Here is a 55,758-nt window from a genome sequence, read left to right on the forward strand (position 1 = left end):
CATGGCGAACACGACGAAGCGGAGCTGGGCCATCCTGGCCGCGATCTTCCTGACGGCGGCGCCTGCCGTGGCTGCGGACGTCTTTGTCCCGGTCGCCCCCGAAGCCACCACGGCCCGCAACCCCTGGCAGGTCCGCGTCCGGGCGCTCGGTGTGATCACCCAGGACGAGGGCAGCGTCGACGGCATTCCGGATTCGGATCTTTCATACTCCGACACCATCACGCCCGAACTCGACATCAGCTACTACTTCACACCGAACATCGCCGCCGAACTCGTGCTCGGGACGACCTATGCCAATGTCCACACCGACGGCTCGATCGCCGGTCTCGGCAAGGTCGGCAAGACCTGGCTGCTGCCTCCGACGCTGACACTGCAGTATCACTTCACCGATTTCGGCGCCTTCCAGCCCTATGTCGGCGCCGGCGTGAACTACACCATGTTCTACAGCCAGTCGGATGCCGGTGCCTTCACCGACATGGACATCGAGGACACCTTCGGCGGGGCGCTGCAGGTCGGTTTCGACTACATGCTCGACGCGCACTGGGGCTTCAACGTCGACGCCAAGAAGCTGTTTCTCGAGCCGGATTGGACCGCCAATCTCGGCACAACGAAGCTTTCCGGAACGGCCAAGCTCAATCCCTGGCTGATCGGCACCGGCGTCACCTATCGCTTCTAACCCTCAGCCCTGATCTTCGGCCGGACCGAGGCCGCACGCGAAGCGTGGCCTCCGTCCGGTGCGACGGCATACCGGAATGGGCGGGGACGTCGGCGCCCGGCATGGCCAGAGCGCCTGGTGCGGTTCAGTCCGCGCTGGGCAGCCGGCGCATGGTGAATTCCACCTCGTCGCCGGGCAACAGGCGCCAGCTCTCGACCGAGGTCCAATAGGCGGCCTTGGGATAGCGGTCGAACCATTCCCGCGCCTTCGACCGTGCCGCATCGCGCGGCAAGGTGTAGGTCTCGCGCACGAAGCTGTCCTCGCCCGCGGCCCGGCGACGACGGCTGTCGTCGAGCTGCCGGGCAAGGCCGGCAAGCGGCGGTCGGGAAAAGCTTTCCATGGCGGGATCTCGTCGAGGCGTCCTCAGCCTGAAACATAGCGCCAGAGGCACGCCTTGGCGAATCGAAAGCGGCTTGATGAAAGCGGCCTCTCGGCCAGTCGCAACTCGGCCTCGATGGCCCGAAGTCTTCCGCCGCTGCGCGCTTCCTGTTAGGCGCATTGACAGGAACCGGCCGCCATCGGCGACAGTTGATCGCGCGTGACGCGTGCACCGCCGGAGCGACGCAAGGAAAGCACCCATGGAACGACCCGAACTGCCGGAAGGCCTGCCTGCCGACATCGATGCCAAGAAGGCGGCCGCCAGCGCCTGGTTCGAGGCGCTGCGCGACAAGATCTGCGCTTCCTTCGAGGCGATCGAGAACGATTTTTCTGGCGACCGGGCGCCCGCTCGCTTCGAACGGACCCCGTGGACGCGCGGCGAGACCCCGGAGGAAGGTGGCGGCGGCGTGATGTCGATGATGCATGGTGAGGTCTTCGAGAAAGTCGGCGTGCACACCTCGACCGTCCATGGCGAATTCTCGCCCGAATTCCGCCAGCAGATTCCTGGCGCGGACGAAAATCCCAGTTTCTGGGCGTCGGGCATCTCGCTGATCGCCCATCCGCGCAATCCGAACGTGCCGGCCGTGCACATGAACACCCGCATGGTCGTCACATCCAGACAGTGGTTCGGCGGCGGCGCTGACCTGACACCGGTACTCGACCGGCGGCGCACGCAGGAGGACCCGGACACCCAGGCGTTCCACCGCGCGCTGAAATTCGTCTGCGACCGGCATGTCGCCGTGGCCGACCACCAGCGCTTCAAGGAATGGTGCGACGAGTACTTCTTCCTACCGCACCGCAACGAGGCGCGCGGGGTCGGCGGCATCTTCTACGACTGGCTGCATTCGCCCGAGGAGGCCGGCGGCTGGGATGCCGACTTCGCCTTCACCCGCGACGTCGGCAAGGCCTTCCTCGTGGTCTACCCGCATATCGTCCGGTTGAACCAGCCGCGGACCTACACCGAGGTGGATCGCGAGGAACAGCTCGTCCGACGCGGTCGCTATGTCGAGTACAACCTCCTCTACGATCGCGGAACCTTGTTCGGCCTCAAAACCGGCGGCAACATTGCGTCGATCCTGTCGTCCATGCCCCCCGTCGTTAAGTGGCCCTGACCCGAGGCCTTAAATAATCTTCTTGGATATATAGCAGAAGCGCCGGAGAACGGTGGCTTGCAAACAGTCAATTCGATGGATCTATTCGAATTGACTGGAGTTTTTTGATTTCTCCCGGTTTATTGCGATGTGTAACGTCGCGATTCGGGAGGAATCAGCATGTATGAGATGAACTGTGCAGGCGTCATTCCGGGATGTGAACGCGTCATCCGGGCCGACAGCCCGGCGGAAGTCATCAGACGCGCGGTGATGCAGGCTCGCCAGCTGGGCGTCGACAGGATCACGCCGACGATGATGGACCAGTTCCGCCAGGCGACCACGGAATTGCCGAACTGAACAGGCCGTCTTGTCACGGACCTCGAACGAGGGGCGGGCCGCCGGTCCTGCCCCTTTTTGCTGTGATGCGCTGACGATGTGAACCTCAGCGCGCCAAGCGGGAGGGTGTCGTCGTTGACAGCGGCTTCCTCAAAGTCAGCCCGCGGCTGGCACCATGGCAAGAAGACTGTCCTCAGACAGCCTGAAGCCGCTGTCCACCCATCGGCGCTCCAGGGTTTTCAAGACGGCTCCAAGATCACGGCCGGAAGCCATGCCGGCTTTCTGCAGATGGGTGCCGGTAATGGGAAACGACGGCCTTTCGAACGCGATGGCCGCCGCCAGAAGCCGCGACAGTGCCGCCGTTTCCGCAACGCGTCCGACGCCCTTCGCCTTTTCGACCGCCAGCGCCAGCCGCAGACGGTCGACGACGCCGCCTCGTTCATCGAAATAGAGCCGCGTACGGAGGGTCGCATCTTCCAGCGCTGAAGAAACGGGCTCGGCGGTCGCGAAAGCCAGCAGCCGGTCGCGCTCCGCATTGGACAGGCGCAGGCGCTTGGCGAGATCGGCAAGGCGCGCGGCATCCGGCGGAACGAGGCTTTCCAGCCGCAACAACGCATCGGGGCTCCAGCCGAAATGCGTCTCGGCGTCGATCAGTCCGTGGATCGCATCGATCCCCCATTTCTCGCTCTCAGGCAGCACCAGCGACAACACGCCCGTCTGCCGCATCCACAAGAGCGCGCGCGAGGGATCGGGCGCGGCGAGGAGCTTGCGCATCTCACCCCAGATACGCTCGGCCGAGAGTTTCTCGACGCCGGCCTTCAGCCGCGTCACCGCGCGCAGACCGGCTGCATCCGGCCGTCCTTCGCCGTACCAGGCAAAAAAGCGGAAGAAGCGCAGGACGCGGAGATAGTCTTCCTCGATCCGGCTTTCGGCCTCGCCGATGAAGCGCAGCGTCCGGCTTTCGATGTCGGCAATGCCGCCGACGAGGTCGAGGATGTTTCCCTCCGCATCGCAGTAGAGCGCGTTGATGGTGAAGTCGCGCCGTTCGGCGTCCGCCGTCCAGTCGCGCCCGAATTTCACCCGGGCATGGCGGCCGTTCGTCTCGACGTCCTGGCGCAGCGTCGTCACCTCGAAGGGCCGGCCCTTCGCCACCACCGTCACCGTGCCGTGCTCGATGCCCGTCGGTACGGTCTTGAAGCCCGCGGCCCCCGCTCGCTCGATCGTCGTCTGCGGCAGGGCGGTCGTCGCGATGTCGATGTCGGCGACCGCCTGTGCGAGCAAAGTGTTGCGGATCGCGCCGCCCACCACCCGCGCCTCTTCGTCGCCCTTGCCGACAAGCGCCGAGAGCAGCGCCTGCAGCGCGGCGTCCTTCAACCAGTCGGCGTCGATCCTCGGCACTGTCATGCGTAGAGCCTTTCGTAGAGCGCGCGGATGATGCCCGCCGTGACGCCCCAGATATGTCGGTTCTCGAAGGGCATGATGTAATAGGAGCGTTCGCGTCCCTGCCAGATCCGGCTTTCGCGGGCATGGTTGGCGGAATCCATGAGAAAGCCGAGCGGCACTTCAAAGACGTCCGCGACCTCGTCGGGGTTCGGCCGCAGCGTGAAACCGGGGCGCACGAGGCCGATCACCGGCGTGATGCGAAAGCCGGTGGTGGTGAGATAGCGCGGCAGCCGGCCGATCGTCTCGACGAAGTCGGGCGAGAGCGCGATCTCTTCCGAACTTTCGCGCAAGGCAGCCGCCTCAACCGAGGCATCGCCCGGATCGACCGAGCCGCCGGGAAAGGCGATCTGGCCGGAATGCTGCCTGAGATGGCCCGCCCGCGTCGTCAGGATCATTCCCGCGCCCTCAGGTCGATCCACGATCGGCACCAGGACCGCCGCCTCGCGCGCGCCCTGCCGCTCGACGAGTTGCTCGAGGTCGGGATTGAGCACGTGGTCGCCGACGTCGTTGCCCGGCACGTCGAGGCCGGCGCCGAGGACACGCGTGCGCAGATCCACCGCGCTGAAGGTGTCGAACCGCGGCGTCGGCATCATTCCGGCGCCTCGTCCGCAACCTCGCCCCAGGCCCCGTCCGGCAGAAAAAAGCGCGCGCCGCGGGAGGCGACGAAGCCGCGTCGGTCATCGCCGGTCTCGATCAGGTCGGCAAGGTCGAAGGCCAGAGGACGGGTCAGCCGCGCGTCGAGCCGGCCGCGGACGCGGACATAGGGCGTGAAGGCGCCGGAGGCCGGGTCGATGACGAAGCGCAAGGGATGCTCTGCGTCGGCGTTAACGACATCGCCGACATTGGTGCGAAAGGTAAGGGCCGGCGCCGCACCACGTGTATCCCGGTCCATCTCCACGGCGAGGAAGGGGACGTCTTCGACGGCGATGCTGAGCTTTTCCACCGGCGTGACGAGATAGGTTGAACCATCGTCGTCCCTGCGCAGGACCGAGCTGAAAAGCCGCACCAGCGCCGGGCGGGAAATGGGCGTTCCCTGATAGGTCCAGGACCCGTCGAAGAGAATGCGCATCTCGCTGTCGCCGCAGAAGGGCGGGTTCCAGCGGTCTACCGGCGGGGCTCCCTTGCCGGCGCGCTCGGCCCGCATGACCAGAGCGGCAAGTCCGGGCGAAAGCGCGTGGCGATCCTCGGTGATGGCGGCTCTCCTGTTGCAGCGCACGCTCACGTGAGCGGCTGGCGACGGCGAAGTGTCTGACACGTCTTATTTTAGCCCGCCTTCGCAGTCACGAAATAGTTGTGCCATGGCTGCTTGCCAGGATGCCCCCTGCCCGATTTCATGGCACAGACGCCAAGGCCCGCGCGCCCGCCTCGTTTCGATACACGGGCAGCACCGAGGCCGGCAAGGAACGGAGAACTCCCGATGACGATGCACGCGCCCCAGGACGCCGCCCTCGACGGCGAGGCGATCGTTGCTTTGGCCGAGAGCGCCCTTGCCGACATCGCCCGCGTGAAGGAATCCGTCGGTCGCGTCATCTTCGGCCAGGAGAGCGTCGTCGAGCAGACCGTCATCGCGATCCTTGCCGGTGGCCATGCGCTTCTCGTCGGCGTTCCCGGCCTTGCCAAGACCAAGCTCGTCGACACGCTCGGCATCGCGCTCGGCCTCGACGCCAAGCGCATCCAGTTCACGCCGGACCTCATGCCATCCGACATCGTCGGCTCCGAGGTGATGGACCAGGACGAGACCGGAAGGCGTTCCTTCCGATTCATTCGTGGCCCGGTCTTCGCGCAGCTGCTGATGGCCGACGAGATCAACCGCGCTTCGCCGCGCACGCAGTCGGCGCTCCTGCAGTCGATGCAGGAATACCACGTCACGGTCGCCGGCGAGCGCCACGACCTGCCGGCGCCTTTCCATGTGCTGGCCACGCAGAACCCGCTGGAGCAGGAGGGCACCTATCCCCTGCCCGAGGCGCAGCTCGACCGCTTCCTGATGCAGGTCGACGTCGCCTATCCCGACATCGACGCCGAGCGCCGGATCCTGATCGAGACGACGGGCGGAAGCGAGCAGAAGGCGCTGCCGGTGCTGACCGCGGCGCGGCTGCGCGAGATCCAGTCGCTCGTCCGCCGCATGCCGGTGCCCGAAAGCGTCGTCGAGGCGATCCTGGCGCTCGTCCGCTCGGCCCGCCCCGGCCATGGCAACAAGGAGGCCGACGCGCACATCGCCTGGGGTCCCGGACCGCGCGCCAGCCAGTCGCTGATGACCTGCGTGCGCGCCCGCGCGCTCTACGAGGGCCGTCTCGCGCCGTCGATCGACGATGTGATCGCGCTCGCCGAGCCGATCCTGCAGCATCGCATGGCCCTGAACTTTGCCGCACGTGCCGAGGGCATGAGCGTGCGCGACGTTATCGCCGCGCTGAAGCGAGATGCGGCGAAGGGCTGAATCCGGGATGGCAACCATCGGCCAGTCGGTCGACCTTACTTTCAGCGCCGATGCCCTCGTCCGGGCGCGCCAGCGCGCCGCGCTGCTGCCCGACCTCCTCGTCGAGGCCAAGCGTGTGGTGACGACGGTGATCGCCGGCTGGCACGGCCGCAGGCGCCGCGGCGTCGGCGAGAACTTCTGGCAGTTCCGTCCCTTCGTCGACGGTGGCGAGGTCGCGCGCATCGACTGGCGCCGATCGGCCCGCGACGACAATGTCTATCTGCGCGACCAGGAGTGGGAGGCGGCGCAGACCGTCTGGATCTGGGCCGATCCCTCGCCGTCGATGCTCTACAAGTCCGAGCTGGCGACGGTGTCGAAGGATTCGCGCGCCATCGTGCTCGTCCTGGCGCTCGCCGACCTCCTGTCGCGCTCCGGCGAGCGGATCGGCTATCCCGGCGTCCTCGACCCGATCTCCGCCCGCAATGCCGCCGAGCGCATCGCGACGGCGCTTGTCCCGACCCGGCCCGCCGGTTTTCCGCCGGACGACCGTATGAAGCGCTTCAGCGAAGTGGTTCTCGTCAGTGATTTCCTCGATCCGATCGAGGACATCGTCGGACGCATCGACCGCATCGCGCGGCGCGGAATCCGTGGCCATCTCATCGCCGTCGCCGATCCGGCCGAAGAAACCTTTCCCTACGCCGGTCGCACCGAGTTCCGCGACCCGGAGACCGGCGCCAAACTGACCGCGGGACGCGCCGAGGGACTGCGCGCAGAATACCTCCAGCTGTTCGAGGCCCGCCGCGTCTATCTCGGCGAGCACTGCCGGCGCCTCGGCTGGAGCTTTGTCGCGCACCGGACCGACCGCCTGGCGTCGGAGGCGCTGGTCGGCGTGCATGGCCGGCTGAGCGGCATCCCGCAATCGGCGGCGCGTCAGTTCGGCGGTGCGTCCGCCCGGCCGGCGAGCGGCAAGGGGCAGACCTCGTGATCGGCGGCCTCACCTTCGGCGCGCCGCTCATGCTGCTGGGCCTCCTGTCCCTGCCGGTGATCTGGTATCTGCTCAAGCTGACGCCGCCGCGGCCGCAGATGGAAGTGTTTCCGCCGCTTCGCATCCTGGCCCGCGTGGCGCGCGTCGAGGAAACGCCGGCCAAGAGCCCGTGGTGGCTGACGCTGCTGCGGCTGCTCCTCGCCGCCCTCGTCATCCTCGCGCTGGCCGCGCCCGTCCTCAACCCGCGCGAGGGACTCCTGTCCGGCGCAGGCCCGGTCGCGCTCCTCGTCGACAACGGCTGGGCAAGCGGCGCCGACTGGCCGGCCCGGCGCGATGCAGCCGAACAGGTGATCCGCGATGCCGGCGATGCCGGGCGGCCCGTGGCGCTTGCCTTCAGCGCCGAGGGAGCGACCGACGACGCGACGCCCGTCGAAGCTGCGCAGGCACTGGAACGCCTCGACGCCACCGTCGCGCGACCGATCCCGACCGACCGGCTCGCAGCGGCCACGCGGCTTGCGACGGCCCTCGACGGCGCCGGGGCGGGCTCGCTCGCCTTTCTCAGCGACGGCCTCGACGCCAGCGGCACGCTGGAAGCCGCCGCCGCTCTCGGCCGCATCGGTGCCGGCCAGGCCATCCTCTACCGCCCGTCCGTCGCTCCGCTGGTCGGCCTCACCGAGGCCGACAACTCGACCGAGGCCCTGGTGGTCAAGGCCGTCCGCCCGGAGGGCGTCACCGGCGACGCCAGCTTCACCGTGCGCGCCGTCGACAGCCAGAGCCGCGAGATCGGCACCGCGCCGCTCGCCTTCTCCGGCGATGCCACCTCGGCCGAGGCGCGCTTCACCGTGCCGGTCGAACTGCGCAACGACATCGCCCGCCTCGAGATCGGCGGCGCGGCGACGGCCGCGGCCGTGCGGCTTGTCGACGACAGCTTTCGCCGCCGCCGGGTCGGCCTTATCTCCGGCGAGGGCGCGGACGTCGCCCAGCCGCTGCTGTCGCCGCTCTACTACATCACCCGCGCGCTCGAGCCCTTCGCCGACCTCGCCCGCGCCGACAGCGCAGACCTCAACACCGCTATCCCGGCCCTCGTCGCCCGAAGGCCCTCGGTGATCGTGATGGCCGATATCGGTGTCCTGCCGGGCCCGGCGGAAACCTCGCTCCGCGACTTCGTCGACAAGGGTGGCTTTCTCGTTCGTTTTGCCGGGCCGCGCCTTGCTGCCTCGACCGGCGACGACCCGCTGGTGCCGGTGCGCCTGCGCAGCGGCGAGCGCGAACTCGGCGGCGCGATGTCCTGGTCGGAGCCGCAGAAGATCTCGCCCGTTCCGGCGACGAGTCCTCTCGCAGGCATCGGCATCGGCGAAGAGGTCAGCGTCACCCGTCAGCTTCTCGCCGAACCCTCGGTCGACCTCGCAGGGCGCACCTGGGTCAGCCTTGCCGACGGCACGCCGCTGATCACCGCCCAGACCGTCGGCGCCGGGACGATCGTCCTCTTTCACGTGACGGCCGAAGCGACATGGTCGAATCTGCCGATCTCGGGCGCCTTCGTCGACATGCTCCGGCGCATCGTGACGCTGTCGCGCTCGAGCGGTCCGGCGCCCGCGGGCGAGGCCGGTTCGGCTCTTGCCCAAAGCCTGCCGCCCTACCGGGTAATGGACGCCGAGGGCCGGCTTGCAGCACCCGGCGCCGAGGTCGAACCGTTGACGCTGGCGGCCGGCGCCGCTCCGTTGGTCAGCCGGCGCAACCCGCCCGGCCTCTACGGGACCGAGGCCGGCTACACCGCACTCAATCTCCTGGCCGCGGATGCCGCTCTGACGCCCCTTCCCCCCGTCGATCTCGGTGCGCCCGTGGCGGCGCGCGCCTATGGCAGCGAAAGTGCGCTCGACATGATGCCCTATCTCTTTGCCGCGGCGCTCGTCCTCTTTGCCCTCGACGCGCTGGCAATGCTGTGGCTGAACGGCGTTTTCGCCCGTTTCGCCCGCCGCGGTCGCGCGCGCGGGGCAACCGCCCTCCCGGTTCTTGCGATGCTGGGCCTTGGCCTTGCCGCCTCCTTCGCGGGGACTGGCCGGACCGAGGCGCAAGAGACGCGCCCGCCGGTCGCCGAGGCGAGAACCGGCGACGATGCGGCCCGCGCGCAAGCCGCCATCGCGGCGACGGAAACGACGCATCTGGCTTACGTCGAGACCGGCGAGACGGAGACCGACGAAATTTCCCGCCAGGGACTGGACGGCCTCTCGCAGTTCATCGCGGCCAAGACCGCGCTCGAGCCGGGAACGGCCGTCGGCGTCGACATCGCCGTGGACGAACTCGCCTTCTATCCGATCCTCTACTGGCCGATCGATCCCGCCGCCCCGATGCCCGCCGCCGCCGCGATCAGCCGCGTCGACGCCTACATGAAACAGGGCGGTACGGTGCTTTTCGACGTGCAGGACGACCTGATGTCGTCACTGGCCTCGACCAGCGTCTCCCCCGGCCAGGGCCGACTGCGCGACATCCTCGCCGATCTCGACATTCCGCCGCTGGAGCCGGTGCCGAGCGACCACGTCCTGACCAAGTCCTTCTACATCATGCGCGATTTTCCCGGCCGCCACACCGAGTCGCCGCTCTGGGTCGAGGCGCTGGTGCGCGATCCCAATGCCGAGAGCCGTCCCGCCAGCGCCGGCGACGGCGTCTCCTCGATCATGATCACCTCGAACGATTTCGCCCGCGCCTGGGCGGTCGACGAGAGCGGCCTGTTCCGTTTTCCGACCGATTCCAGCGATCCGTCGCAGCGTGAGTATGCCTACCGCGCCGGGGTCAACATCGTGATGTACGTGCTGACCGGCAACTACAAGTCGGATCAGGTGCATGTGCCCGCGCTTCTGGAAAGGCTGGGCCAATGACCTGGTCGATGCAGTTCGCCCCCTTCTTCTCCTGGCCGGTTCTGGCAGCCCTTGCCGTGCCTGCCGCGGTGCTGGTCGCGATTCTCGTCGCGGTGCGGATGCGCGGGTCGGTGCTGCGGATCCTGGCGCTCGCCGCGCTGATGCTGGCACTGCTCAATCCCGTGGTCCTGCGCGAAGAACGCGATCCCCTGAAGAGCGTCGTCGCCCTCGTCGTCGACGACAGTCAGAGCCAGACCATCGGCCAGCGCAGCGCGGAGACCGCGACGGCGGTAAAGGCGCTGCAGGAGAGCCTTGCGCGCTTTCCCGATTTCGAGGTCCGCACCGTCCAGGCGAAAAATGGCAATCCGGGCAGCAGCGATGCGACCACGGCGCTGTTCGGCGCGCTCGGCTCGGCCCTCGGCGACGTTCCGCCGGCCCGGGTCGCGGGCGCCATCATGGTCACCGACGGACAGGTCCACGACATTCCCGCCGATGCCGCGACGCTCGGCTTCGATGCACCGGTTCACGGCCTCGTCACCGGCCGGGCCGACGAGTTCGACCGGCGCATCGAGATCACCACCAGCCCGCGCTTCGGCCTCGTCGACCAGGACCAGCAGCTCACCTTCCGCGTCATCGAGGACGGACCACGCGCATCGCAGAGCCCTGTCGACGTTCGCGTCTTTCTGAACGGCGACCAGATCGGCCGCCAGCAGGTGACGCCCGGCGTCGACGCGAGCTACGATTTCAGCCTGCCCCGCGCGGGCCGGAATATCATCGAACTGTCCGCGGCCCGCGATCCGGACGAGATCACGCCGGTCAACAACCGCGCCATCGCCGAAGTCGACGGCATCCGCGAAAACCTGCGCGTTCTCCTCGTCTCCGGCGAGCCGCATGCCGGCGAGCGGACCTGGCGCAATCTGCTGAAGTCCGACGCCTCGGTCGACCTCGTCCATTTCACCATTCTGCGCCCGCCGGAAAAGCAGGACGGAACGCCGATCGACGAACTGTCGCTGATCGCCTTTCCGACGCGCGAACTCTTCGTCGAAAAGATCGACGATTTCGACCTGATCATCTTCGACCGCTACCAGCAGCGCGGCGTCCTCCCGGCGCTCTATTTCGACTACATCGCGCAATATGTCGAAAAGGGCGGCGCGATGCTGGTCGCCTCCGGACCGGAATATGCCGGCAACGATTCCGTCGCCACGACCTCGCTCGCCTCGATCCTGCCAGCCCTTCCAACCGGCACGATCGAACAGGAGGCCTTCCGGCCGGCTTTGTCGGATCTCGGCAGGAAGCATCCGGTGACGCGCGACCTGCCGGGCTCCGACCAGACACCGCCCGCCTGGAGCGAATGGTTCCGCTCGATCGACGTCGAGACGCCGCGCGGCGAGACGGTCATGAACGGGCCCGGCGGCAAGCCGCTTCTCGTCCTCGATCGCGCCGGCGAAGGCCGCGTCGCGCTGCTCCTGTCCGACCAGGGCTGGCTGTGGTCGCGCGGCTTCGAGGGTGGCGGCCCGCATGTCGCCCTCTTCCGGCGGCTCGCCCACTGGCTGATGAAGGAGCCGGAACTCGACGAGGAGGCGCTCGGCGCCGAGGCGCGCGGCGACGACCTGGTCGTCACCCGCCAGACCATCGGCGAGGATCCCGGTCCCGCCACCGTCGTGACGCCCTCCGGCGAGGCGCGGCAGGTGCCGTTGACGCAGGTTGGCGAAGGCCGCTGGGAGGGCACGCTGAAGACCGAGGAGCTGGGGCTCTACCAGGCGGCAAACGGTGATCTCAGGACCCTGGCCAATGTCGGCCCCGTCAATCCGCAGGAATATCGCGAGGCGGTGTCGACCACCGACAAGCTGCAGCCGATCGCCGACGCGACGCGCGGCAGCGTCCGGCGCATCGCCGCCGACGGCACGGTCGACGTTCCGCGGATCGTGCCGGTGCGCGGCCGCGCCGATGCGAACGGGCGCGACTGGATCGGCCTGAAGACGACCGAGGAGACCGTGCTGCGCGGCGTCGACCGCACGCCGCTCTTTGCCGGCTTCCTCGGCCTCGCCGTGCTCCTGCTGACGATCTCCGCCACCTGGTTCCGCGAGGGCCGCTAGAGCATGATCCCGAAAGGTGGCTTCCGGCTTTCGGGATCATGCGGAAACAAAGAACTGAAGCGGCTCGGCGATTCGAAGAAAAGCCATCCCGCTTTAGTTTCGGCCGTCCGGCGTCAGCCGCGCGACCGCACCCTGCCGGCCAGCCCTTCCAGTCCGCCGTCCACGAGCGGCAGGCCGAGGATGCGCGCGGGGTCGACCGGTCCCGGCATGGTGACCGACCCCGCCGGCAGCGGCCGGTAGCCAAGCGGCATGTAGTAGGCGCGGTCGCCGACCAGCATGATCGCCGTCTCGCCCCTGTCTCGCGCAGCCGCTTCTGCCAGCGCCATCAGCCGACGTCCGACCCCTTGCCCCTTGTAGACCGGGCGCACGGCCAGCGGCCCCAGCATCACGCAGGCGCGCGAGCCGATGGCGATGGGTGTCTGGCGCACGGAGCCGACGACCACGCCGTCGAAGATCGCGACGAAGGAAAGGTTTTCGTCATGCGGCGACATCTCTCTGACGCGTTCGGCGGCCCGGGCGAAGCGACCGGGCCCGAAAGCCTCGGCGGCAATCGCCTCGATAGCGGCAGCATGATCGGCTGTCTCCGGCAGGTACCGGACGGCAGGAAGAGAAAACATGGCGGGAAGATCCGGGCATGGGATGGGGTGCGGCATCCCTTGCGCAATGGCTCAGGCAGGCCGCGGGTTCGGCAACTCCGGCGCGTCGAGGCGCGAGGGGGATCGTCGTCGCTGAAAAACCACGCTCGTCTTCCTGCTGGCGATGAACGGCCGAAACCTTCCGGGCCCGGCGCCGCAATCGGGCTCGCGCGACGACGCAGTCCCGTTACCGGCAGGACCGATTAGCACTCCCCCGCCCCTGCGTCCATCGACCGCGCCACGCGCTCGCCGGCCGGGTTGACGCAGTGTTCGCCTTGACGTTCCGGTCCGGCGCTTCCCATGTGGAGCGTGGGCGTTACAGGATCGGAGACGGAAAATGGGACTTCTGGTCGAAGGCCGCTGGCAGGACAAATGGTACGAGTCGAAGAACGGTAGCTTCGAGCGGACCGTGACGGAGTTCCGCGACTGGATCACCCCCGACGGCGCGCCGGGCCCCGCAGGGCAGAAAGCCTTCCCGGCGGAGACCGGCCGTTATCACCTCTACATCTCCCTCGCCTGTCCCTGGGCGCATCGAACGCTGATCGTGCGACGACTGAAGAAGCTCGAAGACGTCGTCTCGCTGTCGGTGGTCGATTTCCTGATGGCCGAGAACGGCTGGGTTTTCTCCGACCGCCCCGGCGCCATTGGCGACAGCGTGCTCGGCAAGGATCGCCTCTACGAGGTCTACACCGAGGCAAAACCGGATTTCACTGGCCGCGTCACCGTGCCGGTCCTCTGGGACAAGCAGACCGGCACCATCGTCAACAACGAGTCCGCGGAGATCATCCGGATCCTCAATTCGGGCTTCGGTGACCTCGCCGACACCTCGGTGGACCTCGCGCCCGAGGCGCTGCTGCACGAGATCGACGCGATCAACGCCCGCGTCTACGACCGGATCAACAACGGCGTGTACAAATGCGGCTTCGCCACCACCCAAGGTGCCTACGAAGCGCCCTTCCACCAGTTGTTCGCCGAGCTCGACGCGCTGGAGGCACTCCTGTCGACGCAGCGCTATCTCGTCGCCGGCGGGATCACCGAGGCGGACTGGCGTCTCTTCACGACCCTGATCCGCTTCGACGCCGTCTATCACGGTCATTTCAAGTGCAACGCCCGGCAGATCGCCGATTATCCGAACCTCTTCAACTACATGCTGGATCTCTACCAGCAGGACGGCATCGCCGAGACCGTGAACTTCGAGCATATCAAGGGGCACTACTACCAGAGCCACACGATGATCAATCCGACGGCCATCGTTCCCCGCGGGCCCGACCAGAATCTCCTGCAGGCGCATAACCGGCAGAGTGTCCCGTTGAAAGGCTGACGGTCGAAAGGAGATTCCCAAGGTCGGCGCTGCTCACCAGTAAGGGTCGAACGGCCCGTCTGAGGCAAGTTCCGCAAGGCGTCGGCGGGTGGCCGGCGAGGTTTCTTCCGGCAAGGCGGCGGGATCGAAGAAACCGGATTCGGCGATCTCGCCGCCGGCAGGTTTTGCCTCGGTCTGCCGGACATTGCGGCAGACGTAGAAGGCGACGTGGTCGCGGCGCGAGGCGAAGTCGTTGAAGTAGAGGGCGACGAGGCGGGGCGGATCGGCGAGGACGAGATTGCCCTCCTCGCGCAGCTCCCGCCGCATCCCCTCCTCGATCGTCTCGCCGGGATCGACGCCGCCGCCCGGCATGTGCCAGCCGGCGATGTAGCTGTGACGGACAAGGAAGATGCGTCCGGTCTCGTCGTAGGCGGCACAGCGCGTGCCGAGCGTCATCGGCCGCATCAGGACATGGGCGAGGTGGAACAGCCGAAGCTTCAGGCCGGCCTTCACGAAGACCTGCCCTCCAGCCTCTTTCCCTTTCGCATCAGGTGGCTAGATGCTTGGCCATGTTCACACTCGCGCATCTCTCCGATATCCATCTCGGTCCCCTCCCGGAGCTCTCGTTCCGGGAACTCGCGTCCAAGCGCGTCACCGGCTACGTCAACTGGCACCGCAACCGGCGGCGCGTGATGTTCGGCGACACCTTGACCTCGCTTGTCGCCGATATGAAGGCGCACAAGCCCGACCATGTGGCGGTGACCGGCGATCTGGTCAACCTCGCGACCAAGACCGAAATCGTCGGTGCCGGGCTATGGCTGCAGGATCTCGGCGGGCCCCTTGATGTCTCGGTCGTGCCCGGCAATCACGACGCCTATGTGCCGGGCGCGCTGAAACGCGCCTGCGCCGAATGGCATGACTACATGGTCGGCGACAATCCGCTCGCCTCCATCGGCCATCTCTTTCCCTATGTGCGACTGCGCGGCAATGTGGCGATCTTCGGCGTCAACAGCGCCGAGGCGACGGCGCCGTTCTTTGCCACCGGCAGCTTCAAGCGCAAGCAGGCGCTGGCCTTGGCGAAGATGCTCGAAGCCTGCCGGACGACGGGGCATTTCTGCGTGGTGATGATTCATCATCCGCCCGTCTCGAACGCCACCTCCTGGCACAAGCGGCTGATGGGCAAGCAGTTCTTCTGGAAGGTGATCCGCGAGGTCGGGGCCGACCTCGTCCTCCATGGCCATACCCATCTCGACACGCTGCATTGGATCGCCGGCACCGACGGGCTCGTGCCCGTGGTCGGGGTTCCCTCGGCCAGCCAGAATGCCGGCAGCGAGAAACCGGCGGCGCGCTACAACCTCTTTCAGATTGACGGCGAGCCCGGCGCGTGGACGCTGGTGCAGCGCGAGCGCGGATTGAAGCGGGACGGCAGCGGCATCGACTGGATTCGCGAGCGGCAGTTGATGACGAATGGCGAGACCGCCAATGTCGGGGACCAGGAGGATGCGCCGCCGGCCGGCTCGGCGCGGTAGCAGACCTTCCAAGGAGGCTGCCATCGCCGTTGCAGGCAGGGCCGGGCTCGGGCAGAGCTAGGGTCCCAGCCTTGCGAGCGCCGCCGATGCACAGATTGCCGCCCCTTCCCGCCGTCTCCGCCGGCCTTCTGGCCGCCTTCGTCGGTTTCACGAGTTCCTTTTCCGTCATCCTCCAGGGGCTCGGCGCCATGGGCGCGACACGCCTCGAGGCGGCCTCCGGCCTGATGGCGCTGTCGCTGGCGATGGGCCTTTGCGGCATCGTCCTCAGCCTGAAGACCCGGATGCCGGTCTCGATCGCCTGGTCGACGCCCGGCGCCGCGCTGCTGGCGACCTCCGCCATGCCGGTGGGCGGTTTCACAGCGGCCGTCGGCGCCTTCGTCGTAGCGGGAATGCTGGTCGTTCTGGCCGGCCTGGTCAGGCCGCTCGGCCGGCTGGTCGGCCGACTCCCGGCCAGCCTCGCCAATGCCATGCTTGCCGGCATCCTGTTCTCGCTGTGCCTTGCGCCGGTGCGCGCCATCGCCGCCGAACCCATGGCGGGACTTTCCGTCGCCGGAACCTGGCTCGTCGTGTCCCGGCTGAACCGGCTCCTGGCGGTCCCAGCGGCAGCGCTCGTCGCCATCGGGATCATCGCCGCGACCCATGCAGGCGACCTGTCCGCCCTTGGCACCACGCATCCCGCGCCGGTCTTCGTCGTCCCCGACTTCACGCTGCAAAGCGTCATCGGCATCGCCCTGCCGCTCTTCCTCGTGACCATGGCCTCGCAGAACATTCCGGGCCTCGCCATCCTCAAGGTCAATGGATACGCGCCCGCCCCCGGTCCGCTCTTCGTCGCAACCGGCGTCTTCAGCCTCGGCGCCGCGCCCTTTGGCGGGCACGCAGTAAATCTGGCGGCGATCACCGCGGCGATCTGCGCCGGCGAGGAGGCGGGGCCGGATCGCGACCGGCGCTTTTGGTCGGGTGTCGTTTCAGGACTGGCCTATATCGGCTTCGGCCTTGCGGCCGGGCTGGTCACCGCCTTTGCGAGCCTGTCGCCGCTTCTGATCCAGGCCGTGGCCGGGTTGGCGTTGATCGGCGCCTTCTCCGGCGCGGTGCATGCGGCCATGGCCGCGCCGGGCGAACGGGAGGCCGCGACGCTGACCTTCCTCGTCACCGCGTCGGGGATCGCCATTCTCGGGATCAGCGCACCGTTCTGGGGACTTCTTGCCGGAGCGATCCTGTTGTTCGTCGGCCGGCGCAAGATCGCCGCTCAGCCGGCTGCTGCGACGGCATCCAGCCCGGCAGATCATCCGCAGGCGTCGTGACGACCTCGCGCGAGGGGGCGCCAGCAGCCGTCGCAGCGATCGTCAGTTCAGCGAAAATCCGCGCATCGAGGCGATCGCATAGAGCGTCCCTGCGCCAATGACCATGCCGATCATCAGCCAGGAGAGAGCGACGGCAAAGCCGGCGCCGGATGGGGCCTGTGCCGGCCGGGCCTGAATCGGCGCGGCCGGCTCGGCTCTTTTTGCGCCACGGTCGAGCACCCTCACGCCGAGCCCGTCGCTATCGGCAAAGGCCTTGTCGCGCTCGACGATGCGTTCGGCGACGTAGTCGGTGACACGATCGGCGATGACGGCGATATCGCCGGACTCGCCGAGCATGATCCGTCCGAGGCGCGTCTCGCGGGCAAAGCGGTAGGTTCGCCGGTCGCGCGCCATCGAGACATGCGCCGTTCCGTCGACCCAGAAGCGCGGCTGCGGGCCGCCGGAAATGGTGAAGTCGAAGCGGTCGTCACCGGGCGGGATCTCGTCGGCGACGCTCTGCATTTCCTCGGCAAGAATCTCCAGTCGCGCCCGATCGGCTTCGCGGATGTCGACGACGACGTCGCTGCGATGCGCCGCGGCGATCTTGGCCGCCCGGACCGCATCGGCAAGCCGCCGCGTTCCCATCAGGGATGAGACATTGTCCTTGCCCTCGCCCATCGGTTCTCGACCTCGCTCACCGGTAACAATCGGTTAACCATAAGGCGGCGCGCCGCGAATGGAAACAGTCGCCGACGCAGACTGTCCGCGCCGCACCTCGGCGCGAGGCGCATGTCCGCGTCGATTATTCCACACGCTCGATGGCTTGACGGATTTCGGCGATGACATCGCCGGGCGCTTCGTCCATCAGCATGTGCCCGGCATCGGCAAGGGCGGAGAGGGAGAAGCCGGCCGGCACGCCGCCGCTCTGGGCAAAGGGGGTGATTCTGTCCTCGCGGCCCCAGATGAGACGGACCGGCACGCCCGTCGCGGCGACGGCGTCGAGCGGCAGCGACCCTTGCACCCCGCCGCGAAACAGAAGCGCGAAGATCGCTGCCAGCGCCTCGGCGGATTGCGATGCGCGGACCCGCCGATGCAGAGCGAGCACCGTCTCGTCCGGCTGCCAGCCCGCCCGACCGAGACCGATCAGGCCATCCCGCATCTCGGCATCGGACCTTGCCCGCACGATTCGATCGAGCGCACTCGCGCCGATCTCCGGACCAAACCCGCCGGGCGCCAGAAGAGTGAGCGAGGCGACGCGCGCCGGCGCAAACAGCGCCACCAGCGCGGCGATCGCGCCGCCCATGGAATGGCCGACGAGATGCGCCGAGACGATGGCATGCCGGTCGAGTTCGGCAATCACGGCCCGCGCCGCCAGTTTTGGTGGACCGAAGCCGGGAAAGTCCTGCGCGGCGCCATGCCCCGGCAGGTCGAAGGCCAAGGTCGGGCGGTCCGCCGCGATCACCGGCTGGATGGCATCCCAGGAAAGCGCCGCGCCGCCAAAGCCATGCAGAAAGATCGCGGACGTTCCGGCACCCGCTCCCATCGCGATGACCGGCAGCGGAGGACCGGGCGAGACCGAAGCCCGCGCCGCGCTCACCGCTTCAGGTCCGCGCGGGCGAAAAGGGCAGGCGCGCCGTAACCGAGATGCGGTCGGGATCGGTCTTCACGTGCAACAAGGCCGGTCCACCGTCGGCCACCGCCGCATCGAAGGCAGCGGCAAAATCTTCCGACCGTTCGACGGTTGCGGCGAAAGCGCCATAGCTCCGGGCGAACGCGGCGAAGTCCGGATTGACCAGCGCCGTCGCCGAGGGGCGGCCGGGGTAATGCCGCTCCTGGTGCATGCGGATGGTGCCGTACTGGCTGTTGTCGAAGACGAGAACGATGACCGCCGCGCCCGCCTGGACGGCCGTGCCGAACTCCTGCATCGTCATCTGGAAGCAGCCGTCGCCGGCAAAGCATACCACCGTGCGATCAGGGTGCCGGAGTTTCGCGGCCACCGCCGCCGGCAGGCCGTAGCCCATCGAGCCGGAGGTCGGCGCGAGCTGCGCTGCATGATCGGAAAAGCGGTGAAAGCGATGCAGCCAGCCGGCATAGTTGCCGGCGCCGTTGGTCAGTGTGCTCCTTGCCGGCAGCACCTTTTCCAGATGCGCCATGGCGACGTTCATGTCGACATAGCCGGACCGGGCAGCGGCGTCCGGGGTCGGCGTCGACCAGGCGAGATAGGCGGCATGGGCCTCTTCCGCCTGCCCGGACCACGCGACCGTCGCCGGTGCCACCAGTTGCGCCGCCTTGCGCGCGAAGGAGACGGGATCGGAGAGGATCGACAGCGCCGGATGATAGAGCCGGCCGAGCTCGGTGTCGTCCGGCAGGACGTGGACGAGGCGCTGCTTCGGCGTCGGAACGTCGAACAGCGTGTAGCCCTGGCTCGGCATCTCGCCGAGGCGGGCACCGATGGCGATGACGAGGTCGGAGGCCTCGATGCGCGCCTTCAGCGCCGGCGATATGCCGATGCCGACATCGCCGGCATAGTTGGGATGAAGGCTTGGAAACAGCGACTGGCGCCGGAAGGAGCAGGCGACGGGCAGATGGAAATGCGCTGCGAATTCCTGGATGTCCGCAATGGCGCCGTCCGTCCAGCGCGAGCCGCCGAGGATGAGGATCGGCGACTTCGCGCCCTCCAGCATCGCCCAGAGGTCCTCGAGCTTGGACTCGGCCGGATGGATGTCGATGGCATCGACCCGGCTCGGAATGTCCGCCTCCGCCTCGCCCGAGAGCGTGTCCTCCGGGAGAGCGATGACAATCGGACCGGGCGCGCCGTCGAGCGCGAGGCGAAAAGCTTCGGCGACGAGATCGGGAAGCTCGGCGGCGGTCGCGGCTTCGAACACCGCCTTGGCCATGCCGCCGAACATCTTGTCGTAGTCGACCTCCTGGAAAGCACCGTGACCGCGGAACTCGGTCGGCACCTGGCCGATGAAGAGGATCATCGGCGTCAGGTCATGCGCGGCGACGTGGACGCCTGCCGAGGCGTTCGTCGCCCCCGGCCCCCGCGTCACGAAGGCGATGCCGGGCCGCCCGGTGAGCTTGCCGTCGGCCTCGGCCATCATCGCCGCGCCCCCTTCCTGCCGGCAGAGGACGGTGTCGATGCCGCTGTCGACGAGCGCGTCGAGCACCGGGAGATAGCTCTCCCCCGGCACGCAGAAGACGCGAGAGACGCCCTGCCCTTCGAGCGCGCGGACGAGGAGGACGCCGCCTTCAACCCTCATTTCACGGCTCCGACGATCCGGTTGGCCGCCGAGACGATACCCTGCAGCGAAGCGGTGACGATGTTCTTGTTGATCCCGGCGCCGAACAGACGGCCGCTGCCGTGCGGCGCGCCCTCATACTCGATGTCCATGTAGGAGATCGCCGAAGCGTTCGAGCCGTGCTGCAGAGAGTGCTCGGAGTAGTCGGCGACCGACATGTCGACCCCGAGATGGCGCGACAGGGCATCGATGAAGCCGTCGATCGGTCCGGTGCCCCGGCCTGAAATCGTCACCTCCGTGCCGCCGTCGAGGATCGCCGCCTCGAGCAGGCGCTCGCCGCGGTGCTCGGGGTCCGGCAGGGTGTGGTGGTCGAGGAAGCGGATGCGCGCACCGGGCTGCTCGACATAGCGCTCGATGAAGCGGTCGTAGATGCGCTTGACCGACAGCTCGGTGCCCTCGGCGTCGGTGATGCGCTGGATGTCCTCGCGGAACTCGACCTGCAGCGCGCGCGGCAGGTTCAGGCCGTAGTCGGCCTGCAGGACGTAGGCGATCCCGCCCTTGCCGGACTGCGAGTTGATCCGGATGATCGCCTCGTAGGAGCGGCCGACATCCTGCGGGTCGATCGGCAGATAGGGTACTTCCCAGAGCGTCTTGTTCGACGCCCGCGAGGCCTTCATGCCCTTGTTGATCGCATCCTGGTGCGAGCCGGAAAAGGCGGTGTAGACGAGCTCGCCGACGTAAGGGTGGCGCTCGGGGATCGTCAGCTGGTTGCAGTATTCGTAGACGTCCTTGATCTTGTTGACGTCGGAGACGTCGAGCAAGGGGTCGACGCCCTGCGTGAACATGTTCAGCGCCAGCGTGACGATGTCGACATTGCCCGTGCGCTCTCCATTGCCGAACAGCGTGCCCTCGACGCGGTCGGCGCCCGCCAGGAGCCCGAGCTCGGTTGCCGCGATGGCGGTGCCGCGATCGTTGTGCGGATGCAGCGAGACGATGACGTTCTCGCGGTTGTCGAGATTGCGGCACATCCACTCGATCTGGTCGGCATGGATGTTCGGCGTCGACATCTCGACCGTCGCCGGCAGATTGATGATGAGCTTGTTCTCGGCGGTCGGCTTGATGACCTCGATCACCGCGTTGGAGATCTCCAGCGCGAAGTCGAGTTCGGTGCCGGTGAAGCTTTCGGGCGAATATTCGAAGCGATAGCCACCGCCGGCCTTGTCGGCCATTTCGGTGATCATCCTTGCCGCTTCGACGGCGATGTCGCGCACGCCGGCGCGATCCTTCTGGAAGACGACCCGGCGCTGCAATTCGCTGGTCGAATTGTAGAAATGCACGATCGGCCGGTGCGCGCCCTCCAGCGATTCGAAGGTCCGGGCGATCAGCTCCGGCCGGCACTGCACCAAGACCTGCAGCGACACGTCCTCGCCGACGCCGCCGTGCTCGACGCACCAGCGGGCGAAGTCGAAATCGGTCTGCGAGGCCGAGGGAAAGCCGATCTCGATCTCCTTGAAGCGCATCCATTTCAGGAGCTGGAAGAAACGCTCCTTCTTTTCCTGGCCCATCGGATCGACGAGCGCCTGGTTGCCGTCGCGCAGATCGACGGAGCACCAGATCGGCGGCTTTTCGATGCGCTTGGACGGCCAGGTGCGGTCGGCAAGATCGACCGGGGGATAGGGCTGATATTTTGCTGCGGCCTTCGCCATGACCGGGGCTGGACCGGTCGAGGCTGGCGCGGGTGTTTCAATCGAGAATGCGGACATGGAGGTGGACCTTCGTCGCTCGTCGAAGACGGCGCGCCCGTCCTGCGGGCCGCGGCATCGTCTTCAGAATGGAAACCGGCATGAAGCGCAAGGGGCTCGGTGCACGCGGCGACCGGCTCGATCGCCGGACGCCCCTTGAACTAACGGGTCCGGCGATCGCTTCTAAGCGGAAGGAGGCGGAGCTTCGGCGCGCGCGCGACAGCAGGGCCGGTCGACAAGGACAGGGCCAGGATCGTCAGAAGGGCGAGCGAAAAGTTCATGTCGTCAGCCTAGACGATCCCGCCGAGACTGCAAGACCGAAAGTTCAGGCGGACTCGCTCAGCCGGAACCGCAATTCGGAGATCGCCCCGCCATCGTTGCGGAAGGCGAAGCTGCCGCCGAGTTGCTGCGTCAACGACAGGACGATGCGCATGCCGAGATTGCGCGAGCGCCCCGCCTCGTAGCCGTCTGGCCAGCCGGGACCATCGTCGGCGACGGTCATGACGATCTCGTCATCGCGGTTCCGGTGCAGGCTGACCGCGAGCACCCCCGCGCGGGCGTCGGCAAAGCCGTGCTCGATGGCATTGGAGATCAGTTCGGTCGCGATCAGGCCGAGCGGAACGGCCATTGCCGCGGGCACCTCCACCGGTTCGGCATCGACGACATAGGAGACGTGACCGGCGCCCGAGGCCTCGATCAGATCGGGCCCGAGACGCTCGAGATAGGGGGCGAGATCGAGGCTTTGCCGGGAGGGGTCGTGCAGTTGGCGCTGGATCTTGGCGATCAGGCCGATCCGTGCCGAGGCCTGGACGAGTGCCGCCTGACCCGCTTCACCTTCGAGCGCCCGCGACTGGGCGCTCAGCATGGCGGAGACCACCGCGAGATTGTTGGAGACGCGGTGCTGCAGTTCCTGAAACAGGAGGTCGCGCTGCCGGGCGTATTCCTCCGCCTTCTCGCGCTCCCGATTGAGCCGGTCGACGGACAGATGCATCCAGTGCAGGAGGAAGATGTCGACAGCGACGATGGCGACGTAGAAGACAAGCGCCAGCGCTGCTCCGGCCGTCAGGGTCAGGGAATGAAACGGCGGGATGAAGAAGTACCAGGATGCCAGTCCGCAGGCCACCGCGACCGCGATACCGGGATAAAGCCCGGCAACAAAGGTCGTCAGGATCACCGCCGGGAAGAAGGTAACGAAGGGGAAGCCGACAGGGAGGACGTTGACGAGCCCGTAGCGCAGCGCGAACGCGACGGCAAATGCGGCCAGCGCCACCGACCATTGCCAGACTCGCCGTCTGCGCAAATACGCCGTCCGTGTAAGGACAAGGTGTACCGGCCTGATCAGCGATTGCTTTTCCGTCTGACCCAAGGTGCCGGTATTCCTCATTCGATCGACGAAGGTGCCGCAGCGTCGACAACGCTCAGTCATGGGCCCGATTGCCTAACACCGAATTGCGGGCCGGGACAAATTGTCGGCGTCTTGTCGGAAAATTCGAAGGTGGCTACGCAGCCTGCCAAGCTTAGACGACGGGTACGCCCGTCTGCTTGATCTCGCCCTCCGGCTCGACATGGATCTGCACGGTGGAATGATCGAACTCGCGGAGCAGTGCTTCCTCGATGCGGTCGCAGATGTCGTGCGCGTCGCCGACGGTCATCGCCGACGGCACGACCATGTGGAATTCGATGAACAGCGCTCGTCCGGCGATCCGGGTCTTCAGGTCGTGCACTTCCAGCGCGCCCAGCGCGTGGCCCGAGATGATGCTGCGCACCCTCTCCTCGTCCGCAGGAGCCATCGCCTGGTCCATCAGGCCGCTGAGCGACGATGTCACGACGAGCCAGCCCTCGCGCAGGATGTTGACCGCAACCAGCGCGGCCATGATCGGATCGAGTAGACCCCATCCGGTGACAGAGGCGACGGCAAGGCCGGTCAGGACGCCGACGGAGGTGACGACGTCGGCCATGATGTGCCGACCGTCGGCCGCCAGTGCCGGCGAGCGCCGCGCCCGGCTGGCGCGGATGAGGAACTGTGCCCAGAGGAGGTTGATGAGGGTTGCGGCGCCGTTGATGGCGATGCCGACCATCGGTGCCTCGAGCGTGCGTGGTTCGAGATAGGCGCCCCAGGCCTCCCGCAGGATCAGGAGGGCCGCGACGATGATCAGGGCGCCCTCGACCACGGCGGAGAAATACTCGGCCTTGGTATGACCGAACTGGTGATCGCTGTCGGCGGGAGCAAAGGAGACGCTGACCGCCCAGAGCGCGATGACGCCGGCGACGACATTGACGATGGATTCCAGCGCGTCGGAATAGAGCGCGACCGAACCGGTGACGTAGAACGCGTAATACTTGATGCCGAGCACGACCAGGCCGACGGCAATCGTCCCTGTCGCGATCCGCTTCACCATCAACGCGTCTGGATGGACGCCGGCCATTCCCGTCATGACGTCAGGCCGCCTTGACGCGGGCGCGGCGTGGAAGATGGGCGACGATGTTCTCGATCATCCGCATGCCGGCACCGCCGCCGAGGCTCATGATGCTCTCGGGATGGAACTGGACGGCGGCGACCGGTTCGCTCCGGTGTTCGAATGCCATGACGATTCCGTCCTCGGTCTCGGCCGTCACCTCGAACTCCTTCGGCAACCGCACCGGATCGGCGAAGATCGAATGATAGCGGCCGACCGTCACCTCCGAGGGCAGGCCGGAGAAGATGATGCCCGCCTTCTGCACCTTGATGCGCGACGGCTTGCCGTGCACCGGCACGTGCAGCGTCCGCAGCGTCCCGCCATAGGCTTCGGCAAGCGCCTGCAAGCCGAGGCACACGCCGAATATCGGGAGGTTGCGCGCCCGCGCGGAGGCGATGGTGCCCTTGCAGTCGAAGTCGGCGGGGTTGCCGGGGCCGGGCGACAGGACGACGAGATCGGGCGCGACGCGGTCGAAGATTTCCTGCGCCACGGGGGTTCGCACCGTGGTGACGGTGGCGCCGGTCTGACGGAAATAGTTGGCGAGCGTGTGGACGAAACTGTCCTCGTGGTCGACGAGGAGAATCTGCAGCCCCTCCCCCACCTTGGCACCGGCGCGCTCGCCTGCCACGTCGTTCGGCTTGCCCGCCTCGCGGATGGCAGAGATTAGCGCCGAGGCCTTCAGTTCGGTTTCGGCCTCCTCCTCCTCCGGATTGGAATCGTAGAGAAGCGTCGCACCGGCCCGGACTTCGGCGATGCCATCCTTGAGGCGGATGGTCCGCAGCGTCAGGCCGGTGTTCATGTCGCCGTTGAAGTGGATCATGCCGACGGCGCCGCCATACCAGGCGCGCGGGCTCTTCTCGTTTTTCTCGATGAAGCGCATCGCCCAGAGTTTCGGGGCGCCCGTCACCGTCACCGCCCAGGCATGGCTGAGGAAAGCGTCGAACGCATCCATGCCCTCGCGCAGCCGGCCCTCGATGTGATCGACAGTGTGGATCAGCCGCGAATACATCTCGATCTGTCGGCGGCCGATGACGCGCACAGAGCCCGGCTCGCAGACACGGCTCTTGTCGTTGCGGTCGACGTCGGAACACATGGTGAGCTCCGACTCGTCCTTCTTGGAGTTCAGGAGCTTCAGGATCTGCTCGGAATCCGAGATGGCGTCGTCGCCGCGCTTGATCGTGCCGGAGATCGGGCAGGTCTCGACCCTGCGACCATTCACGCGCACGAACATTTCAGGCGAGGCGCCGATCAGGAACTCGTTGTCCCCCAGGTTGATGAAGAAGGAATAGGGCGACGGATTGATCGCCTTCAGCCGCCGCGACACGGCCGAAGGCGCGCTTTCGCAGCGCTCGAAGAAGGTCTGGCCGGGCACGACCTCGAACAGGTCGCCGCGAATGAACTTCTCCTTGGCCGACCTGACCAGCTCGGCATATTCGCCCGGCCGATGGTCGCCCCGCGGCGGAATGCGGTCCGACGCGGCGAAGGGCGCCTCCGGGCCGCCGCCGGCAAGACCGGAGGTGCTCGATCCATCCCTTTCGAACTCATAGCGGTCGACATAGGCCTTCGCCGAATAGTGGTCGACCATCAGGATCTCGTCGGGCAGGAACAGGACGACATCGCGCCGGTCGCGCGGCCGCGGCAGCGTCTCCGCCACGGGATCGAACTGAAAGGCGAGATCGTAGCCGAAAGCACCGTAGAGGCCGAGATCGGCATCCTCATCCGAGCGGAACAGGGCGACCACCGTCCGCAGCACCGAAAACACCGTCGGCATGCGCGAGCGCTCTTCCTCGGTGAAGACGCGGTCGGGCTCTTTGACCGTCAGATCGATGCGCGTCGCCGTGCGCGACTGCGCGGCGATATCCTCATGCGCCTCGATCGCCGCGGCGACAAAGCCGAGAAGCACCTCGCCGCGCGGATTCATCGCCTCGATGATCATCTCGCGCCCGGCGGAGGTCAGAACCAGCGGCGGGTCGACGATGGCCGTGTCCCAGCGCGTGTAGCGGCCGGGATACTCATAGTTCGAAGAGAATACCGCGCCGCGTCGGGTGTCGAGCCGATCGGCGAAGGGCTCGATGGCGCCCTCATAGGGCACCGTCTCGCGCCGGCGCGTCACGGTCACCCCGCCCAGCGTCACATAGCGCTCGGCACCGTCGCTCATTGTCTCGAGGGTCATGGCTTCCGTCTCCCGCCGTTGAAAGGCCCTGTACCCAGCCGCCGAAAACAAAAAAGGCCGCCGGCGTGAACCAGAGCGACCTTTGTCTTGAGAACACGCACGAAAACGCGCAAGGGCCGCCTGTTAAGGAGCCTGCCACCAGAGCGTCTGCTTCGTGTCGTTCGTCATGTCAGAAGCGTTAGCGAAAGACGGCACAAAGGGCAATGGGGCGCTCGGGCGCCAAGGGCAAGGCGCAGACCCGCGGCAAGCGAAAACTCCCGGGCGCTCAACGCTCAGCGGTCGCGGTGTTGCGCGGAGGCCCGAAGGGTCGCGGGAAGGTCCTCGCTCTGATCGAACGGTGCCAGGACGGTATAGGTCTCTCTTGCCAAGCCGATATCGAGCCGACTGATCCCTGCGAGACCATGGTGACAGGCTGACGCATCCTGGAATTGAAGATACCGCGTGTCGTAGAGCCCTGATGCTCAGGCAACCCGTTCCAGTCGTTGAAAGCCTTTTGCATGGCGCTGCCGGAACGCGCAGAAGGCTTCGACATCCAGCGGTCGCGAAATATGGTAGCCCTGGACGAAGTCGATCGCGGACGGCATGGCGCGCAGCTGGCGAAGCCGCTCGGCGGTCTCGACACCCTCGACGATGATCGGCCAGCCGGATGCGTGGATCATGTCGACGGCAAAGCCCAGCATCCGCGACATGACGCTTCCCTCCGCCGCCATTGCGAAGGAGCGATCGAGCTTGACGCCATCGACCGAAAGCGCTGCGAGATTGTGGATGTTGGAATAGCCGGTGCCGAAATCGTCGATATAGGTTTTGATGCCGGCGGCGCGCAGGGCCTCGATCTGAATCTGCGCATCGGCCACTTCGATCGCATCGTTCTCGACGATTTCCACGACGATCTGAAAGCGGTCGGCGGTGCCCTCGAACGGCTTGAACGCGTCGCAGAGGAAGGCGGCGTCGAAATCGCACGGAAAGATGTTGAAGGTAACCGAGATCTTGCGGTCGAGAGGAAGGACGCCGGAAAGTTCGGAACAGGCTTTCTCGACGACCATGCGCGTGAATTTTCGCGTTAGGCCGAACTTCTCGACGAGCGGAATGAAACGGTCGGGATAGACGACGCTGTCGTCGACGTCGCGCCAGCGGGCGAGGACTTCGCACCCGGCAATCTCGCCGCTGCGCAGATCCATGATCGGCTGGTAGGCGCAGATCACGGAGCCGGCATCCAGGTGACGGCGGAAGCGCGACTCGAACGACCAGCGGCGGACGATCATCGCCCGCGCCATCCGCGCCAGCCACGCGGCCAGCGCCAGCGCAGTCACGAGGGTCGCGACCACATAGACCTGGCCATGGCTCAAGAGGGCCGCCAGCGGTGCTTCGGTCGCCACGCAGACGCTTGTGTTCGGCAGGCAGACCGTCTGGCGCAGGGGCGAGCCGATGCCGGCGGATTGGCGCTGCGAGGACTGGTTGCGGGCAAAGACGCCCTGCTCTCCGGCGCGATGCCACCAGCGACCAGAGGGCGCGACGAAAACGACTTCCAGCCCCATCCATCCGGGCGGATTCATGTGCACAGTCTCGACGGGCAGGACGACGGCGAAGGGGTCGATGTGGAGGACCGAGCCGACGAAACCCTTGAGGCCTGCGAAGGCAAGGCCACGGTCGATCCAGATTGCCGGCTCGCCATCCCGCGCTGGAATGTCGGGCTGGCCGAGCGTGATCGGCGGGTTTAAACGCCCCATGCTGACCGTGCATTCGATGATGCCGTCCGGCGCGTAGAAGAATTCGTTCAGCCCGTCAGGCCGGTAGGCGACGCCCCGGATCTGCCGGTCGAATTCCGGGGTGCAGGGCGGCGCCGTCACGTCGGCCTTCAGGACCTCGAAGGTTTCCGCCGCCTGTCGCGCTCTCTCCGCATAGGGTTGCAGGATCGACTGGCTCTGCCGTGCCATTTCCTGCGAAATCTCCTGCCATGCAAACAGGAGGGCACCGGTACCGAAGAGGCCGAACAAAATGGCGCCCAGCAGCAGGCTGATGACTGTCTGCTGCCGGGCCGAGATGAGGAGTCTCACGAATTTTGCCATTACAAGCCCGATGCGAGTTCACGCAATCAGGCCGGAATTACCTGAATGACAGATTAATCACGGTTGAGTGATTTCTATCTCTATGGCTGGCGACCGAATCTAGAAGAGACCGTGGATGTGGCCTTCGGGTCCGAGGTGGATGCGCTCGGCCGATGGACTGCGCGGCAGCCCGGGCATGGTCATGATCTCGCCGCAGATCGCCACGACGAAGCCGGCGCCCGCCGACAGGCGAACCTCGCGAACATGCACCACATGCCCGTCCGGCGCGCCGCGCCGCGTGGGATCTGTCGTGAACGAATACTGGGTCTTGGCCATGCAGACCGGCAGGTTTCCGTGTCCCTGCGACTGGAACTGCGCAAGCTGCGTCGCGACGCCCTTTTCCATCGTGACCGCCGCGCCCCGGTAGATGCGCTTGACGATGGTCTCGATCTTTTCAAGGAGGGGCATCTCGTCCGGGTAGATCGGGGAAAAGTCTGCCGTGCCGCCATCGGCAAGGGCGGCGACCTTGCGGGCCAGTTCCTCGATGCCCGCCGACCCCTGCGCCCAATGGCGGCAAAGCACCGCCTCCGCACCCATCGCGGCGGCATAGGACTTGACGGCGTCGATCTCGGCCTCGGTATCGGAGCTGAAATGGTTGATCGCCACCAGCACCGGCACGCCGAACTGGCCGATGTTCTCGATGTGCCGGCCGAGATTGGCGCAGCCGCGCGTCACCGCCGCCACGTCCTCGGTGCCGAGATCCTCCTTGGCAACGCCGCCGTTCATCTTCATGGCGCGTACCGTCGCGACGATGACGCAGGCAGCGGGTTTCAGCCCAGCCTTGCGGCACTTGATGTCGAAGAATTTTTCGGCGCCGAGATCGGCGCCGAAGCCGGCCTCGGTGACGACGTAGTCGGCAAGCTTCATCGCCGTCGTCGTCGCCACGACCGAATTGCAGCCATGGGCGATGTTGGCGAAGGGGCCGCCGTGGACGAAGGCCGGGTTGTTCTCGAGCGTCTGTACGAGGTTCGGCTGCATCGCATCCTTCAGAAGCACCGCCATCGCCCCGTCGGCCTTGATGTCGCGGGCAAGGACCGGACTCTTGTCGACGCGATAGGCGATGACGATCCTGCCAAGCCGCTCCTCGAGGTCCTTGAGATCACGGGAAAGGCAGAGGATCGCCATCACCTCGGAGGCCACGGTGATGTCGAAGCCGGACTCGCGCGGATAACCGTTCGGAACACCGCCGAGGGACGTCACGATCTCGCGCAGCGAGCGGTCGTTCATGTCGAGGACGCGGCGCCAGACGACGCGGCGCGTGTCGATCTTCTGCTCGTTGCCCCAGTAGATGTGGTTGTCGAGGAGCGCGGCGAGAAGGTTGTGGGCCGAGGTGATGGCGTGGAAATCGCCGGTGAAATGAAGGTTCATGTCCTCCATCGGGATCACCTGCGCGTAACCGCCGCCGGCCGCCCCGCCCTTCACGCCGAAGCAGGGACCGAGGGACGCCTCGCGGATGCAGACCACCGCGCGCTTGCCGATCCGGTTCAGCCCGTCGCCGAGCCCGACCGTCGTCGTCGTCTTGCCCTCGCCGGCCGGCGTCGGATTGACCGCGGTGACGAGGATCAGCTTGCCGTCGGGCCGCCCTTCGAGGGAGCGGATGAACTCGGCGGTGACCTTCGCCTTGTCGTGACCATAGGGAATGAGATGCTCTTCCGCGATCCCGAGCTTCTCGGCGACTTCGCGGATCGGCCGCTTGCTCGCTGCTCGGGCGATCTCGATATCCGACTTCACGTCCGCCATGACCGCTCTTGCCCCCGCCCCTGATGCTACGATCGGTAGCGGCGACGCAATGGCGATACAAGCGCAAAATCTCGACCCGAGCGGCAAGGGCAGCGGACATGGAAAAGCCCGGACGGGAGGGTCCGGGCTTCTCTGATGCACGTGTCCGGATCGATGGCACGGGGAGGACGTGACCGCGATCCGCTCTGTCAGGTGCCACAGCGTCTCTTGCCGGTTTCGATCGAGCGGGAGGAACTCGTCTGGCCGGGAAGCGTCTCTGGCAAGGAGACCATGGGCCTGCCGGCTGATGCGAGGCTTACGCCCGGCAAGCGATGGTCGCGCCGCGAACAGCCGCCTGCCGGCGCGCCGCCGTCAGGCGGCCTTTCCAGCTTTTGGCGGCAGGGGAAAGAGGGTTGCGAACCGTTCAGCCAATACCCGGTCGCCCGAGAGCGCGAGAGCGCCGGCGGCCTCCAGCGCGGCGACCGGCTGGCCGCCATAGAGCCAGCCGGCGATCGCCCTCGGCTCGCCCGAGATGACGAGATCGGCCAGCTCGAAGGGACCGCCGGCAATGACGAAACCGCCGTCGGCGAGATGACCCAGAAAACTCTCCGGCCCAAGCTTGAAGCCGATCGTGGCATCGAGACCTGCCGCCCTGCGGGGATCGAGCATGGTGCGCAGCGACAAAATGAGCGAGGCCGCGCTGAAGGGAAGGCTCGGATCATGCGCCGGCGACCGGGCTGCCCAGCGGCCAAGCGCCTGGAAGATCGGCTCGCTCTCGTAACCCCAGGGCGTCAGTTCGTAGACCTGAACGGCCCCGGGCGGCGGCAGCCGGCGCCGGACCAGCACGCCCGTCCCCTCCAGCCCTTCCAGCCGCTGCGTCAGGACATTGGCGCTGATGCCCGGGAGGCTGGCGCGCAAGTCGCCGAAGCGTTTCGGCCCGAGCATGAGTTCGCGGATGACCAGAAGCGCCCAGCGATCCCCGACGAGATCGAGCGCGTGGGCGGCGGCGCACGCGTCGTCGTAGCGCCGCCGTTCAGGATTTTTAGTTATTTTTTGTGACTTCATAGTTGCAATTGATAACGCGAGCCGGCATGCTTCGTCAAACAAACGATCTGGGAGGACGTGCATGGCCAAGCTGATATTCCTCAATCTTCCGGTGACAGACCTCGCCCGTTCCATCGCCTTCTACCGGGCGATCGGTGCCGAGCAGAACCATCAGTTCTCGGACGAGACGGGGGCCTGCATGGTCCTGTCCGACACCATCCACCTGATGCTCCTGACCCATCCGAAATACCGCCAGTTCACGGCCAAGCCGATCGCCGACACCCATGTCGTTTCGGCAGCGCTGATCTGCCTGTCCGAGGAGAGCCGCGCGGCCGTCGACGCGACCGTCGGCTGGGCGGGTGAAGCCGGTGGCCGCGCCGACGCAAGCCCGCTGCAGGATCATGGCTGGATGTATTCCCGCTCCTTCGACGATCCGGACGGCCATACGTTCGAGATCATGTGGATGGACCCCGCCGCAGCCCACGCGGAAGCCCACGCGGCTGCCTGACGCTCGCTGATCGAGGAGAGACGATGACCGACGTGCACGAACTGTCCCTCACCCGGCTGATCGCCGCCCCGCCCGAAATGGTCTACCGCGTCTGGACGACGCGGACCGGCGAATGGTTCGCGCCCAAGCCCTACACGACGCCCGGGGTCGAGCTCGATCTGCGGCCCGGCGGGATCGCCCGCATGGACATGCAGGCACCCGACGGCACCGCTCTGCCGAACCAGGGCGTCTTTCTCGAGGTGGTGCCGAACGAAAGGCTCGTCTACACCGACGCCTTCACGTCCGGCTGGAAGCCGCAGGATGCCTTCATCCTCGTCATTATCACCTTCGCGCCCGAAGCGGGCGGCACGCGCTACGCCGCAACCGTGCGCCACTGGAGCGCCGAGGCGATGAAGCGGCACGAGGAGATGGGATTTCACCAGGGCTGGGGCACCGTGGCCGATCAGCTCGCAGGCCTTGCCGAAGCCGAGACCGCCCACGCCTGACCATCGAGCGTGCCGCGATGCGGTCTCTGCCGGCAGGGATGCGGTCTCTGCGGCAGGAAGGCGTGCCGCTCCAAGGAAAGCATGCCGGTCGCGGCCGGAAGAGCTGCCGGACCAGGCGCAACATGCCACAGTCAACGGAGGTCTGAATGTCCTATGTCGATGGTTTCGTCGTACCGGTGCCGGCGGCGAAGAAGGAAGAATACCGGGTAATGTCGGAAAAGGCCTCGGTCGTCTTTCTCGAACACGGCGCGACGCGCCATGTCGAGTGCTGGGGCGACGACGTGCCCGACGGCAAGGTCACCGACTTCAAGGGCTCGGTGAAGGCCGAGGACGGAGAGGTCGTCGTCTTCTCCTGGATCGAATGGCCGTCCAAGGCAGCGCGCGATATGGGAATGGCCGCGGCAATGAAGGACCCCCGCCTTGACGGGATGGGTCCCATGCCCTTCGACGGAAAGCGCATGATCTTCGGCGGCTTCGCCGTCATTCTCGATGTCGCGGGCACGGCCTCGTGACCGGGATCCGGCCCTGCCTCTGGTTCGACGGCAAGGCCGAGGAGGCGGCACGCTTCTACGTTTCGCTGGTGCCGGGTTCCAGTCTCGACCACGTTCACCGCGGGCTGATGGACTGGCCGGGCGGCGCCAAGGGAGACGTGCTGATGGCAGAGTTCACCCTCGCCGGCCGGCCGCATCTCGCCCTGAACGGCGGCCCGTACTTCCAGTTCACGCCGGCCGTCTCCATGGCCCTCGCCTGCGCCGACCAGGCGGAGGTCGACCGCCTCTGGGACGCGCTCTCCGACGGAGGCTCGGTCATGGAATGCGGCTGGCTGACGGACCGCTACGGGCTTTCCTGGCAGATCGTCCCTGCCCGCCTCAACGAGATGATGCGCGACAGCGACTCGGCCAGGGTGGAACGGGTGATGCGGGCGATGTTCACGATGGTGAAACTCGACATCGCCGCGCTGGAAGCGGCCTATGCCGCGGAAGCCGCAACGTAAGGCCGCGCCTCGGGACGTGGGCGCATCCTCGGAGAGAGGACGACAGGACAAGCGGAGAGAGCGATCATGCGCGTGATGGTGCTGGTGAAGGCGACCGGGGACAGCGAGAAGGGTTTTGTCCCGACGCCGGAGACGATGGCGATGATGGCGGCCATGGGCCGGTTCAACGACGAATTGCAGGAGGCCGGAATCCTCGTCTCCGGCGACGGCCTGACGCCCTCCTCCCGGGGCAAGCGGATCGCCTTCGACGGCACCGGCCGCACCGTCATCGACGGGCCCTTCCCCGCAACCCGCGAACTGGTCGCCGGCTTCTGGCTCTGGAACGTCCGGGACATGGACGAGGCCGTCGCCTGGGTGAAGCGCTGCCCGAACCCGATGCCGGGTCCAAGCGAAATCGAGATCCGGCCGCTTTATGAAATGGAGGACTGGACGGCCTAGAGTCTCGGGCGATTTATCGAGATCGCCCGAGACTCTAGGTCTTTGCTTGCCGCGCCGGATACTGCGAAAAACCGGATTCCACTTTTTCGCCCGGCGCTTTAGCTGTCGATATGCGGCGCCCGGCTACCGCCAGCAGCTGCCTCCAAGCTCCGCCCGGCTGCTGTGCCGGCTGCCGTGCATGGCTCGACCTCTACGTCTCCATCGCAATCAGGCTGGCATTGCCGCCGGCCGCCGCGGTGTTCGTCGAGATCACCTGCTCGCGCGCGAATCTGGCGACATAGTTCGGCCCGCCGGCCTTCGGGCCCGTGCCCGACAGGCCCGAGCCGCCAAAGGGCTGGGAGCCGACGACCGCGCCGATGAGATTGCGGTTGACGTAGATGTTGCCGGTGGTGAGCCGCTCGGTGATCTCGCGGATGGTCTCGTCGATGCGGCTGTGGACGCCGAGCGTCAGGCCGAAGCCGGTGCGCTCGATCGCCTCGCAGACCTTGCCGAGTTCGTCGGCCTTCCAGGTGACGATGTGGAGAATCGGGCCGAAGACCTCGCGGTCGAGCGCTTCCGCCCGGTCGATCTCGACGATGTGCGGGGCGATGTAGTGGCCCTCCGGCGGCAGGTCCACGGGCAGCGTGCCGGCAAAGCGGATGCGCTGCGTCCGGCGCATGCGATCGAGGTGCTCCTCCAGCATCGCTTTCTGCTCGGCATCGATGACCGGGCCGATGTCGGTCGAGATGTCCGAGGGGTCGCCGATCGATAGCTCGGCTGCGGCGCCCGCGATCATCCCCGTCATGCGCTCGGCGACGTCCTCCTGCACGAACAGGAGACGCAGCGCCGAGCAGCGCTGGCCGGCGGAGCGGAAGGCCGAGGTGACGACGTCGTCGGCGACCTGTTCCGGCAGGGCCGTGGCGTCGACGATGAGGGCGTTGATGCCGCCGGTCTCGGCAATGAGCGGCGCGATCGGTGCGTTGCGGGCGGCGAGCGCCCGGTTGATGGCAAAGGCGGTCTCCGTCGAGCCGGTGAAGGCGACGGCCGCGGTGGCGTTGTGGCCGACGAGCGCCGCGCCCGTCGCGCCGTCGCCGGGCGCGAGATGCAGCGTCGTCTCGGCAAAGCCCGCTTCCCTCAGGAGAGCGACGGCCGCGCTGGCGACGAGCGGCGTCTGCTCGGCCGGTTTGGCGACCACGACATTGCCGGCGGCGAGCGCCGCCGCGACCTGGCCGACAAAAATCGCCAGCGGAAAATTCCAAGGCGAGATGGCGACGACGACGCCACGCGAGCGGTAGCGCAGGCGGTTCTCCTCGCCGGTCGGGCCCGGCAGCACGACGGGCGTGTCGAACAGGCGTTCGGCCTCGTCGGCATAGAAGCGGCAGAAGTCGACCGCCTCGCGGATCTCGGCGATGCCGTCCTCGACGGTCTTGCCGGCCTCGGTCGCGAGCAGCGTCATGAACAATCCGCGGCGTTCCTCCATCAGGTCGCCAGCGCGGCGAAGGGCCTTCGCCCTTGCCGAAGCCGGCACCCGCTCGGCGCTGGCGACATGGCGGCGTGCCTCGTCCATGAGCTTTGCCGCCCCCGCCGCGGACAGGGAATGGCTGACCCCGACGAGATGCCCGTCGACGGGCGAGCGGATCGCCGCGCCGGAGGGCGAGTCCGTATGGTCGATATCGCTGCGCGCCTCGAGGTTCGGCGGCGTCGCCGGACGTTCGGCGAGGAAGGCGGCAAGCGCCTTTCGGTCGCCGAGCTCGACGCCGACGGAATTGCGGCGCTGGCCGAAAATGCCGTCGGGCAAAGCGATCCTGGGATGGCGCGCCGGGCCGTCGGCCAGAAGGTCGATCGGCCGCTCCAGCAGGCTCTCCACCGGCACGTCGCTGTCGCCGACCTTGGCCACGAAAGAGGAATTGGCGCCGTTTTCCAGAAGCCGGCGGACGAGATAGGCCAAGAGGTCGCGGTAGCCGCCGACGGGCGCATAGATGCGGCAGGCGATTGCCTCGCCCGGCCGCGCCCGCACCGCCTCGTAAAGCGCCTCGCCCATGCCGTGCAGGCGCTGGAACTCGAAGCCGCCGGCATTCTCGCCGGCCATTTCGAGAATGGTCGCGACCGTCAGGGCATTGTGCGTGGCGAACTGCGGATAGAGCCGCTCGCGCCGGTCGAGCAGGGCCTTAGCGGCGACGAGATAGGAAAGGTCGGTCGCCGGCTTGCGGGTGTAGACGGGATAGCCGTCGACGCCGCGCTCCTGCGCGTGCTTCACCTCGGTGTCCCAGTAGGCGCCCTTCACGAGCCGCACCATCATCTTGATGCCGGCCTCCTCGGCCAGGGCGTCGACATGGTCGATGACGGCGAGCGCGCGCTTCTGGTAGGCCTGGATGGCAAGCCCGAAACCGTCCCAGCCGGACAGATCGGAGGTGCGCACGACGGCGTCGATGACGTCGAGCGAAAGCTCCAGCCGATCGGCCTCCTCGGCATCGACGGTGAGGTTCAACTGGTAGCGTTTCGCCCGCATGGCGAGATCGGCGAGCAGCGGCACCAGTTCGGCCATGACGCGCTCGTGCTTCACGGACTGGTAGCGCGGATGCAGCGCCGAGAGCTTGATCGAGATTCCCGGCCGGTCCGGCAGCCCCTTGTTGCCGGCCATGCGACCGATCGCCTCGATGGCATCGGCATAGGATTTGAAGTATCGCGCCGCATCCTCGGCGGTGCGGGCGCCCTCTCCCAGCATGTCGTAGGAATGGCGATAGCCCTTCTTCTCCAGCGAACGGGCGCGGTCGAGCGCGTCGCCAATGGTCTCGCCGAGAACGAACTGCCGGCCGAGAAAGCGCATCGCCTGGCGTGTCGCGGTGCGCACCGCCGGTGCCCCCATGCGCTTGACCATCGAGGAGATGACGCCGGTCGGCGTCTCGCCCGGCCGGATGATGCGGGCGGAAACGCCGAGCGCCCAGGCGGAGGCCGCCGTCAGCATGCGGTCCTCGCCGCCGTCGTGATGGGCCCAGTCGCCGGCGCCGATCTTGTCCTCGATCAGCCGGTCCTGGGTGCGCGCGTCGGGAACGCGCAGCAGCGCCTCCGCCAGCACCATCAGCGCCAGGCCCTCGCGCGTCGACAGTCCGAACTCGCGCAAAAAGTCTTCGACGCCGCCGATGCCGCCGGACTTGCCCCGGATCGCCGCGATGAAGCCGCGCGCCGTCTGGTCGACGGCCGCCTCGTCATGGTGCCAGGCCGCCGCGCTCCGGACGAGCCGGGCGACCGCCTCGTCGTCGTCCGGGGCGAAGGCGGCGGAAAAGGCGGGCACGAAAGCGGGCATGGGGAGCGAAGATGTCATCGGTTGTGTCCGGTTCGAGGGGCCGGTCAGCAATAGCAGGAGCCCGGCCGGCATTCTCGCCAATTTCCCCGGGAGAAAGCGTGACTTTCGCCGGAAAGACCGTGTAACTCTTGCATTATGAGCAATGCAGACGCCAAAGACCGGCGAATCCTCCACGAGCTCCAGAGCAACGGGCGCCTCAGCAATCTGGAGCTCGCCGAGCGCGTCCATCTCTCACCGACGGCGACGGCCGAGCGGGTCAAGCGGCTGACGCGGGAGGGCTACATCCTCGGCTACACCGCGCGCCTGTCGCCCGACAAGCTCGAACGCGGCATGATCGTCTTCGTCGAGGTGAAGCTGGAGCGCACCAGCGACGACGTTTTCGCCGCCTTCGCCGCCGCCGCCAAGGCCAATCGCGACATCATGGAATGCCACATGGTCGCCGGCGGCTTCGACTATCTGATCAAGGCCCGCGTCAAGGACATGGCGGCGTACCGCGCCTTCCTCTCCGACGCGCTCCTCTCTCTCCCCGGCATCCGCGAAACCCACACCTATGCGGTGATGGAGGAGATCAAGAACTCCGCGGCGATCGCCCTTTGACGCTCGCGGGCGAGACGCCGGCCATCCCCGCCTTGCGCGCGTACCGGGGCTCCGCAATACTCAGGGCAGGCCAGCTTACGACAGCCGCCGCCGCGCATCTGCGCCTCATCGTTCCAGCCAAAGGATTTCGACGAATGCACCTGATCACGAGACTGACCGCCGCCGCGTTCCTGGCCTCGATGACGGCCGGCGCGGCGTTCGCAGCGGACGATGCCGCCTGCAAGACCGTGCGCTTCTCCGACGTCGGCTGGACCGACATCACGGCGACGACCGCCGTGACCTCGAAGATCCTCGAAGGCCTCGGCTATGAGCCCGACATCAAGGTCCTCGGCGTGCCCGTCACCTTCGCCTCGATGAAGAACAAGGACATCGACGTCTTCCTCGGCAATTGGATGCCGTCCATGGCCGCGGACGTGCAGCCCTATCTCGACGACAAGACCGTCGACAGCGTCAAGGCCAACCTCACCGGCGCGAAATACACCCTTGCCGTGCCGCAATATCTCTACGACGAGGGCCTGAAGAGCTTTGACGACATCGCCAAGTTCGCCGACAAGCTGGACGGCAAGATCTACGGCATCGAGCCCGGCAATGACGGCAACCGGCTGATTCTCGACATGATCCAGAAGGACGCCTTCGGCCTTTCCAAGTTCGAGCTGGTCGAATCCTCCGAGCAGGGCATGCTTTCCCAGGTCGCGCGGGCAACGAAGGGGAACCAGCCGATCGTCTTCCTCGGCTGGGCGCCGCATCCGATGAACAAGAACTTCCAGCTCGCCTACCTTCCCGGCGGCGACGAGTATTTCGGCCCCGATCTGGGCGGCGCGACCATCTACACCACCACGCGCGCCGGCTACTCGGCCGAGTGCCCGAATGTCGGCAAACTGCTCGCCAACCTCACCTTCTCGCTCGACATGGAGAATGCGGTCATGGCGGCTATCCTCGATGACGGCAAGGATCCGGCCGATGCCGCCACGGAATGGCTGAAAGCCAATCCCGACGCGCTGACCGAGTGGCTCGCCGGCGTCACGACGCTCGACGGTCAGGATGGCGTGGCTGCCGTGAAGAGCGCCCTCGGCGCCTCCTGACACGCCCCTTAGACGCGACGCCGCCGCATTCCGGACGGGCGGCGTCGCATCGCGGCAGGCCTTCGCACCGCGGCGGCGGGAAGCTGCACCCATGAGTTTCCAGGACGTTTGCCGGTGCGGCCGGCCGTCCGGCCCATCTCCAGAGACGAGAGCGAACCCCAAGACGTGGAATGGCTTGAACAGCACCGCCTGCCGATCGGCGGCTACGCCGCCGATTTCGTCGACTGGCTGACCCTCAACTTCACCGGCTTCTTCGATGCGGTGAAGGCGGGGTTGCAGGCCTTCATCGATGCGATCCTCTTCGTCCTGCAGACACCGCACCCCTTCGTCGTCGTCGCCGGCTTCGCCGCCATCGCCTATGCCATGCGCCGCTCGGTCCCGATCGCGATCTTCACGGTGCTCGGCTTTCTCCTGATCATCAATCTCGGCTACTGGAAGGAGACGACGCAGACACTCGCGCTCGTCGTCGCCTCGACGGCCGTGTGCATGGCTGTCGGCGTCCCCGTCGGCATCGCCGCGGCGCGCCGGCCCTGGCTCTACGCGGCGCTGCGCCCGGTTCTCGACCTGATGCAAACCATCCCGACCTTCGTCTATCTGATCCCGGCGCTGATCCTCTTCGGCCTCGGCCTCGTGCCGGGCCTCGTCGCCACGGTCATCTTCGCCCTCCCCTCGCCGATCCGGCTGACGCGGCTCGGCATCGCCTCGACACCGCTGCAGCTGCTGGAGGCCGGCGACGCTTTCGGCGCGACGCCGATGCAGCGGCTCCTGAAGATCGAGATCCCCTACGCCCTGCCGCAGATCATGGCCGGCCTGACGCAGACGATCATGCTCTCCCTCTCCATGGTCGTCATCGCAGCCCTCGTCGGCGCCCCCGGCCTCGGCGTGCCGGTGCTGCGCGCGCTGAACTCGATCAACATCGCGCAAGGCTTCGAGGCGGGTCTGGCCATCGTGCTTCTCGCCATCATCCTCGACCGTTTCTTCCGCGTCGACGAAGGGGGAAGGCGATGAGCATGTCCGAAACGTCGCCGACGGCCCCGGAAGCTCCCGGTGCAAAGCCGATCGTCTCCTTCCAGAACGTCTCGATCGTCTTCGGCAAGAAGCCCGAACAGGCCCTGCCGCTTCTCGACAGCGGCAGCACCCGTGCCGAAATCAACGAGAAGCTCGGCGTCATCCTCGGCGTGGCCAACGCCTCACTCGACATCGCCAGCGGCGAGATCGCCGTTCTGATGGGCCTTTCGGGCTCGGGCAAGTCGACGCTGATCCGCGCCGTCAACGGCCTTGCCCCGATCACCCGCGGGCGCGTCGTCATCGACACCGGACGCGGCGCGGTCGATCCGAAGGAATGCGGCGCCAAGCGCCTGCGGGAGCTTCGGCGGCACGAGGTCGCCATGGTGTTCCAGCAGTTCGCGCTCCTGCCCTGGCGCAGCGTTGCGGAAAATGTCGGCCTCGGCCTCGAGCTCTCCGGCATGGGCAAGGCAGAGCGGCGCGACAAGGTGATGGCGCAGCTCGACCTCGTCGGCCTCGGCGACCGCGCGAACTCGCTGGTCGGCCAGCTCTCCGGCGGCATGCAGCAGCGCGTCGGCCTCGCCCGGGCCTTCGCCACCGACGCGCCGATCCTCCTGATGGACGAGCCCTTCTCGGCCCTCGACCCGTTGATCCGCGCGCGCCTGCAGGACGAACTCCTGGAAATCCAGGCGCGGCTGAGAAAGACCATCATCTTCGTCAGCCACGATCTCGACGAAGCCTTCAAGCTGGGCAACCGCATCGCCATCATGGAGGGCGGGCGGATCATCCAGGTCGGCACGGCGCAGGAGATCGTCCTCAGCCCGGAGAACGACTACGTCTCCGCCTTCGTCGCCCACATGAACCCGCTGAACGTCCTGACCGCAGCCGACGTCATGACCCCGCTCGATCGCGGGGGCGCCTCCGCTCCGTCGCGCGTGGCCGGAATGGCCCAGCCCGACACGCCGCTGCGCCGCGTCATGGACGCCGTCTGCGACGACCGCGGCGAGGTCATCGTCTCCGACAAGGGTCGCATCCTCGGCAAGATCGGCCCGCAGGAGATCGTCGATGCGCTGGGGCGGCACCAACGCAAGTAGTAGCGGACTATGCCGCCTTCATCGGCATGTCCGGCAATCGCCCTTCGTCGACGGCAAAACACGCCACCTGCGTCGGTCCGTGCTGCTTCAGGAGCGGCAATTCAGTGCGGCAGCGGTCGTTGGCATAGGGGCAGCGCGGGTTGAAGGAGCAGCCCGTCGGGGGGTTGAACGGCGAGGGTAGCTCACCCGTGAGGCGGATGCGCGTCGCGCGGTCACCGGGGCGGGTCGCCGGCGTCGCCGAGAGCAGCGCGCGCGTATAGGGGTGCAGCGGCTGGGTGTAGAGCGCGTCGACGGGGGCCAGTTCCACCGGGCGGCCGAGATACATCACCATCACGCGGTTGGCCACGTGCCGGACGACCGAGAGGTCGTGACTGATGAAGACGTAGGTGAGGCCCAGCCTGTCCTGCAGGTCGGCGAGGAGGTTCAGGATCTGCGCCTGGATCGATACGTCCAGCGCCGAGACCGGCTCGTCGAGGACGAGGATTTTCGGCTCGAGGATCAGCGCGCGGGCGACCGCGATGCGCTGGCGCTGGCCGCCGGAAAACATGTGGGGGTAGCGGACGTAGTGCTCCGGCCTGAGGCCCACTTCCTTCAGCGCCGCTTCCGCCTTCGCCCGCCGCTCGGCCGAGGACAGCTTGGTGTTGATCTTCAGCGGCTCCTCGATGATCGCGCCGACCTTCTGGCGCGGGTTGAGCGCGCCATAGGGGTTCTGGAACACGATCTGCACGGTCGAGCGCAGCTTGGCGACGTCGGCGATGGCGCCGCCCTCGATGCGCACGCCGTCGATCGTCAGCTGGCCTTCCGACGGGATCTCGATCATCGTCAGCATGCGGGCGAGGGTCGACTTGCCGCAGCCCGATTCCCCCACGATCGCCAGCGTTTCGCCGGCCTCGACGGTGAAGCTCGCGTCCTTGACCGCCTTCAGCTCGATCGGCTTCTGGAACAGGCCGCGCTTGACCTCGTAGATCTGGCTGAGATCCGTTGCGGTGACGATGGCGGTCATGCGGCGGCTCCCGCGTTGAGGGGCGCTGTCGCCGGCGCGTTCATGGGATAGTGGCAGAGCGCCTCGCCGAGCGCCGGCGGCTGGCGCGGCGGAAGGACCGTGCGACAGACATCGTCGGCTTTCGGGCAGCGCGGATTGAACAGGCAGCCGTCCGGCCGGTCCCCCTGCCCCGGCACGACGCCCGGAATGGTCGGCAGCCGCTTGCCGGTGGCGCGCTCGGGAATCGCGTCGAGAAGCGCCGAGGTATAGGGATGGTGCGGGGCCTCGAACAGTTCGGCGACCGCCTGGCGCTCGACCTGCTGTCCGGCATACTGCACGACGACGCGCTGCGCGGTTTCGGCGATGACGCCCATGTCGTGGGTGATGAGGATCATCGCCATGCCCTTCTCCTTCTGGAGATCGAGCAGGAGGTCGAGGATCTGCGCCTGGATGGTGACGTCGAGCGCCGTCGTCGGCTCGTCGGCGATGAGAAGCTTCGGGTTGCAGGAGATCGCCATGGCGATCATCACCCGCTGGCTCATGCCGCCCGAGAGCTGATGCGGGAACGCCTTCATCCGCCGCTCCGGCTCGGAGATGCCGACCTTCGTCAGGAGCTCGATCGTGCGGTCCTTGCGCTCTCGCGCGCCGAGGCCAAGATGCGTCTTCAGGCTCTCGCCGATCTGGAAGCCGACATTGAAGCAGGGATTGAGACTGGCGACCGGCTCCTGGAAGATCATCGCGATGTCGCGGCCGATGATGGCGCGGCGGTCGCGGTCGCTCATGGTCAGCATGTCCAGGCCCTCGAACGACATCTCGTCCGCGGTGACCGTGGCCGACGGCGGCAGGAGGCCCATCAGGCCGAGCATGGCGACCGACTTGCCCGAGCCGGATTCGCCGACGATGCCAAGGACATCGCCGGCATCGACGCTGAGATCGACGCCGTCAACTGCCTTGAACGGGCCGGAGGCCGTGGCGAAGGTGACGGAGAGGTTGCGGAGGCGGAGGAGGGTCATAGCTTACATCACCGTCTGTATTGTCATATGTTGTGCCTCGAAGGAGACCGCCATGCCGACACTCAAGCCCCAGCCGAGGCCGAAGCCGATCGCGGGTCCGACCGGCCCTCGCCCCGTCTACTGAACCCGGCATCTATCGATCGCCGCAGGGCTGCGACCGCGTCTCGGCCGAGCGAAAGAGCGAAATCGCGAAGCGCCAGGTAGTCTTCGATCATCGCGATCTTCTGCTCTTTCGGAACATGGCTGAAACGCTCGCCCCGCAAATCCTCGGCGAAGTAGGCGATGACCTGCTGTTGCCGATAAAAGAGAACGACATCGTTGATGACACTGTTGGGCAGGATCGAGATCTCGCCCGCGATGGAGTTGTACAAAGGCGAGCCGACCTCCTTGGAGATGAAGGGCGTATAGGTTTCGTCCGTTTGCAGACGGTTCGTCACGGCGGTGAGAATATCCACGCTGTCATATTGCTCCAGGTGATGGACGATAGACCCGATTTCCGCCAGCAGCGCGGTCTGCACATCCAACACCCGCTCCGAACGGCGACGACCGTCCAAGCCGGTAGCGGTCCGCCAGCTCACATACCATCCGAGCGCCGCGATCAGCGACGAAATCAAGGTGGCTGTGACCGCCGGGCCGACCCAATCTGCCAATCCTCAACTCCGTTTCAGCTTCGGATCGAGGGCGTCGCGCAGGCCGTCGCCGACGAGGTTGATGGCCAAAACGGTGACGAGGATCGCAAGGCCCGGAAAGGTCACGACCCACCAGGCGCGCAGCACGAATTCGCGCGCTTCGGCCAGCATCGTGCCCCATTCCGGCGTCGGCGGCTGGGCGCCCATGCCGAGGAAGCCGAGGGCGGCGGCGTCAAGGATCGCGTTCGAGAAGGACAGGGTCGACTGGACGATCAGCGGGCCGAGGCAGTTGGGCAGGATGGTCACGACCATCAGCCGCAATGGCGACGCCCCGACGACGCGCGCGGCGGTGACGTATTCGCGCTCCTTTTCGGCCATGACCGAGGCGCGCGTCAGCCGGACGAAGTGCGGCTGATAGGTCAGCGCGATGGCGATCATGGCGCTGAGGAGGCCGGGTCCGAGGATGGCGACGAGGACCAGCGCCAGAAGCAGCGACGGGAAGGCGAGAATGATGTCCATGATCCGCATGATCGCCGTGTCGAGCCAGCCGCGGAAATAGCCGGCGACAAGCCCGATGGCGATGCCGGTCGAAACCGACAGCGCGACGACGAAGACGCCGACGAAGAGCGAATAGCGCGCACCGTAGAGAAGGCGGCTGAGGATGTCGCGTCCGACGGGGTCCGTGCCGAGCAGGAACTCGAGCCGGCCGCCGTCCTGCCAGAAAGGCGGGATGAGGAGCGCCGAGCGGTCCTGCAGCGTCGGGCTGTGCGGCGCGATGACAGGCGCGAGGATCGCCGCGAGTACGATCAGCGTGAACACGACGAGGCCGACGACCGCGCCCTTGTTGACCGAGAAATAATACCAGAACTCGGCGAACTGCTGCGCCCGCAGGCTGCGCGGAGGCTTGCGGTCGGGAATGTCGGTGCCGATGCCCTCGGCCGATTCTTGGACGCTCATCGTGCTCTGACCCTTGGATTGATGAGACCGTAGAGAAGGTCGACGATGAGATTGACCACCATGATGATGACGGCGACGAGGAGAAGCCCGCCCTGCACCACGGGATAGTCGCGCTTGAACACCGAATCGACCATCCACTTGCCGATGCCCGGCCAGGAGAAGATCGTCTCGGTCAGGATCGCGCCGGCGAGCAGCACGCCGACCTGAAGGCCGATCGTCGTCACCACCGGGATCAGCGCATTGCGCAGCGCGTGCACGGAGACGACGCGAAAGCGCGAAAGGCCCTTGGCGCGCGCGGTGCGGACGAAATCCTCGCCGAGGACTTCGAGCATGGCCGAACGCGTCTGCCGGGCGATCACGGCGAGCGGAATGGTGCCGAGAACGATCGACGGCAGGACGAGATGGCTGAGCGCCGACTTGAAGGCACCGGCCTGGCCCGACAGAAGGCTGTCGATCAGCATGAAGCCGGTCACCGGCGGAAAGAAATACATGAGCGAGATCCGCCCCGAGACCGGCGTCCACTGCAGGTAGCCGGAGAAGAAGATGATGAGGAGCAGCCCCCACCAGAAGATCGGCATGGAATAGCCGACGAGCGCCGTTCCCATGATCGACTGGTCGAACCAGGAGCCGCGCTTGACGGCGGCAAAGACGCCGGCGGGAATGCCGACGATCACGGCCAGGAGGATGGCGACGAGCGAGAGTTCGATCGTTGCCGGGAACAGGTTCATGAACTCGCGCAGCACCGGCTGCTTGGTCGAGATCGACTGCCCGAAATCACCGTGCAGAACGTCCCAGAAATAGCTGAAATACTGGACGTAGAGCGGCCGGTCGTAGCCGAACTGGGCGACGAGCTGGGCGTAGCGCTCGGGCGACAGGCCACGCTCGCCGGCCAGGGCGATGATCGGATCGCCCGGCAGCAGGCGGATGAAAAGGAACGAGACCAGTGTCACGCCGATGAAGGTCGGGATCAGCAAGCCGATGCGTTTCAACAGGTATCCGAACATGGCTCAAAGATCCTTGGCGAGCATGAGGGTCGGGTGGCTCGCCGACTGGCCTTCCGGCATCCAGATGGGCAGGTCCGCGACTTCGGTCGCCTGCCAGCCGTGCTTGGCGTAGAAAGCAAGCGCGCGATCGTTGCCTTCCAGGCACTGGATCCCGGCCCGCTTCACGCCCGCTTCACGAAGCGCGTTCTCCAGTACCGCAAGCAGGCCGGAGGCGACACCCGTCCCGCGCACCGCGCGCGCCACGAAGAGCTGATCGATCTCAGACCCGACCAGCGCCCCGAAGCCGACGATCTGGCCGTCCTGGACGGCGACGGTACTGGAGGCGGCCAGCGGCACGAGGCGGGCGGCAAAGGAGGACACATCGCGCTGCGCCACGATCGGGGGCGGCAGCAGCGCGGCGTGACCGTCGTGCCAGCTGTCGTGCCAGAGGGCGGCGACTCCGGGCATATCCGCTTCGGCCCCATGGTCGGCCAGTGGACGGAAAATCGTCATTCTTGAGACGTCCCAAAAACTGAAGAGCGGCGCCGAAAGGACTGACTGCCCTTCCGACGCCGCTCAACCTTGTCCTAACCGAAGCTATTCGGTGATGTCGACGCCGTCGAACCGATGCGAGCCAAGCGGATCCATCAGGTATCCCGTGACCTTCGGCGACATCGGCAGGCTGACCAGCGAATGGGCGATGGTCGCCCAGGGCGCCTGATCCTTGAACACGACCTGCGCCTCTTCGTAGAGCTTGGCGCGCTCGGCCTGGTCGGAGATCTGCGACGCCTTCTTGATCAGCGCATCATAGTCCTTGTTGCACCAGGCGGCCTTGTTGCCCGAACCGACGCCATCGCAGCCGAGCAGGATGGCGAGGAAGTTGTCCGGGTCACCGTTGTCTCCGGTCCAGCCGGCCAGCACCGCGCCATCGTGCTTCGGATCGCCGGCGAGCTTCAGATACTGCGTCCAATCGTAGGTCACGATCTCGACCGTGACGCCGACCTTGGCGAAGTCGGCCTGCAGCAGTTCAGCCATGCGGCGCGCGTTCGGATTGTAGGGACGGGCCACCGGCATCGCCCAGATCTTCATCGACAGATCCTTGACGCCAGCCGCCTCGAGCGCGGCCTTGGCCGCCTCGGGGTCGTACTTGTCGTCGGCGACGGCGTCGTTATAGGACCACATGGTCGGCGGGATCGGGTTCTTGGCGATCTGGCCAATGCCAGGGAAGACCGCCTCGAGGATGGCGTCCTTGTTGATTGCCATGTTCAGGGCGCGGCGAACCTCGGGCTTGTCGAAGGGAGCCTGGGTGGTGTTGTAGGCGAGGTAGCCGACATTGAGCCCTGGCTGCTCCAGCATGGTGACTGTCGAATCCGTCTTCAGCGCCGGAATGTCGGCCGGATTCGGATAGCCTGCGACATGGCACTCGCCAGCCTTCAGGCGCTGCAGGCGAACGGCGGCGTCCTGCGTGATGGCGAAGACGAGGTCGTCGATCGGCTGCTTGCCGCCCCAGTAGTCGGGATGGGCCTTGTAGCGGATGACGGCGTCCTGCTGGTAGGCGACGAACTGGAAGGGACCGGTGCCGAGCGGCTGCTGGTTCAGCTTCTCGGGCGTGCCGTCGGCGAGAAGCTTGTCGGCATATTCCTTCGACATGATCGACGCGAAATCCATCGCCAGATTGGCGATCATCGGCGCATTCGGTGCCGTCAGCGTCAGCTTGACCGTGTTGTCGTCGACCTTCTCGAAGGACTTGACCAGCGAGGGCATCGACATGTCGTTGTAGTAGCCCCAGGTCACGTCACCGGCATAGGCGAAATAGGGGTTTTCCTTGTTGCCCTGGCGATCGAAGGAGAAGATCACGTCGTCGGCGTTGAAATCACGCGTCGGCGTGAAAAACTCGGTCGACTGGAATTTGACGCCCTTGCGCAGGTTGAACGTGTATTCGAGACCGTCCTCGGAAACGGTCCAGCTTTCGGCCAGACCGGGAATGACCTCCGTGGTGCCGCGCTTGAACTCGGCGAGACGGTTGTAGACAGGCTTGGAGGACGCGTCGAAAGTCGTACCGGCGGTGTACAGGCCGGGGTCGAAACCTTCCGGAGAGCCCTCGGAGCAATAGACCAGGGTCTTGGCGTTCGCCGCCGACCCGAGGGTCAAGGCGAGTGCCGTCGCTGCGAGAAGCGTGGATACCAGTTTCATGGGCGATCTCCGTTGGAAAAAATACCAGTCTCGTTCCACTGACAGCGGTGAGTGAACACGGACAGGCATTGAACGCCATCCCACAGCGTTAGCATATTCGATGCAAGCTTAATTTATGATCATTCACTCAAAAACGATGCTGGGGGCCACAGGGCGCGACGCGCCGTCCGCGTCCATGGAAGCCAGGGCTGCTGCAGCGATCGCCCTGTAGATGCTGGCATGAACACCCTCGGGATCGGCGACGACGACCGGCCTCCCCTCGTCGGAGGTCTCGCGGATGCGCATGTGCAGCGGCACTTCGCCAAGGAAGGGCACGCCGAGTCGTGCCGCCTCGTCGCGTGCGCCGCCGTGACCAAAGATGTCCGAGCGCTCGCCACAGGACGGGCAGAGGAAATAGCTCATGTTCTCGACGATCCCGAGAACGGGCACATCCACCTTGCGAAACATCGCCAGGCCCTTGCGCGCGTCCAGCAATGCCAGATCCTGCGGCGTCGAGACGATGACGGCGCCCGCCAGCGGAACCTGCTGCGCCATCGTCAACTGGGCATCGCCGGTGCCGGGCGGCATGTCGACGACCAGGAGGTCGAGCTCGCCCCATTCCACCTCGCGCAGCATCTGCGTTATCGCCGACATCACCATCGGCCCGCGCCAGATCATCGGCGTCTCCTCGTCGACGAGAAGTCCCATCGACATGGCCTTCAAGCCATAGGCCTCGATCGGGATCATGATCCGACCGTTGCTTCGAGGCTTCTCCTTGATGGCGAGAAGCCGCGGCACGGAAGGGCCGTAAATGTCGGCGTCGAGCAGACCGACCTTCAGCCCGAGGGTGGCAAAGCCGAGCGCCAGATTGACAGCTGTGGTCGACTTGCCGACACCGCCCTTGCCGGAGGCGACGGCAATGATCCGTTTGATGCCGGGAATTCCTGGCTTGGCCGACGAAGACCGCGGGGCAGCGGGCGGCGACGCGCGGCCCGGTTGGGGCGCGTGAGGGGGATGGGCGTGGCCGGCATGCGAGTGAGCCGCAGGCGCGCTCTGCGGCCGGGGGACGGGACTGCTTCCGGGCTGCTTCTCCGCCGTCAATGCGACCATCGCCGACGTGATGCCGTCGAGCTTTGCAACCTCGATCTCGGCTCGGCGACGGAACGGCTCGAACATTTCGGCTGCCGCCGCGGGCACGGACAGCGAGAAGAACGCTTTTCCATCTGCGATGAAGATATCCGACACCATCCCGCGTCCTACGACATCGCCTCGGCCATCGGGCGCTTCGAGCGATTTCAGCACGGCAAGGATTTCGTCGCGGTGGGTAATGGGCATGCCTGTCTCCTCGCGCGCCGCGACTGAATCGCGTCTGTGGGCTGAAAGCCGTCGCACCTGCCATAGCGCTCGCGGACCGGGCGGGCAAATGCATCGTCGATCGAGCGAACCCCCTGTCGATCGGGCGAAGGAACGCTGCCGCAATGCTAGAGGCGGTAGCCTTCCGGACAGGCCGAGCGAAAGCGCCGCCGCTCGCCGGACTGCCAGATGCAATTGCCGGGACTGTTGGCCGCCGTGCCGATGACGGTATCGCCTGATCGAGGTACCGTGTCCCCGACCGTTCCGACCGAATAGGGGTTGGTGCGAGCACCCGCCACGCCGAAGACCGCGCCGAAGACCGGCGGCAGCGAACCCTCCGTGCCGCAACCGGCGAGAACCGTGCCTGAAATTGCGACGGCGAAAAGCTTGAGCGCAAGACGTGAGAGTGCCGGCATGACGTCCCCTATGGCGAACCCTGTGGCGAAAATCCGGAGAACCGGAACGACCAACTCAAAAAAAAACACCGCCCGGGGGCGGTGCTTCTGAAGCGATCCAACGAACGCCGGATAACTGTTCAATCCGTTATGGGCAGGCAGCGACGTAGCGCTCACCAGTGCGAGAGTCGCGATAGATGCAGTCGCCCGACTGCGAGCGTCCGATGACGTTACCGGCAATAGCACCTGCACCTGCACCAATGGCGCCGCCGATCAGCGCTCCCCGGGCATTCCCGGACACGCCTGCACCGATTGCCGCGCCGCCGAGACCGCCGATCAACGCGCCCGTTCCCGTGCTGCGTTCGGTCTGCGAGCATCCGCTTGCGACCAGCATCAGCCCGGCCATTGTTCCCGCCATAATGATTTTCATGAAGTTACGCCTCGCTACGATTTCGTCCCACAGCAAAGCGTTACAGCCATGAGAGCGTTCCATCAAACCGAAAATAAAAGGAACAGTCAGTGGCGTCTGGAGAGAGCGCCTTCGGAGATTTCAGACGGCACCACCGTTAGCGAGAGGCGACAATCTGCGGCTCAGCATCGAAGGTCACGATCAGACGGCCAGCCTTGCTGATCGACCAGTCAATATTGGCGGACTGCTCGAAAACGTCTTCGTTGACGTCCTTGCACACACCATAGACCTTGATGTCGTCGGTGCCGCTGAGACGCATCTGCAAAGCGAGATCCCGCCCGCATTCAGCCTGATCCTCATAAGCGGCGACAGGAACCGGGATTTCCTTGCAGACGGACGCATCAGCATTGCATCCGACCAGCAACATGAAAGCAGCGATGTGTTCCATATTGTCTCTCCTTCGCGCAATCAACGGAGGAGATGGCGGAATCGTTCCTGAGAACTGCCAGACTGCACTTGAAATCTCGCGCGATTACGAAAACGTGTACGATTCGAATCGGCTTGAGATGCAGGAAGCACGCGCTTCTGGCGTAGGGGCAGCCTCGAATCGAGACGGTTCCATTTGTGCGTCTTCAGCCGTTTTCGTTCGCTTCGAACTGCGTATCGGGAATCAACAGCGAATATCGGATTCCGTCCGGCAGGTAGTCGAGCTCGGCCTCTCCGCCGACCGAATTCGGCACGATGCGCTCCAGAGTGGACGTGCCGAAACGCGATTCGTGATCGGAGCGGACGCGCGGTCCTCCCGACTCCTGCCAGTTCAATCGAAGAAATGTTTCGCCGTTTCGCTCGACGATGACAGAGCTGATCCCGACCCTTCCGCCAGGTACGGACAGCGAGCCGTAAGAAGCGGCATTGACGGCCAGTTCATGCAGCGCCAGCCCGACGTGCAGGGATGCGGTCGGCGAGAGATAGACGTCCGACCCATCGAACCGGACTTGCCCGACCCCGTCGGGCGCATAACGCTCGACCTGCATCGCCACCAGGCTGACGAGGTCCGCACCGCGCCAATCTGCATCGGTGACGATATCCTGCGAGGCCGCCAGCGACTGGATCCGACCGCGGAAACGGACCAGAAATTCCGGCACGGTGACGGAATGCCGCGCCGTCTGGCTGGCCAGGCTCTGAATAATGGCCAGAAGATTCTTGGAGCGATGGGACAGTTCGCGAAGCAGTGTCTTCAGCGTCTCCTCGCGACGCTTCTGCTCCGTGATCTCAAGGGATGTCCCGATGATGCCAATGACGTCGTCGCCGTCCCGATCGACGTCGACGCGAATGTCGAACCAACGCGATGTCGATCCCGTCGTCGAGGCCAGCTCGAAATGTGCAGGTCGCTGGGTCCGAATGACATCTCGCTTGACAGCCTCGGACCGCTCGGCCGCCTGTCGGGAAAGAACATCGTGATCGCCAAGACCCAAGATCGAGTCATTCAGCCAGGTATCCTTGCTGTTAAAGACCCAGATATACTTCAGCTCACGATCTTGCGCGAACAGCGTCATCTCGGTGTTAGCAAGAGCTTTCAGAGCCTTGTACGCAACCATTTGCTGACGCTCGAACCTTGCTGCGTTGTAATACGCCCCTGCCGCTCTCGCGGCCGGCGCCTTCCCCATCACCGTCACTTCCTTCCTCGTTCATTACCGATGCTGGCAGAACGGAACAAGGTCACTCAAGTCGCTAAAGGAAGGCGCTGGGACCTCTCGGCTCAGCCGATTTGCCGTTGGACACTCCACTGACTGCCCAACGGCGCTGGCGGCCTGAGGTTCCTCACTCAGCCGCCGAAGACAGGCTCGCGACCCTTGAAATTCCTGTCATTTGTGGCGTGCGAACGGATTTTGTCCCAGGAGTCCGCAACGTTCGCAGCGATGAACTGTAGGCTCATGCAGCCGCCTTCTTCTCCGCTTCGAAGAAGAGCGCTTGGCTGATCAACGCCTTGACCATGTCGGGGTTGAAGGGCTTGGTCACCAGAAAAGTGGGTTCAGGCCGTTCACCCGTCAGGAGCCGCTCGGGAAAAGCGGTGATGAAAATAACCGGCACGCTGAGCTGCGCGAGGATATCGTTGACGGCATCGATGCCCGAGCTGCCGTCAGCGAGCTGGATGTCGGCCAAAACCATTCCCGGCTTCTGCTTATCGAACAGAGCCAGGGCTTCCTTGTGGGTTCGGGCGATACCGGTGACGCTGTGGCCGAGGCTTTCGACCATCTGTTCGATATCCATCGCGATAAGGGGCTCGTCCTCGATGATCATGATCTGCGTCGACACCTGGCGGCCGATATCGATGCTCGCTTCGTCGATCAGCCTGGAAAACTCACGCTCTCCAGTCCCCAGGATTTTTGCCGCCTCGCCAGTGGTAAAACCCTCGACGGCGACAAGAAGAAACGCCTGACGCGGCAGCGGCGAGATCGCGCGCAGGTTTCGCGACGTCCGCTCTTCCCATGCTGAGACGGGAGCGTCTTCGCGAATGTTGACTTCGACCGACTGCCACAGGGACGAGAACAGCCTGTACAAGGCAATCCGCGGGCTTTCTTCGGTGTTGAACAGGCTGGGATCGGCGATCAGCGCTTCGAGAACTGCAGCGACATAAGCATCCCCACTGGCCTGCGAGCCACTGAGGGCACGCGCATACCGCCTAAGATACGGAATATGCGGCGCTATGCGAGATGACATCGACATGGAAAAACTCCCCCTCGTGTCGATTGGAATACAATACGTCCAGTGGCGTCTACAATGCGCAAGCGGCCAGAAAGTTCCCAACGCGGGAACCTTTCGTCGCCGACCGAGTTTCAAGGCATGATGGGCGATACCGGCGAGGCTGGTAGTGCACCAAGGCCGAAGGGTCATCAAGGGGCTTGCGGAAGCCGCTGGCGCTCACACTTATCTGAACTGGGCGGACCGGCGCATCGGCCGTCAGGGTATCGTTATGGACACGAGAGGCTAGATGGCGGACCGCAAAAATGAGGACGATCCTGTGCAAATGACCCATGCAGAGCAAGCCGGCCCCACATCACAAGATCTCGGTCCCCACTCCGCCATCGCTCGCAAACTCAAGGCGTATTACGACGATGTCGCCAGCGAACCCGTGCCAGACCGCTTTCTAAGCCTGCTTGACGCGCTCGATGCCGCCGAGTCCGGGGCACAGAAGCAGAAACGCACATAGGACTGCGATGAGCCAGGATCCCGAATTCCGCCGCGAACTGATCTCCATCATCCCGAATCTCCGAGCGTTCGCCGCGTCGCTTTCGGGGTCGTTCGACCGTGCCGACGATTTGGTCCAGGAGACGCTGGTGAAGGCATGGGACAAGCAGCACACCTTTCAGCCCGGCACCAATCTCAAGGCATGGCTGTTCACCATCCTGCGCAACGAGTTCTATACGCAGATGCGTAAAAAGGGTCGTGAGGTCCAGGATGTCGATGGCATTCACGCCATGCAGCTTGCTGGCCATCCGGAACAGCATGGCCACCTCGACCTTCAGGATTTTCGCCGCGCCCTCGATCGACTGCCGGACGACCAGCGCGAGGCGCTCATCCTCATTGGCGCGTCCGGCTTTTCCTACGAAGAAGCCGCGGAGATCTGCAAATGCGCGGTCGGCACGATAAAGAGCCGCGTTTCGCGCGCCCGCAGCCGCATATCTGAATTGCTCGGCATTGAGGGGGACGGCGAGTACGGACCGGATTCGATCTCGTCCCAGATCATTGGCGTGGCCCCGGCAGCCTGATCGCTGGTTGCGCCGTGCTCTGGTCGATCGTGCTTTTCGGTTCCGCGCGGGAACCGGTCCTTCCCTCGGCCACTTGAACTTCCGTCGCCAGTGAGTCTGCATCAGTGGACGAAGTCTGGCTAGTTATCTCCCACCACCCTAGTGAGGATGCAGCATGCAGTCCGAGACCACGAACAACGACTTTCAGAGCCAAGGCACCGCAGGCCAGGGCTCGTCGGCATCCGTCAATGATGATCTGGAAACGCAGGTCGCCAAACTGAGGACCGACCTCGCAGGTGTCGCGGACGCTCTGAAGAATCTGGCATCCGAACGCGCGGACGGCGCGAAGCGCCAGGCTTATGCACTGCGTGACGATGTCCGCGATCGCGGCGAGCGTTATGTCCAGCAGGCCCAGGACGCCGTGTCGGAGATCGAGGATCAGGTCTCCGAGCGCGTGCGTGCGGAGCCGATCAAGGCCGTCGCGATTGCAGCTGCAATCGGCTATCTCTACGCGCGCATCTTTCACTGACCATGCTTCTCGCGCTGGTCACTAAGATCTTTGCAGGTGAGGCGGGCGTGTTTCTGGCTCGCCTGAAGCGTATTGCCGGACTCTATGTGCTGATGGCGATCTGCTTGTCGATGCTGGTCATTTTCTTGATGATCGCCCTGTTCACTTGGGCGTCCCAGCATTTTGGCACTCTGCCGACGGCGCTCGGCTTCTGCGGCGGCAGCCTCGTTCTGGTTCTGCTGACATTCGTCATGATCATGATGGCCAAGCGGCGGCCTTCCACGCGGGCGGACGATCGGCTTCAGCGTGACATCGCCTCCATCGCCAGCGTGACGGCTCTCAGCAACGCTCCGCAGATTTTTCGTGCCATTCGGCACAACCGCAGCCTGATCGCGTTTCCAATTGCCGCGGGCGGGCTCTACGGACTGTATCGTTTGATCGCCGGCTCCCGGCGTCGCGGATCGTGAGAATCGCCCCCATCAGCGGTGATCCTATCGCAGGCGGGGCATCTCACGCGAAAGCGGCGTGCAAACCCCGGCTCGCACCATCACTTCAAAGGAAAAACAATGTCACGGATCAATCCGGAAGAAGCCAGACAGGGCCGCAAGGGTAAGCCGGTTCTGCGGGTATTGATTGCCGCCCTCGTCCTGTGTGCGCTTGCAGCGATCATCATGACCGTCTTCGGCGCGATGCAGCCGGGCGATGATCTCCCGGCCGGCAGGGTCGGGACCGGTGGAGCGGAGGCGCCGGCTGCGACCGCGCAGCCCGCAACCCCGCCCGCTGCGGATTCCGGAACCTCGGCCGTCACTCCCGGTGATGCCGGAACGAGCCCGACTCCCGCGCCGGCGAACTGAGCATTATGGTGTTCGGGATCGACGCCCCTTTTATGCAACGAGGAAAGTGACGATGATCCCGGACGATCCGAGCGACACGAGCCAGCCCGACCTGCAGCCCCCCTCGCCCGACGAGTTTCAGGCAGCGATCGATGATATCCTGGCCGATACTTCCATGTCTGATCAGGAAAAGGCGCTGCGCCTGGACACGCTGCGTCAGGAGTTTGTCCTGCCCGACCACGTCGAGCATGACCCCTACCGTCCGATCGAGGCACAGCTGTCTGATGCGATAGCGATGCTTGCAGAGGGTGGGCACCTTTACAGGCCCGGCATCACGGACAAAGAAGCAGGCTGACGAGCCATCGACCGTTGCGTGGGCGCCCTGACGTCCAGCGCTTTGAATGTTCGAGCTCTACCCTGTCGAAATCAGGAATTGCGCGGTCGGCGTGCCTGGTGACCGCGGTTACGCCGTGCAGACAGTCGCCGTGTCGTCTATTGCGGTCTCAGGTGCGAGGAAGGTCGCTTCGCTGGGGACAAGGACGCGCAGCGCTTTGGGGTGGATGACGATCTCCGACCTTTCCGCCAGATTCCTGAGCTCGCCGTCCCGGACCGCCCGGTCCTGGCGCTTCGATCCGCGGCAGCCGACGACCACCTTGCGCGCGGCATAGACTTTCAGCGAAGGGTTTTGACGCCACTTCCCCCTAAGAATGTCGAAGGTCAGCCGCGTCATCGCACGAGTATCGCGGGTCTCG

General features: G+C 66.0%; 56 protein-coding genes (1 of these 56 only partly in view). 25 read left to right on the forward strand and 31 right to left on the reverse strand.

Going from position 1 to position 55,758, the window contains the following annotated elements:
* Position 1: 1 nt before the first annotated feature.
* Positions 2-676, forward strand: a complete 675-nt coding sequence (locus tag Sa4125_RS16845; RefSeq protein ID WP_223999722.1) for an OmpW family protein — start codon at positions 2-4, stop codon at positions 674-676.
* A gap of 124 nt (positions 677-800) precedes the next feature.
* On the opposite strand, the gene Sa4125_RS16850 is transcribed toward Sa4125_RS16845, so the two are convergent.
* The gene (locus Sa4125_RS16850; RefSeq protein WP_223999724.1) at positions 801-1,055 is read right to left on the reverse strand and encodes a hypothetical protein; all 255 of its coding nucleotides are present in this window, start codon (positions 1,053-1,055) and stop codon (positions 801-803) included.
* Between the two features lie 238 nt (positions 1,056-1,293).
* Between Sa4125_RS16850 and hemF the strand changes: the two genes are divergently transcribed.
* On the forward strand, positions 1,294-2,205 hold the full coding sequence (gene hemF / locus Sa4125_RS16855; protein WP_223999726.1) for an oxygen-dependent coproporphyrinogen oxidase: 912 nt from the start codon (positions 1,294-1,296) through the stop codon (positions 2,203-2,205).
* 159 nt (positions 2,206-2,364) lie between these two features.
* A complete protein-coding gene (locus tag Sa4125_RS16860) occupies positions 2,365-2,541 on the forward strand; it encodes a DUF1059 domain-containing protein (RefSeq protein ID WP_223999730.1) in 177 nt (58 codons plus the stop codon).
* A gap of 135 nt (positions 2,542-2,676) precedes the next feature.
* On the opposite strand, the gene Sa4125_RS16865 is transcribed toward Sa4125_RS16860, so the two are convergent.
* From Sa4125_RS16865 to Sa4125_RS16875, 3 genes are read right to left on the reverse strand one after another with little or no spacing between them, the layout of a single operon-like run.
* Positions 2,677-3,924 (reverse strand): CCA tRNA nucleotidyltransferase, encoded by a 1,248-nt coding sequence (locus tag Sa4125_RS16865; RefSeq protein WP_223999734.1) that lies wholly within the window; start codon positions 3,922-3,924, stop codon positions 2,677-2,679.
* On the reverse strand, positions 3,921-4,556 hold the full coding sequence (locus tag Sa4125_RS16870; protein ID WP_223999736.1) for a CoA pyrophosphatase: 636 nt from the start codon (positions 4,554-4,556) through the stop codon (positions 3,921-3,923). Before Sa4125_RS16870 ends, Sa4125_RS16865 begins: the two co-directional genes overlap by 4 nt.
* On the reverse strand, positions 4,553-5,107 hold the full coding sequence (locus Sa4125_RS16875; protein ID WP_224007886.1) for a DUF1285 domain-containing protein: 555 nt from the start codon (positions 5,105-5,107) through the stop codon (positions 4,553-4,555). The genes Sa4125_RS16870 and Sa4125_RS16875 overlap by 4 nt, the downstream gene beginning before the upstream one ends.
* A 273-nt stretch (positions 5,108-5,380) precedes the next feature.
* Here Sa4125_RS16875 and Sa4125_RS16880 point away from each other — a divergent pair, with 273 nt between their 5' ends.
* Genes Sa4125_RS16880 through Sa4125_RS16895 form a run of 4 tightly spaced genes read left to right on the forward strand, consistent with a single transcriptional unit; the run spans position 5,381 to position 12,312 of the window.
* The gene (locus tag Sa4125_RS16880; protein ID WP_223999739.1) at positions 5,381-6,397 is read left to right on the forward strand and encodes a MoxR family ATPase; all 1,017 of its coding nucleotides are present in this window, start codon (positions 5,381-5,383) and stop codon (positions 6,395-6,397) included.
* Positions 6,398-6,404: 7 nt separating this feature from the next.
* The gene (locus tag Sa4125_RS16885) at positions 6,405-7,361 is read left to right on the forward strand and encodes a DUF58 domain-containing protein (RefSeq protein WP_223999741.1); all 957 of its coding nucleotides are present in this window, start codon (positions 6,405-6,407) and stop codon (positions 7,359-7,361) included.
* Positions 7,358-10,237: a DUF4159 domain-containing protein gene (locus Sa4125_RS16890; protein ID WP_223999743.1), complete on the forward strand. Its 2,880-nt coding sequence runs from the start codon at positions 7,358-7,360 to the stop codon at positions 10,235-10,237. Before Sa4125_RS16885 ends, Sa4125_RS16890 begins: the two co-directional genes overlap by 4 nt.
* Entirely contained in the window at positions 10,234-12,312 is a 2,079-nt protein-coding gene (locus tag Sa4125_RS16895; protein WP_223999745.1) for a hypothetical protein, read from the forward strand. Before Sa4125_RS16890 ends, Sa4125_RS16895 begins: the two co-directional genes overlap by 4 nt.
* 113 nt (positions 12,313-12,425) lie before the next feature.
* Here Sa4125_RS16895 and Sa4125_RS16900 read toward each other — a convergent pair whose 3' ends face one another.
* Positions 12,426-12,929, reverse strand: a complete 504-nt coding sequence (locus Sa4125_RS16900) for an N-acetyltransferase (protein WP_223999747.1) — start codon at positions 12,927-12,929, stop codon at positions 12,426-12,428.
* 355 nt (positions 12,930-13,284) lie between these two features.
* Between Sa4125_RS16900 and Sa4125_RS16905 the strand changes: the two genes are divergently transcribed.
* The gene (locus tag Sa4125_RS16905) at positions 13,285-14,268 is read left to right on the forward strand and encodes a glutathione S-transferase family protein (RefSeq protein ID WP_223999749.1); all 984 of its coding nucleotides are present in this window, start codon (positions 13,285-13,287) and stop codon (positions 14,266-14,268) included.
* A gap of 33 nt (positions 14,269-14,301) precedes the next feature.
* Here Sa4125_RS16905 and Sa4125_RS16910 read toward each other — a convergent pair whose 3' ends face one another.
* Positions 14,302-14,760, reverse strand: a complete 459-nt coding sequence (locus Sa4125_RS16910) for an NUDIX domain-containing protein (RefSeq protein ID WP_223999751.1) — start codon at positions 14,758-14,760, stop codon at positions 14,302-14,304.
* A 56-nt stretch (positions 14,761-14,816) separates the two neighbouring features.
* Here Sa4125_RS16910 and Sa4125_RS16915 point away from each other — a divergent pair, with 56 nt between their 5' ends.
* Both Sa4125_RS16915 and Sa4125_RS16920 read left to right on the forward strand, forming a co-directional pair.
* Positions 14,817-15,776, forward strand: a complete 960-nt coding sequence (locus Sa4125_RS16915; protein WP_223999753.1) for a metallophosphoesterase — start codon at positions 14,817-14,819, stop codon at positions 15,774-15,776.
* Positions 15,777-15,862: 86 nt separating this feature from the next.
* Positions 15,863-17,077, forward strand: a complete 1,215-nt coding sequence (locus tag Sa4125_RS16920; protein ID WP_223999754.1) for a benzoate/H(+) symporter BenE family transporter — start codon at positions 15,863-15,865, stop codon at positions 17,075-17,077.
* Positions 17,078-17,119: 42 nt separating this feature from the next.
* Here the strand turns inward: Sa4125_RS16920 and Sa4125_RS16925 are convergent, their stop codons facing one another.
* From Sa4125_RS16925 to Sa4125_RS16970, 10 genes are all read right to left on the reverse strand, one after another.
* Complete coding sequence (locus Sa4125_RS16925) at positions 17,120-17,734, reverse strand: hypothetical protein (protein WP_223999755.1); 615 nt, start codon at positions 17,732-17,734, stop codon at positions 17,120-17,122.
* Between the two features lie 124 nt (positions 17,735-17,858).
* Positions 17,859-18,653 carry an alpha/beta fold hydrolase gene (locus tag Sa4125_RS16930; RefSeq protein WP_223999756.1) on the reverse strand — a complete coding sequence of 265 codons (795 nt, stop codon included), beginning with the start codon at positions 18,651-18,653 and terminating at the stop codon, positions 17,859-17,861.
* Positions 18,654-18,657: 4 nt separating this feature from the next.
* Positions 18,658-20,319: a thiamine pyrophosphate-binding protein gene (locus tag Sa4125_RS16935; protein ID WP_223999757.1), complete on the reverse strand. Its 1,662-nt coding sequence runs from the start codon at positions 20,317-20,319 to the stop codon at positions 18,658-18,660.
* Positions 20,316-22,004, reverse strand: a complete 1,689-nt coding sequence (gene leuA / locus Sa4125_RS16940) for a 2-isopropylmalate synthase (RefSeq protein WP_224007888.1) — start codon at positions 22,002-22,004, stop codon at positions 20,316-20,318. Before leuA ends, Sa4125_RS16935 begins: the two co-directional genes overlap by 4 nt.
* Positions 22,005-22,365: 361 nt before the next feature.
* Positions 22,366-23,340, reverse strand: coding sequence for a histidine kinase dimerization/phosphoacceptor domain -containing protein (locus tag Sa4125_RS16945; protein ID WP_223999758.1), 975 nt, complete (start codon positions 23,338-23,340; stop codon positions 22,366-22,368).
* Between the two features lie 217 nt (positions 23,341-23,557).
* Positions 23,558-24,466, reverse strand: a complete 909-nt coding sequence (locus Sa4125_RS16950) for a cation diffusion facilitator family transporter (protein ID WP_224007890.1) — start codon at positions 24,464-24,466, stop codon at positions 23,558-23,560.
* A 13-nt stretch (positions 24,467-24,479) separates the two neighbouring features.
* On the reverse strand, positions 24,480-26,669 hold the full coding sequence (locus Sa4125_RS16955; RefSeq protein ID WP_223999759.1) for an anthranilate synthase: 2,190 nt from the start codon (positions 26,667-26,669) through the stop codon (positions 24,480-24,482).
* 461 nt (positions 26,670-27,130) lie between these two features.
* Positions 27,131-28,723 carry an EAL domain-containing protein gene (locus Sa4125_RS16960; protein WP_223999761.1) on the reverse strand — a complete coding sequence of 531 codons (1,593 nt, stop codon included), beginning with the start codon at positions 28,721-28,723 and terminating at the stop codon, positions 27,131-27,133.
* Positions 28,724-28,834: 111 nt separating this feature from the next.
* Entirely contained in the window at positions 28,835-30,514 is a 1,680-nt protein-coding gene (locus tag Sa4125_RS16965; RefSeq protein WP_223999765.1) for a formate--tetrahydrofolate ligase, read from the reverse strand.
* Between the two features lie 351 nt (positions 30,515-30,865).
* Complete coding sequence (locus Sa4125_RS16970; RefSeq protein WP_223999766.1) at positions 30,866-31,558, reverse strand: helix-turn-helix domain-containing protein; 693 nt, start codon at positions 31,556-31,558, stop codon at positions 30,866-30,868.
* Between the two features lie 61 nt (positions 31,559-31,619).
* Here Sa4125_RS16970 and Sa4125_RS16975 point away from each other — a divergent pair, with 61 nt between their 5' ends.
* From Sa4125_RS16975 to Sa4125_RS16995, 5 genes are all read left to right on the forward strand, one after another.
* Positions 31,620-32,045, forward strand: coding sequence for a VOC family protein (locus Sa4125_RS16975; protein WP_223999767.1), 426 nt, complete (start codon positions 31,620-31,622; stop codon positions 32,043-32,045).
* Positions 32,046-32,068: 23 nt separating this feature from the next.
* The gene (locus Sa4125_RS16980) at positions 32,069-32,530 is read left to right on the forward strand and encodes an SRPBCC family protein (protein ID WP_223999768.1); all 462 of its coding nucleotides are present in this window, start codon (positions 32,069-32,071) and stop codon (positions 32,528-32,530) included.
* Positions 32,531-32,676: 146 nt separating this feature from the next.
* Complete coding sequence (locus tag Sa4125_RS16985) at positions 32,677-33,042, forward strand: DUF1428 domain-containing protein (protein ID WP_223999769.1); 366 nt, start codon at positions 32,677-32,679, stop codon at positions 33,040-33,042.
* Positions 33,039-33,524: a VOC family protein gene (locus Sa4125_RS16990; protein WP_223999770.1), complete on the forward strand. Its 486-nt coding sequence runs from the start codon at positions 33,039-33,041 to the stop codon at positions 33,522-33,524. Before Sa4125_RS16985 ends, Sa4125_RS16990 begins: the two co-directional genes overlap by 4 nt.
* A gap of 66 nt (positions 33,525-33,590) precedes the next feature.
* Positions 33,591-33,962, forward strand: a complete 372-nt coding sequence (locus Sa4125_RS16995) for a YciI family protein (RefSeq protein WP_223999771.1) — start codon at positions 33,591-33,593, stop codon at positions 33,960-33,962.
* Between the two features lie 190 nt (positions 33,963-34,152).
* Here the strand turns inward: Sa4125_RS16995 and putA are convergent, their stop codons facing one another.
* Positions 34,153-37,245 carry a bifunctional proline dehydrogenase/L-glutamate gamma-semialdehyde dehydrogenase PutA gene (gene putA, locus Sa4125_RS17000; protein ID WP_224007892.1) on the reverse strand — a complete coding sequence of 1,031 codons (3,093 nt, stop codon included), beginning with the start codon at positions 37,243-37,245 and terminating at the stop codon, positions 34,153-34,155.
* Positions 37,246-37,380: 135 nt separating this feature from the next.
* On the opposite strand from putA, the gene Sa4125_RS17005 reads away from it, so the two are divergent.
* The 4 genes from Sa4125_RS17005 (at position 37,381) to choV (ending at position 41,023) form a co-directional block, all read left to right on the forward strand.
* Positions 37,381-37,842: an Lrp/AsnC ligand binding domain-containing protein gene (locus Sa4125_RS17005; RefSeq protein ID WP_223999772.1), complete on the forward strand. Its 462-nt coding sequence runs from the start codon at positions 37,381-37,383 to the stop codon at positions 37,840-37,842.
* A gap of 179 nt (positions 37,843-38,021) precedes the next feature.
* Positions 38,022-38,924: a choline ABC transporter substrate-binding protein gene (locus tag Sa4125_RS17010; protein ID WP_224007895.1), complete on the forward strand. Its 903-nt coding sequence runs from the start codon at positions 38,022-38,024 to the stop codon at positions 38,922-38,924.
* Positions 38,925-39,089: 165 nt separating this feature from the next.
* Positions 39,090-39,932 (forward strand): choline ABC transporter permease subunit, encoded by an 843-nt coding sequence (choW, locus tag Sa4125_RS17015; protein WP_223999773.1) that lies wholly within the window; start codon positions 39,090-39,092, stop codon positions 39,930-39,932.
* Positions 39,933-39,934: 2 nt separating this feature from the next.
* Positions 39,935-41,023 carry a choline ABC transporter ATP-binding protein gene (gene choV, locus Sa4125_RS17020; RefSeq protein WP_224007898.1) on the forward strand — a complete coding sequence of 363 codons (1,089 nt, stop codon included), beginning with the start codon at positions 39,935-39,937 and terminating at the stop codon, positions 41,021-41,023.
* A 7-nt stretch (positions 41,024-41,030) separates the two neighbouring features.
* On the opposite strand, the gene Sa4125_RS17025 is transcribed toward choV, so the two are convergent.
* From Sa4125_RS17025 to Sa4125_RS17085, 13 genes are all read right to left on the reverse strand, one after another.
* Positions 41,031-42,026 (reverse strand): dipeptide ABC transporter ATP-binding protein, encoded by a 996-nt coding sequence (locus Sa4125_RS17025; protein ID WP_223999775.1) that lies wholly within the window; start codon positions 42,024-42,026, stop codon positions 41,031-41,033.
* The gene (locus Sa4125_RS17030; protein WP_223999777.1) at positions 42,023-43,018 is read right to left on the reverse strand and encodes an ABC transporter ATP-binding protein; all 996 of its coding nucleotides are present in this window, start codon (positions 43,016-43,018) and stop codon (positions 42,023-42,025) included. Before Sa4125_RS17030 ends, Sa4125_RS17025 begins: the two co-directional genes overlap by 4 nt.
* A 62-nt stretch (positions 43,019-43,080) precedes the next feature.
* Positions 43,081-43,668: a hypothetical protein gene (locus Sa4125_RS17035; RefSeq protein WP_223999779.1), complete on the reverse strand. Its 588-nt coding sequence runs from the start codon at positions 43,666-43,668 to the stop codon at positions 43,081-43,083.
* Between the two features lie 3 nt (positions 43,669-43,671).
* Complete coding sequence (locus Sa4125_RS17040) at positions 43,672-44,604, reverse strand: ABC transporter permease subunit (RefSeq protein ID WP_223999781.1); 933 nt, start codon at positions 44,602-44,604, stop codon at positions 43,672-43,674.
* Positions 44,601-45,608 (reverse strand): ABC transporter permease subunit, encoded by a 1,008-nt coding sequence (locus Sa4125_RS17045; RefSeq protein WP_223999783.1) that lies wholly within the window; start codon positions 45,606-45,608, stop codon positions 44,601-44,603. The genes Sa4125_RS17040 and Sa4125_RS17045 overlap by 4 nt, the downstream gene beginning before the upstream one ends.
* 3 nt (positions 45,609-45,611) lie before the next feature.
* A complete protein-coding gene (locus Sa4125_RS17050) occupies positions 45,612-46,100 on the reverse strand; it encodes a GNAT family N-acetyltransferase (protein ID WP_223999785.1) in 489 nt (162 codons plus the stop codon).
* A gap of 84 nt (positions 46,101-46,184) precedes the next feature.
* A complete protein-coding gene (locus Sa4125_RS17055) occupies positions 46,185-47,780 on the reverse strand; it encodes an ABC transporter substrate-binding protein (RefSeq protein WP_223999787.1) in 1,596 nt (531 codons plus the stop codon).
* Between the two features lie 123 nt (positions 47,781-47,903).
* Positions 47,904-49,094, reverse strand: coding sequence for an Mrp/NBP35 family ATP-binding protein (locus Sa4125_RS17060; protein WP_223999788.1), 1,191 nt, complete (start codon positions 49,092-49,094; stop codon positions 47,904-47,906).
* A 146-nt stretch (positions 49,095-49,240) separates the two neighbouring features.
* Positions 49,241-49,528: a hypothetical protein gene (locus Sa4125_RS17065; protein ID WP_223999789.1), complete on the reverse strand. Its 288-nt coding sequence runs from the start codon at positions 49,526-49,528 to the stop codon at positions 49,241-49,243.
* Positions 49,529-49,655: 127 nt separating this feature from the next.
* Positions 49,656-49,937, reverse strand: a complete 282-nt coding sequence (locus tag Sa4125_RS17070) for a hypothetical protein (protein ID WP_223999790.1) — start codon at positions 49,935-49,937, stop codon at positions 49,656-49,658.
* 136 nt (positions 49,938-50,073) lie between these two features.
* Complete coding sequence (locus Sa4125_RS17075) at positions 50,074-50,364, reverse strand: hypothetical protein (RefSeq protein ID WP_223999797.1); 291 nt, start codon at positions 50,362-50,364, stop codon at positions 50,074-50,076.
* Between the two features lie 184 nt (positions 50,365-50,548).
* The gene (locus tag Sa4125_RS17080; protein ID WP_224007901.1) at positions 50,549-51,583 is read right to left on the reverse strand and encodes a sensor histidine kinase; all 1,035 of its coding nucleotides are present in this window, start codon (positions 51,581-51,583) and stop codon (positions 50,549-50,551) included.
* A gap of 265 nt (positions 51,584-51,848) precedes the next feature.
* On the reverse strand, positions 51,849-52,643 hold the full coding sequence (locus Sa4125_RS17085; protein ID WP_223999798.1) for a response regulator: 795 nt from the start codon (positions 52,641-52,643) through the stop codon (positions 51,849-51,851).
* Between the two features lie 301 nt (positions 52,644-52,944).
* On the opposite strand from Sa4125_RS17085, the gene Sa4125_RS17090 reads away from it, so the two are divergent.
* The 6 genes from Sa4125_RS17090 to Sa4125_RS17115 all read left to right on the forward strand — a co-directional run bounded on the left by Sa4125_RS17090 (position 52,945) and on the right by Sa4125_RS17115 (position 55,361).
* The gene (locus tag Sa4125_RS17090; RefSeq protein WP_224007904.1) at positions 52,945-53,127 is read left to right on the forward strand and encodes a NepR family anti-sigma factor; all 183 of its coding nucleotides are present in this window, start codon (positions 52,945-52,947) and stop codon (positions 53,125-53,127) included.
* Between the two features lie 7 nt (positions 53,128-53,134).
* Positions 53,135-53,686, forward strand: a complete 552-nt coding sequence (locus tag Sa4125_RS17095; RefSeq protein WP_223999799.1) for a sigma-70 family RNA polymerase sigma factor — start codon at positions 53,135-53,137, stop codon at positions 53,684-53,686.
* Between the two features lie 154 nt (positions 53,687-53,840).
* A complete protein-coding gene (locus Sa4125_RS17100) occupies positions 53,841-54,194 on the forward strand; it encodes a hypothetical protein (RefSeq protein ID WP_223999800.1) in 354 nt (117 codons plus the stop codon).
* A 2-nt stretch (positions 54,195-54,196) separates the two neighbouring features.
* The gene (locus Sa4125_RS17105; RefSeq protein WP_223999801.1) at positions 54,197-54,640 is read left to right on the forward strand and encodes a hypothetical protein; all 444 of its coding nucleotides are present in this window, start codon (positions 54,197-54,199) and stop codon (positions 54,638-54,640) included.
* Positions 54,641-54,739: 99 nt separating this feature from the next.
* A complete protein-coding gene (locus Sa4125_RS17110) occupies positions 54,740-55,027 on the forward strand; it encodes a hypothetical protein (RefSeq protein WP_223999802.1) in 288 nt (95 codons plus the stop codon).
* A 52-nt stretch (positions 55,028-55,079) separates the two neighbouring features.
* A complete protein-coding gene (locus tag Sa4125_RS17115; protein WP_223999803.1) occupies positions 55,080-55,361 on the forward strand; it encodes a hypothetical protein in 282 nt (93 codons plus the stop codon).
* A 108-nt stretch (positions 55,362-55,469) separates the two neighbouring features.
* Here Sa4125_RS17115 and Sa4125_RS17120 read toward each other — a convergent pair whose 3' ends face one another.
* On the reverse strand, positions 55,470-55,758 hold the end of the coding sequence (locus Sa4125_RS17120) for a diacylglycerol kinase family protein (protein WP_223999805.1). 863 nt of this gene lie beyond the right edge of the window; the window shows 289 of its 1,152 coding nt (coding positions 864-1,152); its start codon lies off the right edge, out of view — the gene reads right to left on this strand; it ends in the stop codon at positions 55,470-55,472.

The sequence above is a fragment of the Aureimonas sp. SA4125 genome, from assembly GCF_019973775.1.
Lineage (GTDB): Bacteria > Pseudomonadota > Alphaproteobacteria > Rhizobiales > Rhizobiaceae > Plantimonas.

What these genes read in the sequence shown, in the direction of transcription:
- Sa4125_RS16925 (WP_223999755.1), bottom strand. Translation starts at nt 17,734, where the DNA reads ATGGGCGAGGGCAAGGACAATGTCTCATCCCTGATGGGAACGCGGCGG.
- Sa4125_RS17070 (WP_223999790.1), bottom strand. Translation starts at nt 49,937, where the DNA reads ATGAAAATCATTATGGCGGGAACAATGGCCGGGCTGATGCTGGTCGCA.
- Sa4125_RS17005 (WP_223999772.1), top strand. Translation starts at nt 37,381, where the DNA reads ATGAGCAATGCAGACGCCAAAGACCGGCGAATCCTCCACGAGCTCCAG.
- Sa4125_RS17025 (WP_223999775.1), bottom strand. Translation starts at nt 42,026, where the DNA reads ATGACCGCCATCGTCACCGCAACGGATCTCAGCCAGATCTACGAGGTC.
- Sa4125_RS16975 (WP_223999767.1), top strand. Translation starts at nt 31,620, where the DNA reads ATGGCCAAGCTGATATTCCTCAATCTTCCGGTGACAGACCTCGCCCGT.
- Sa4125_RS16845 (WP_223999722.1), top strand. Translation starts at nt 2, where the DNA reads ATGGCGAACACGACGAAGCGGAGCTGGGCCATCCTGGCCGCGATCTTC.
- Sa4125_RS16875 (WP_224007886.1), bottom strand. Translation starts at nt 5,107, where the DNA reads ATGCGGGCCGAGCGCGCCGGCAAGGGAGCCCCGCCGGTAGACCGCTGG.
- Sa4125_RS16970 (WP_223999766.1), bottom strand. Translation starts at nt 31,558, where the DNA reads ATGAAGTCACAAAAAATAACTAAAAATCCTGAACGGCGGCGCTACGAC.
- Sa4125_RS16965 (WP_223999765.1), bottom strand. Translation starts at nt 30,514, where the DNA reads ATGGCGGACGTGAAGTCGGATATCGAGATCGCCCGAGCAGCGAGCAAG.
- Sa4125_RS17010 (WP_224007895.1), top strand. Translation starts at nt 38,022, where the DNA reads ATGACGGCCGGCGCGGCGTTCGCAGCGGACGATGCCGCCTGCAAGACC.
- Sa4125_RS16870 (WP_223999736.1), bottom strand. Translation starts at nt 4,556, where the DNA reads ATGATGCCGACGCCGCGGTTCGACACCTTCAGCGCGGTGGATCTGCGC.
- Sa4125_RS17095 (WP_223999799.1), top strand. Translation starts at nt 53,135, where the DNA reads ATGAGCCAGGATCCCGAATTCCGCCGCGAACTGATCTCCATCATCCCG.
- Sa4125_RS17050 (WP_223999785.1), bottom strand. Translation starts at nt 46,100, where the DNA reads ATGACGATTTTCCGTCCACTGGCCGACCATGGGGCCGAAGCGGATATG.
- Sa4125_RS16915 (WP_223999753.1), top strand. Translation starts at nt 14,817, where the DNA reads ATGTTCACACTCGCGCATCTCTCCGATATCCATCTCGGTCCCCTCCCG.
- Sa4125_RS16850 (WP_223999724.1), bottom strand. Translation starts at nt 1,055, where the DNA reads ATGGAAAGCTTTTCCCGACCGCCGCTTGCCGGCCTTGCCCGGCAGCTC.
- Sa4125_RS16900 (WP_223999747.1), bottom strand. Translation starts at nt 12,929, where the DNA reads ATGTTTTCTCTTCCTGCCGTCCGGTACCTGCCGGAGACAGCCGATCAT.
- Sa4125_RS17110 (WP_223999802.1), top strand. Translation starts at nt 54,740, where the DNA reads ATGTCACGGATCAATCCGGAAGAAGCCAGACAGGGCCGCAAGGGTAAG.
- Sa4125_RS16980 (WP_223999768.1), top strand. Translation starts at nt 32,069, where the DNA reads ATGACCGACGTGCACGAACTGTCCCTCACCCGGCTGATCGCCGCCCCG.
- Sa4125_RS16920 (WP_223999754.1), top strand. Translation starts at nt 15,863, where the DNA reads ATGCACAGATTGCCGCCCCTTCCCGCCGTCTCCGCCGGCCTTCTGGCC.
- Sa4125_RS17055 (WP_223999787.1), bottom strand. Translation starts at nt 47,780, where the DNA reads ATGAAACTGGTATCCACGCTTCTCGCAGCGACGGCACTCGCCTTGACC.
- Sa4125_RS16935 (WP_223999757.1), bottom strand. Translation starts at nt 20,319, where the DNA reads ATGAGGGTTGAAGGCGGCGTCCTCCTCGTCCGCGCGCTCGAAGGGCAG.
- Sa4125_RS17115 (WP_223999803.1), top strand. Translation starts at nt 55,080, where the DNA reads ATGATCCCGGACGATCCGAGCGACACGAGCCAGCCCGACCTGCAGCCC.
- Sa4125_RS16895 (WP_223999745.1), top strand. Translation starts at nt 10,234, where the DNA reads ATGACCTGGTCGATGCAGTTCGCCCCCTTCTTCTCCTGGCCGGTTCTG.
- Sa4125_RS16860 (WP_223999730.1), top strand. Translation starts at nt 2,365, where the DNA reads ATGTATGAGATGAACTGTGCAGGCGTCATTCCGGGATGTGAACGCGTC.
- Sa4125_RS16865 (WP_223999734.1), bottom strand. Translation starts at nt 3,924, where the DNA reads ATGACAGTGCCGAGGATCGACGCCGACTGGTTGAAGGACGCCGCGCTG.
- Sa4125_RS17060 (WP_223999788.1), bottom strand. Translation starts at nt 49,094, where the DNA reads ATGCCCATTACCCACCGCGACGAAATCCTTGCCGTGCTGAAATCGCTC.
- hemF (WP_223999726.1), top strand. Translation starts at nt 1,294, where the DNA reads ATGGAACGACCCGAACTGCCGGAAGGCCTGCCTGCCGACATCGATGCC.
- Sa4125_RS17040 (WP_223999781.1), bottom strand. Translation starts at nt 44,604, where the DNA reads ATGAGCGTCCAAGAATCGGCCGAGGGCATCGGCACCGACATTCCCGAC.
- Sa4125_RS16885 (WP_223999741.1), top strand. Translation starts at nt 6,405, where the DNA reads ATGGCAACCATCGGCCAGTCGGTCGACCTTACTTTCAGCGCCGATGCC.
- Sa4125_RS16905 (WP_223999749.1), top strand. Translation starts at nt 13,285, where the DNA reads ATGGGACTTCTGGTCGAAGGCCGCTGGCAGGACAAATGGTACGAGTCG.
- Sa4125_RS17045 (WP_223999783.1), bottom strand. Translation starts at nt 45,608, where the DNA reads ATGTTCGGATACCTGTTGAAACGCATCGGCTTGCTGATCCCGACCTTC.
- Sa4125_RS16955 (WP_223999759.1), bottom strand. Translation starts at nt 26,669, where the DNA reads ATGACCCTCGAGACAATGAGCGACGGTGCCGAGCGCTATGTGACGCTG.
- Sa4125_RS16950 (WP_224007890.1), bottom strand. Translation starts at nt 24,466, where the DNA reads ATGGCCGGCGTCCATCCAGACGCGTTGATGGTGAAGCGGATCGCGACA.
- Sa4125_RS17090 (WP_224007904.1), top strand. Translation starts at nt 52,945, where the DNA reads ATGACCCATGCAGAGCAAGCCGGCCCCACATCACAAGATCTCGGTCCC.
- Sa4125_RS16880 (WP_223999739.1), top strand. Translation starts at nt 5,381, where the DNA reads ATGACGATGCACGCGCCCCAGGACGCCGCCCTCGACGGCGAGGCGATC.
- Sa4125_RS17085 (WP_223999798.1), bottom strand. Translation starts at nt 52,643, where the DNA reads ATGTCGATGTCATCTCGCATAGCGCCGCATATTCCGTATCTTAGGCGG.
- Sa4125_RS17030 (WP_223999777.1), bottom strand. Translation starts at nt 43,018, where the DNA reads ATGACCCTCCTCCGCCTCCGCAACCTCTCCGTCACCTTCGCCACGGCC.
- Sa4125_RS16995 (WP_223999771.1), top strand. Translation starts at nt 33,591, where the DNA reads ATGCGCGTGATGGTGCTGGTGAAGGCGACCGGGGACAGCGAGAAGGGT.
- leuA (WP_224007888.1), bottom strand. Translation starts at nt 22,004, where the DNA reads ATGGCGAAGGCCGCAGCAAAATATCAGCCCTATCCCCCGGTCGATCTT.
- putA (WP_224007892.1), bottom strand. Translation starts at nt 37,245, where the DNA reads ATGCCCGCTTTCGTGCCCGCCTTTTCCGCCGCCTTCGCCCCGGACGAC.
- Sa4125_RS17105 (WP_223999801.1), top strand. Translation starts at nt 54,197, where the DNA reads ATGCTTCTCGCGCTGGTCACTAAGATCTTTGCAGGTGAGGCGGGCGTG.
- Sa4125_RS17065 (WP_223999789.1), bottom strand. Translation starts at nt 49,528, where the DNA reads ATGCCGGCACTCTCACGTCTTGCGCTCAAGCTTTTCGCCGTCGCAATT.
- Sa4125_RS17080 (WP_224007901.1), bottom strand. Translation starts at nt 51,583, where the DNA reads ATGGGGAAGGCGCCGGCCGCGAGAGCGGCAGGGGCGTATTACAACGCA.
- choV (WP_224007898.1), top strand. Translation starts at nt 39,935, where the DNA reads ATGTCCGAAACGTCGCCGACGGCCCCGGAAGCTCCCGGTGCAAAGCCG.
- Sa4125_RS17075 (WP_223999797.1), bottom strand. Translation starts at nt 50,364, where the DNA reads ATGGAACACATCGCTGCTTTCATGTTGCTGGTCGGATGCAATGCTGAT.
- Sa4125_RS16985 (WP_223999769.1), top strand. Translation starts at nt 32,677, where the DNA reads ATGTCCTATGTCGATGGTTTCGTCGTACCGGTGCCGGCGGCGAAGAAG.
- Sa4125_RS17100 (WP_223999800.1), top strand. Translation starts at nt 53,841, where the DNA reads ATGCAGTCCGAGACCACGAACAACGACTTTCAGAGCCAAGGCACCGCA.